The sequence below is a fragment of the Vibrio sp. 10N.222.52.C12 genome, from assembly GCF_041474215.1.
Classification (GTDB): domain Bacteria; phylum Pseudomonadota; class Gammaproteobacteria; order Enterobacterales; family Vibrionaceae; genus Vibrio; species Vibrio crassostreae_C.
The window spans coordinates 1-57,671 of record NZ_JBFRTR010000075.1; the positions used below are offsets into that span (position 1 = coordinate 1).

47 protein-coding genes and 2 pseudogenes are annotated in these 57,671 nt (G+C 44.4%); 32 read left to right on the forward strand and 17 right to left on the reverse strand.

Translation table 11 applies throughout. The features are described 5' to 3' along the window. Positions 1-259: 259 nt before the first annotated feature. The 15 genes from nrfB (at position 260) to AB4623_RS14175 (ending at position 15,129) form a co-directional block, all read left to right on the forward strand. Positions 260-844, forward strand: coding sequence for a cytochrome c nitrite reductase pentaheme subunit (nrfB, locus tag AB4623_RS14105; protein WP_102483143.1), 585 nt, complete (start codon positions 260-262; stop codon positions 842-844). A 3-nt stretch (positions 845-847) separates the two neighbouring features. Next, entirely contained in the window at positions 848-1,534 is a 687-nt protein-coding gene (gene nrfC, locus AB4623_RS14110) for a cytochrome c nitrite reductase Fe-S protein (RefSeq protein ID WP_004733373.1), read from the forward strand. 2 nt (positions 1,535-1,536) lie between these two features. After that, positions 1,537-2,511, forward strand: a complete 975-nt coding sequence (nrfD, locus tag AB4623_RS14115) for a cytochrome c nitrite reductase subunit NrfD (RefSeq protein ID WP_017063561.1) — start codon at positions 1,537-1,539, stop codon at positions 2,509-2,511. A gap of 167 nt (positions 2,512-2,678) precedes the next feature. Further along, a complete protein-coding gene (locus AB4623_RS14120; protein WP_372146689.1) occupies positions 2,679-4,595 on the forward strand; it encodes a heme lyase CcmF/NrfE family subunit in 1,917 nt (638 codons plus the stop codon). After that, positions 4,576-5,130, forward strand: coding sequence for a DsbE family thiol:disulfide interchange protein (locus AB4623_RS14125; RefSeq protein ID WP_372146691.1), 555 nt, complete (start codon positions 4,576-4,578; stop codon positions 5,128-5,130). Before AB4623_RS14120 ends, AB4623_RS14125 begins: the two co-directional genes overlap by 20 nt. Then, positions 5,127-5,567, forward strand: coding sequence for a heme lyase NrfEFG subunit NrfF (gene nrfF, locus AB4623_RS14130; protein ID WP_017066836.1), 441 nt, complete (start codon positions 5,127-5,129; stop codon positions 5,565-5,567). Before AB4623_RS14125 ends, nrfF begins: the two co-directional genes overlap by 4 nt. An 89-nt stretch (positions 5,568-5,656) precedes the next feature. Beyond that, positions 5,657-5,833 (forward strand): hypothetical protein, encoded by a 177-nt coding sequence (locus tag AB4623_RS14135; RefSeq protein WP_017063565.1) that lies wholly within the window; start codon positions 5,657-5,659, stop codon positions 5,831-5,833. A 249-nt stretch (positions 5,834-6,082) separates the two neighbouring features. Then, positions 6,083-6,679: a GTP cyclohydrolase II gene (gene ribA / locus AB4623_RS14140; RefSeq protein ID WP_372073726.1), complete on the forward strand. Its 597-nt coding sequence runs from the start codon at positions 6,083-6,085 to the stop codon at positions 6,677-6,679. A gap of 176 nt (positions 6,680-6,855) precedes the next feature. Further along, positions 6,856-8,115 carry an imelysin family protein gene (locus AB4623_RS14145; RefSeq protein WP_017063566.1) on the forward strand — a complete coding sequence of 420 codons (1,260 nt, stop codon included), beginning with the start codon at positions 6,856-6,858 and terminating at the stop codon, positions 8,113-8,115. Positions 8,116-8,226: 111 nt separating this feature from the next. Beyond that, on the forward strand, positions 8,227-9,615 hold the full coding sequence (locus AB4623_RS14150; protein ID WP_372146692.1) for a di-heme oxidoredictase family protein: 1,389 nt from the start codon (positions 8,227-8,229) through the stop codon (positions 9,613-9,615). A 158-nt stretch (positions 9,616-9,773) separates the two neighbouring features. Next, positions 9,774-10,835 (forward strand): imelysin family protein, encoded by a 1,062-nt coding sequence (locus AB4623_RS14155; RefSeq protein ID WP_372146693.1) that lies wholly within the window; start codon positions 9,774-9,776, stop codon positions 10,833-10,835. Continuing rightward, on the forward strand, positions 10,825-11,913 hold the full coding sequence (locus AB4623_RS14160; RefSeq protein ID WP_372146694.1) for a DUF1513 domain-containing protein: 1,089 nt from the start codon (positions 10,825-10,827) through the stop codon (positions 11,911-11,913). The genes AB4623_RS14155 and AB4623_RS14160 overlap by 11 nt, the downstream gene beginning before the upstream one ends. Positions 11,914-11,993: 80 nt before the next feature. Continuing rightward, entirely contained in the window at positions 11,994-13,523 is a 1,530-nt protein-coding gene (locus AB4623_RS14165) for a murein L,D-transpeptidase (RefSeq protein ID WP_372146696.1), read from the forward strand. Between the two features lie 198 nt (positions 13,524-13,721). Further along, positions 13,722-14,270 (forward strand): YcbK family protein, encoded by a 549-nt coding sequence (locus AB4623_RS14170; protein ID WP_017066830.1) that lies wholly within the window; start codon positions 13,722-13,724, stop codon positions 14,268-14,270. 205 nt (positions 14,271-14,475) lie between these two features. After that, positions 14,476-15,129 (forward strand): MBL fold metallo-hydrolase, encoded by a 654-nt coding sequence (locus tag AB4623_RS14175; RefSeq protein ID WP_017060954.1) that lies wholly within the window; start codon positions 14,476-14,478, stop codon positions 15,127-15,129. Positions 15,130-15,240: 111 nt separating this feature from the next. Here the strand turns inward: AB4623_RS14175 and AB4623_RS14180 are convergent, their stop codons facing one another. Continuing rightward, positions 15,241-16,041: a DUF2982 domain-containing protein gene (locus tag AB4623_RS14180; RefSeq protein WP_017060955.1), complete on the reverse strand. Its 801-nt coding sequence runs from the start codon at positions 16,039-16,041 to the stop codon at positions 15,241-15,243. A gap of 220 nt (positions 16,042-16,261) precedes the next feature. Between AB4623_RS14180 and AB4623_RS14185 the strand changes: the two genes are divergently transcribed. From AB4623_RS14185 to AB4623_RS14225, 9 genes are all read left to right on the forward strand, one after another. Beyond that, the gene (locus AB4623_RS14185; protein WP_017060956.1) at positions 16,262-16,654 is read left to right on the forward strand and encodes a hypothetical protein; all 393 of its coding nucleotides are present in this window, start codon (positions 16,262-16,264) and stop codon (positions 16,652-16,654) included. A 553-nt stretch (positions 16,655-17,207) separates the two neighbouring features. Beyond that, positions 17,208-18,302: a TRAP transporter substrate-binding protein gene (locus AB4623_RS14190; protein WP_017060957.1), complete on the forward strand. Its 1,095-nt coding sequence runs from the start codon at positions 17,208-17,210 to the stop codon at positions 18,300-18,302. Between the two features lie 228 nt (positions 18,303-18,530). Next, positions 18,531-19,073: a TRAP transporter small permease subunit gene (locus tag AB4623_RS14195; protein WP_017063572.1), complete on the forward strand. Its 543-nt coding sequence runs from the start codon at positions 18,531-18,533 to the stop codon at positions 19,071-19,073. 11 nt (positions 19,074-19,084) lie between these two features. Then, positions 19,085-20,368, forward strand: a complete 1,284-nt coding sequence (locus tag AB4623_RS14200; RefSeq protein ID WP_372146698.1) for a TRAP transporter large permease subunit — start codon at positions 19,085-19,087, stop codon at positions 20,366-20,368. Positions 20,369-20,472: 104 nt separating this feature from the next. Then, entirely contained in the window at positions 20,473-21,828 is a 1,356-nt protein-coding gene (locus AB4623_RS14205) for a cache domain-containing protein (RefSeq protein ID WP_017063573.1), read from the forward strand. Next, complete coding sequence (locus tag AB4623_RS14210) at positions 21,821-22,459, forward strand: response regulator transcription factor (RefSeq protein WP_017060961.1); 639 nt, start codon at positions 21,821-21,823, stop codon at positions 22,457-22,459. Before AB4623_RS14205 ends, AB4623_RS14210 begins: the two co-directional genes overlap by 8 nt. 169 nt (positions 22,460-22,628) lie before the next feature. Continuing rightward, complete coding sequence (locus AB4623_RS14215) at positions 22,629-24,227, forward strand: BCCT family transporter (protein ID WP_017066829.1); 1,599 nt, start codon at positions 22,629-22,631, stop codon at positions 24,225-24,227. 271 nt (positions 24,228-24,498) lie between these two features. Continuing rightward, a complete protein-coding gene (locus AB4623_RS14220; RefSeq protein WP_372146699.1) occupies positions 24,499-26,070 on the forward strand; it encodes a BCCT family transporter in 1,572 nt (523 codons plus the stop codon). 323 nt (positions 26,071-26,393) lie between these two features. Then, positions 26,394-28,277 (forward strand): methyl-accepting chemotaxis protein, encoded by a 1,884-nt coding sequence (locus AB4623_RS14225; RefSeq protein WP_017070254.1) that lies wholly within the window; start codon positions 26,394-26,396, stop codon positions 28,275-28,277. Between the two features lie 71 nt (positions 28,278-28,348). Here the strand turns inward: AB4623_RS14225 and azu are convergent, their stop codons facing one another. The 4 genes from azu to trxB form a co-directional block, all read right to left on the reverse strand. Next, on the reverse strand, positions 28,349-28,801 hold the full coding sequence (gene azu / locus AB4623_RS14230) for an azurin (RefSeq protein ID WP_017063577.1): 453 nt from the start codon (positions 28,799-28,801) through the stop codon (positions 28,349-28,351). A 274-nt stretch (positions 28,802-29,075) separates the two neighbouring features. Beyond that, positions 29,076-30,797, reverse strand: coding sequence for a heme ABC transporter ATP-binding protein/permease CydC (gene cydC / locus AB4623_RS14235; protein WP_372146700.1), 1,722 nt, complete (start codon positions 30,795-30,797; stop codon positions 29,076-29,078). After that, positions 30,790-32,574: a heme ABC transporter permease/ATP-binding protein CydD gene (cydD, locus tag AB4623_RS14240; protein WP_372110668.1), complete on the reverse strand. Its 1,785-nt coding sequence runs from the start codon at positions 32,572-32,574 to the stop codon at positions 30,790-30,792. The genes cydC and cydD overlap by 8 nt, the downstream gene beginning before the upstream one ends. A 161-nt stretch (positions 32,575-32,735) precedes the next feature. Next, the gene (trxB, locus tag AB4623_RS14245; protein ID WP_050052961.1) at positions 32,736-33,695 is read right to left on the reverse strand and encodes a thioredoxin-disulfide reductase; all 960 of its coding nucleotides are present in this window, start codon (positions 33,693-33,695) and stop codon (positions 32,736-32,738) included. 529 nt (positions 33,696-34,224) lie between these two features. Here trxB and AB4623_RS14250 point away from each other — a divergent pair. The 3 genes from AB4623_RS14250 (at position 34,225) to AB4623_RS14260 (ending at position 38,551) form a co-directional block, all read left to right on the forward strand. Next, entirely contained in the window at positions 34,225-35,892 is a 1,668-nt protein-coding gene (locus AB4623_RS14250) for a diguanylate cyclase (RefSeq protein ID WP_102332090.1), read from the forward strand. Between the two features lie 783 nt (positions 35,893-36,675). Beyond that, on the forward strand, positions 36,676-37,332 hold the full coding sequence (locus AB4623_RS14255) for a 2OG-Fe dioxygenase family protein (protein WP_048607150.1): 657 nt from the start codon (positions 36,676-36,678) through the stop codon (positions 37,330-37,332). Next, a complete protein-coding gene (locus AB4623_RS14260; RefSeq protein ID WP_372110672.1) occupies positions 37,316-38,551 on the forward strand; it encodes a cysteine desulfurase-like protein in 1,236 nt (411 codons plus the stop codon). The genes AB4623_RS14255 and AB4623_RS14260 overlap by 17 nt, the downstream gene beginning before the upstream one ends. A 121-nt stretch (positions 38,552-38,672) precedes the next feature. On the opposite strand, the gene AB4623_RS14265 is transcribed toward AB4623_RS14260, so the two are convergent. Beyond that, positions 38,673-39,344 carry a type 1 glutamine amidotransferase domain-containing protein gene (locus tag AB4623_RS14265; protein ID WP_017063583.1) on the reverse strand — a complete coding sequence of 224 codons (672 nt, stop codon included), beginning with the start codon at positions 39,342-39,344 and terminating at the stop codon, positions 38,673-38,675. Positions 39,345-39,559: 215 nt separating this feature from the next. Here AB4623_RS14265 and AB4623_RS14270 point away from each other — a divergent pair, with 215 nt between their 5' ends. Both AB4623_RS14270 and AB4623_RS14275 read left to right on the forward strand, forming a co-directional pair. Then, positions 39,560-40,444 carry a LysR family transcriptional regulator gene (locus AB4623_RS14270; protein WP_372102888.1) on the forward strand — a complete coding sequence of 295 codons (885 nt, stop codon included), beginning with the start codon at positions 39,560-39,562 and terminating at the stop codon, positions 40,442-40,444. A 304-nt stretch (positions 40,445-40,748) separates the two neighbouring features. Next, complete coding sequence (locus AB4623_RS14275; RefSeq protein ID WP_372110675.1) at positions 40,749-42,041, forward strand: diguanylate cyclase; 1,293 nt, start codon at positions 40,749-40,751, stop codon at positions 42,039-42,041. A 151-nt stretch (positions 42,042-42,192) separates the two neighbouring features. Here AB4623_RS14275 and AB4623_RS14280 read toward each other — a convergent pair whose 3' ends face one another. Further along, positions 42,193-43,017: a DUF2797 domain-containing protein gene (locus AB4623_RS14280; RefSeq protein ID WP_017063586.1), complete on the reverse strand. Its 825-nt coding sequence runs from the start codon at positions 43,015-43,017 to the stop codon at positions 42,193-42,195. 303 nt (positions 43,018-43,320) lie between these two features. Between AB4623_RS14280 and AB4623_RS14285 the strand changes: the two genes are divergently transcribed. Then, on the forward strand, positions 43,321-44,616 hold the full coding sequence (locus AB4623_RS14285) for a GGDEF domain-containing protein (protein WP_065585186.1): 1,296 nt from the start codon (positions 43,321-43,323) through the stop codon (positions 44,614-44,616). Positions 44,617-44,870: 254 nt separating this feature from the next. Here AB4623_RS14285 and AB4623_RS14290 read toward each other — a convergent pair whose 3' ends face one another. From AB4623_RS14290 to AB4623_RS14300, 3 genes are all read right to left on the reverse strand, one after another. Next, the gene (locus tag AB4623_RS14290) at positions 44,871-46,241 is read right to left on the reverse strand and encodes a DASS family sodium-coupled anion symporter (RefSeq protein WP_017059762.1); all 1,371 of its coding nucleotides are present in this window, start codon (positions 46,239-46,241) and stop codon (positions 44,871-44,873) included. A 197-nt stretch (positions 46,242-46,438) separates the two neighbouring features. Beyond that, a complete protein-coding gene (locus AB4623_RS14295; protein WP_372110682.1) occupies positions 46,439-47,239 on the reverse strand; it encodes a vancomycin high temperature exclusion protein in 801 nt (266 codons plus the stop codon). A 172-nt stretch (positions 47,240-47,411) separates the two neighbouring features. Next, positions 47,412-49,100, reverse strand: a complete 1,689-nt coding sequence (locus tag AB4623_RS14300; RefSeq protein WP_136973971.1) for an NAD-dependent malic enzyme — start codon at positions 49,098-49,100, stop codon at positions 47,412-47,414. Positions 49,101-49,283: 183 nt separating this feature from the next. Between AB4623_RS14300 and AB4623_RS14305 the strand changes: the two genes are divergently transcribed. Both AB4623_RS14305 and AB4623_RS14310 read left to right on the forward strand, forming a co-directional pair. Then, positions 49,284-51,662, forward strand: a complete 2,379-nt coding sequence (locus AB4623_RS14305) for a helicase-related protein (protein ID WP_372110687.1) — start codon at positions 49,284-49,286, stop codon at positions 51,660-51,662. A 203-nt stretch (positions 51,663-51,865) separates the two neighbouring features. Further along, a complete protein-coding gene (locus tag AB4623_RS14310; protein WP_017059766.1) occupies positions 51,866-52,243 on the forward strand; it encodes a hypothetical protein in 378 nt (125 codons plus the stop codon). Between the two features lie 174 nt (positions 52,244-52,417). Here the strand turns inward: AB4623_RS14310 and AB4623_RS14315 are convergent, their stop codons facing one another. From AB4623_RS14315 to AB4623_RS14345, 7 genes and pseudogenes are all read right to left on the reverse strand, one after another. Further along, complete coding sequence (locus AB4623_RS14315) at positions 52,418-53,521, reverse strand: phosphoribosylaminoimidazolesuccinocarboxamide synthase (protein WP_372106127.1); 1,104 nt, start codon at positions 53,519-53,521, stop codon at positions 52,418-52,420. A 311-nt stretch (positions 53,522-53,832) separates the two neighbouring features. Next, positions 53,833-54,240 carry a SulA-like leucine-rich domain-containing protein gene (locus tag AB4623_RS14320; RefSeq protein WP_017055178.1) on the reverse strand — a complete coding sequence of 136 codons (408 nt, stop codon included), beginning with the start codon at positions 54,238-54,240 and terminating at the stop codon, positions 53,833-53,835. A 357-nt stretch (positions 54,241-54,597) separates the two neighbouring features. Beyond that, complete coding sequence (locus AB4623_RS14325) at positions 54,598-54,786, reverse strand: hypothetical protein (protein WP_017059767.1); 189 nt, start codon at positions 54,784-54,786, stop codon at positions 54,598-54,600. Positions 54,787-54,951: 165 nt separating this feature from the next. Beyond that, positions 54,952-55,389: pseudogene (locus AB4623_RS14330) on the reverse strand (hypothetical protein); the annotation flags it as partial. Positions 55,390-55,469: 80 nt separating this feature from the next. After that, a pseudogene (locus AB4623_RS14335) lies at positions 55,470-56,037 on the reverse strand (tetratricopeptide repeat protein); the annotation flags it as partial. A gap of 157 nt (positions 56,038-56,194) precedes the next feature. Continuing rightward, complete coding sequence (locus tag AB4623_RS14340) at positions 56,195-56,863, reverse strand: OmpA family protein (RefSeq protein WP_372050980.1); 669 nt, start codon at positions 56,861-56,863, stop codon at positions 56,195-56,197. A gap of 99 nt (positions 56,864-56,962) precedes the next feature. Beyond that, positions 56,963-57,652: a DUF2786 domain-containing protein gene (locus tag AB4623_RS14345; protein WP_017059769.1), complete on the reverse strand. Its 690-nt coding sequence runs from the start codon at positions 57,650-57,652 to the stop codon at positions 56,963-56,965. Between the last annotated feature and the right edge of the window lie 19 nt (positions 57,653-57,671).

Genomic DNA, 57,671 nt, shown 5'->3' on the forward strand with positions numbered 1-57,671 from the left:
GAGAATTATTATCATATATAACAATCAATTACCTAAATTGACCATGATATAAATAGGGTGATTGCGTTCACAGATTAACCCATCCAAATTTCGTATTACCCAATTAGAGGTATATTCTAACTATAGAAAGCGTTGTGGCTTATCCAAAATAAGAATTGATATCATTTAAGCGGTAATAATATCGTTTAAGGGTACTTTTGTTTAACCGGAATATTATTTAGTTGAGAGTTAAATAATGCCGGTATAAGGAAAGGATAAAATGGGCAATATTAAATTGGCCATAGTCATAATGCTTAAATCCCTTCTAGCATTCTGCCTCTATGGTTATTCCATTCATGCTGTTGCTGAGCCTGCTGTTACGCCAGTAGGAGAATCAACAAGACATGAAGTCGAATTAATCCGCGACAAAGACTACAAGTGTGTTCAATGCCATAAAGATTCAAAAGAAACGGTATTGGGTTCACATGGTGAAAGTGCACACGCTTTGCTTGGCCGCGAAGTAAATTGTACCGACTGTCATAGTTCAATTGGCCCCGATCACCGTGAAGGTGCGCCTGAAGTGGTGAAGTATCGCGAGGCTCAATCACAACCGGGAACTGAAAAGGTTTTCCTCGATCCTAGCTTAATCCTAGATGCCAACAGCCAATGTATCGATTGTCATAAGCCTGATGATCTGCGCGAAGCGAGTTGGACTCATGACGTACACGCACAAAACTTAACGTGTTCAAACTGTCACGATGTTCATGCGACTGAAGCAAAGGTGTTGGGCTTAGATAAGAAGCAAACCATCAAGCTGTGTGTGGATTGCCATTCAGACTTCAACCAGAAGAAAGAAGAGGAGTAATCTATGAGCTGCTCAAGAAGAAACTTTTTAGCAGGCGCTGGTGCCGTTATTTTTACCACAGGTGTAGCGGGAACTGCGGCGGTAACAAGTCGCAAGACGCTAGCCAATGTTCAAGAAGATGGCACTAAACGTTATGGAATGATTCATGACGAAACCGCTTGTATTGGTTGTACCGCCTGTACCGAAGCATGTCGTGAAGTAAATAAAGTACCTGAAGGTGTATCGCGCTTAGAAATTATTAAGAGTGAGCCCCAAGGCGAATATCCCAATGTTGATTACCGTTTTACTCGTAACTCTTGCCAGCATTGTGATAACGCACCTTGTGTGATGGTTTGCCCAACAGGCGCGGCCTACAAAGATGAAAAAACCGGCATTGTCGACGTTCATCAAGAGAAGTGTGTCGGTTGTGGTTATTGTCTATTGGCTTGCCCATATCAAGTGCGCTTTTTCCATCCTGAGAACAAGTCCGCAGATAAATGTAACTTCTGTCGTGATACCAATCTTGCACAAGGGAAGTTGCCTGCTTGTGTCGAATCTTGCCCGACCAATGCGCTGGTCTTTGGCGATCTAAATGACCCTGAGAGTGAGATAAACCAGGTGCTTCAATCTGAGGTGGTTTACAGAGATAAGGCTTATCTAGGTACTCAGCCAAAACTCTATAAAGTGCCACACCAAAAAGGGGAGATTTGATTATGAGTGCATGGGATACAGCGTTTCAATCAGGTACCGTGGTTTGGGACTGGATCATTGCTATCTATCTGTTTTTGGCGGGTATGTCAGCGGGTGCAGTGATGATCTCGATTTACCTTAAGAGAAAGGTGATTGAGGACGATCCAGCGAATAATGGTGTATTAAAGGCAACGGCTTTTCTAGCACCATTCGGGATCATCTCAGGTTTATTGATCTTGGTTTTCCACCTGACGAAACCACTATCATTTTGGAAGATCATGATCTTTTATAATCCGACGTCAGTGATGTCGATGGGTGTGATCTTATTCCAAGTGTATATGGTGATCCTATTTGTTTGGATCGGCATTATATTCCGAAATCAGATTGCCGTATTCTTGAGTGATCAAGCATGGTTAAAAGGGCGACTCGATTTTGTCAGTAACTGGATTGGCAAATTAGAATCTTTTGAGAATGTTTTTGAAATATTCTTAGCTGTGCTTGCGCTATTACTTGCGGCTTACACTGGCTTCTTACTCTCTGCGCTAAATACCTTCCCAATGCTGAATAACCCAGTGTTGCCGATATTGTTCTTATTCTCGAGTTTATCCTCGGGAGCGGCGGCATGTATTTTATTTGGTGTGTTGGTCTTTAAGGAGTCTCCGCATAGTGCGAGTATTTCTTGGATCCACGGCTTCGAACGTCCTGTTGTTATGTTTGAACTGTTTGTCCTTGTTACTTTCTTCACTGGGCTTATCTTCGCTGGTGGTCAAAGTGAGCAGGCAGTATGGAACGCGATTGGCGGTGGTTTCTGGGCAAGTTGGTTCTGGTATGGCGTAATTGGTGTGGGTATGGTTTTACCCTTGTTGCTTAACGCCGTGACACCAGCATCGGTTCGCCATAGTACTGTGTATATTTTCTCTGTTACTTCATTGAGTCTGATGGGCGTATTAATGCTAAGAACGTTTGTCCTTTATGCAGGACAATTAACGTTAGCTTAATTTCGCTCAAGGTTATAAGTGAGTGGATGTTGGATACTAAACATCTGCTCACTAAATTTCTTTTCGCTGAGTAGCAATAGCTAGTTGAGTTACATCAGCTAGTTGAGCAATCAATGCCAATAATGGTTTAACTTGGTTCTGCTTAGGTAGAGCCTGATTGAGGTGATATGGTCGGTTCTTTGGGGCTGTTTAGTTTAATTTTAGTCGCTGTTCTCAGCAGCATTATCGCTGTGTATTCGATGTATCAAATGCTAACTAAACAAGCACAAAATGTGGCTTTAATTCGCAGTTTCTCCCTCTCTAGCGCTTTGTTTTCCATTGGCGCTATCGTTTTACTTGGCTATGCCTTTGTAGGTGACGACTTTTCCATCCTCTATGTTGCAGAACACTCCAATACTCAATTACCCACCTTCTTCAAAATGGCCGCTGTGTGGGCTGGACATGAAGGCTCATTGCTATTTTGGGTCTTAACCATTAGCTGTTGGTCGGGTGTGATTGCCCTACAAAAGCAATATTCTTCTGAGTATCAGAGCCGCGTATTGTGGGTGATGAATGTGTTACTCGCGATATTTGCATGGTTTACCTTATTTGCTTCGAATCCATTTGAACTGAATTCGACCTTGCCACTTGAAGGGCGTGACCTTAACCCAATGCTGCAAGACGTTGGTTTGATATTCCATCCGCCTCTGTTGTATTTGGGTTATGTTGGTTTCTCTGTGGTCTTGGCATTTGCTGTGGCCGCTTTGCTGGTGGATCCGATTGAGTTCGATTGGGTCGCTCATTGTCGCAGTTGTTGTTTGGTCGCTTGGATCTTTTTAACCGCAGGGATCATTCTTGGTTCTTGGTGGGCATACTACGAGTTAGGGTGGGGTGGTTGGTGGTTCTGGGACCCGGTAGAAAATGCCAGCCTATTACCTTGGCTAACATCAACCGCTCTATTGCACAGTTTGGGTGTTGCTAAAGGCAAGCAACAGTTGCTGAAGTGGTCACTTAGCCTTGCTTTCATTACGTTTTGTTTAAGTATCCTCGGTACTTTTATTGTTCGATCTGGCGTCCTCACTTCCGTTCATGCTTTTGCTGTTGACCCAACCAAAGGTATCGCGCTGTTGCTGATACTGGTTTTGGTGTTAGTGAGTTCGTTTTCTCTTCTTATTGTTCGTGGTGAATCTTTCGAGTCGAATCCAATCACTAGCTTTGCGAGTAAAAGTTTTTTGAGTTTAGTGGCGGTACTTATATTTGTACTGGGTACGGCGGTGGTGGTGTTTGGTACCTTCTACCCAATGGTTTTTGAATTACTTGGCCTTGGAAATATCTCTGTGGGCGCACCTTACTTTAATCTTCTTATTGCGCCATTGGCTCTGCTTGCGATGGGAGTGATAGGGTTAGCGCCATTGCTCAGTATCAAACCTCAAGCGTCGAAAGGTGTGATTGGAATTATTGCCTTATTGTCTCTCTGTCTTGGCTTTGTAACTTATGTTTTGCAAGTCGAGCAGACCCAAGTGATGGTACTAATGACATGGTCACTCGCATTTTGGGTTTTACTCACTCATGTGTATGGCTTGGCGGTAACGCGCAACTCTAAGTTTCAACGCAAAGTATGGGTGATGACGTTGGCGCATGTGGGTGTCGCAGTATTAGCGATAGGTGCCGCGATGAACAGTTACCATTCATTTGAGCGAAGTTACAAATTGAGCCCAGGTGAAGAGGTTGAGTTTATGGGCTGGACGCTCTCTCATCGTGATACCGAGCTCTATGTCGCCTCCAACTTTACTGCAGAAAAAGCGATACTCGAATTAGATGCTAGCGAGCAAAGCTTTTCCATCGCGCCAGAAAGAAGACACTACCAAGTTCGTGTTATGAACATGAGTGAGCCTGCAATGAAGTGGTTCTGGCATGGCGATGTTTATATCACCATGGGCGAGAAAGTCGATTCCACCGCTTACGCATTTCGTGTTCAGTATAAGGCGTATGCGCGCTGGATCTGGTTTGGTGGGCTGTTCTCCATTATCGGCGCTTTGCTCTCATTGACTCATCGTAAAAAGAAAACCGTTAAGGCGTCACAGTATGCATACCAGCGTTCGTAACAAGCTAATTACTCTAATTGCCTTAGCATTGATTGTGGTGCTGGGATTTGTCTTTGCGCTTGATAATAAGCAGCCGTCGACCATTGTGTCTGAACAACAAAGGGCATTTCCAGAATTTACATCGAGTGCGTTAGTGAATAGTGAAGGCGTCAGTGGTCAGCAGGACATTACGCTCACTGATGTCACGCAGCACCCTTATCAACTGGTTAATGTATGGGCATCTTGGTGCGGGATATGTAAAACCGAACATTCATTTTTGCTTCAACTTCACGATAAAGGCATTCCCATCGTTGGGCTTAATTATCGAGATAACTCTGGGGCTGCGATTAACGTGTTATCGAACGATGGCAACCCGTACTCAACCGTGATCAGTGACCCTCAAGGCAAGTTAGCATTAGAGTTGGGCGTAATCGGCACACCTGAAACGTATTTGGTTGATGCCAATGGCCAGATCATTAAAAAGCTATTGGGCGTGATTAATGAAATGGTATGGAAAGATGAGCTTGCGATGTATTTTGATGGTGTGAATGGATGATGAAGTCTCTAGTACAAACCTTGTTTATGCTGTCAGCTCTTTTAGTGATTAGCCTTTCAACCATGGCTGAAGATCTGTTTACTGCCAGTAATAAAGAGACGAGTATTCAAGTTGAACTGTTTGAGTTTGAAAACCCAGAACAACAGCAACGTGCTATTAGCTTGGCGAAAACGTTACGCTGCCCACAATGTCAAAACCAAAATCTGATTGAATCCAACTCACCAATAGCAAAAGACTTACGCCTTGTTGTGTTCAATATGGTGAAAGCAGGGAAGAGTAATAATGAGATTACTCGATATATGACGGAAAGATTTGGTGAATTTGTACTTTATAAGCCGGCGATGAAGGTTTCAAATCTATTACTTTGGTTGCTACCGAGCCTATTATTTCTCTTATTTATATATTTATCAGTAAAAAGTGTTAGGAAGAGCTCATAAAAATTGTGTATTACTGTTTACCAATTGACCTGTATTTTGTAACATTGACCGATTATAAAGGCTAAGCACTGCTATATAAGGATGTATCTGTGGATAACGTAATCTCAAATTTAAAGAAAGAGTTCCATACTCATGTCCGATCTGATAAATGGGCAGAAAAATACAGTGCAAAGTCGAGCATTTCTACGCTTACTCAAGAAGAGTTAACCGAATTAGAGAACGCTTGGGTTCAGCTTGTCATCTGGAAGCAAACTCAAGTAAGTTGATCGTTCTGTAAAAAATCGTAGTCTTAGCCGCAACTGATTAATTTATAACCCCATGTTGGTCATCCCAATGTGGGGTTTTTTCTTATGTGAAAAATAATTGTTATATTATAACAATTTGTACGAGGTCGACCTTGAAAAAAATTGTTAACAGCCTCATAGTGTCTATCATTAGATAGTTAGCTACAAAATATTGCCTAGACATATAATGTAGTGTTGTTAAATACATCGAATTTTCAAGTGAGTATAGCTATGGCGGAAGTGCGTGCCAGAATAGATTTCAAAGTAGGGGTAACAAGCAATATAGATGCTGAACTTCTGTCTTTTCATGGATTGAAAACAGATAAAGAGCATGTTGCTGTGATATTTAAATCAGCAGACAAGACACAAGACATACCTCTTGTTCGTATGCACTCTGAGTGCCTGACTGGTGATGTTTTCCATTCTTCTCGCTGTGACTGTGGCGAGCAGTTAGACGAAACCATTAGAATTATGGGTGAGACGGGTGGGGTGATCCTTTATCTTCGCCAAGAAGGTCGTGGTATTGGCTTGTACAACAAAATCGATGCGTACCGTCTGCAAAGCGAAGGCATGAACACCTATGAAGCCAACAACCACCTAGGTTTTGGCGATGACCTACGCGATTTTACTGAAGCTGCTGAAATGCTACGCGCCTTAGGTACTACAAAAATCCGCTTAGTCACCAACAACCCTAAGAAGATCAATGAGCTAAAATCTTTTGGTATTGAGATTGAAGAAGTGGTGAATACCTCTGCTCATATCAAATCGGGTAATGAAAGCTACCTGAAGGCAAAAGTCTCACACGGTAAGCATAATCTGGATATCTGATTAGCCTCTTTGTTACGCTTAACATAAAAATGTTTAAAGACCTCACATATGTGAGGTTTTTTTGTATTTATCTTGCAATAAAATTGTAAGTTTGTATTATTTCAATCCGTAGTGCAAATGATAATGGTTTGCACTATTACTACGAATAATAATTTAAAGCTCAACAAGGATGCTTCATGACCATTAAATCTTTAGTGACAAAAGCCGTAACTTCGTCACTCATTTTTGCCTCTGCTTCTTCTTTCGCAGCAGTAACTCAAGATCAAGTTGTAGAACATTACGCAGATATTGCGCATGCAGTGTTTGCAGATTCAGTAATTACAGCAAAAGCGTTGAACTCTTCTATTGATACCTTCTTAGCTTCTCCTTCTGCTGGCAACTTCGAACAAGTAAAACAAGCTTGGCTTGAGTCTCGCGTACCATACCAACAGTCAGAAGTTTTCCGCTTCGGCAACGCTGTTGTTGATGATTGGGAAGGCCAACTGAACGCATGGCCACTAGATGAAGGCCTGATTGATTATGTTTCGACTGATTACCAATATGAACTTGGTAACGAAGGCGCTAGCGCAAACATCGTGGCTAACAAGACTTTCCAAATTGGTCAGACTACCGTTGATGCAACCAACATCACCCCTGAGCTAATCGCAGACTTGAACGAGATCGGTGGTTCTGAAGCGAACGTAGCGTCTGGCTACCACGCAATTGAATTCCTACTTTGGGGCCAAGATTTAAACGGTACAAACAGCGGTGCAGGTGAGCGTGCTTACACTGATTTCGTTGTTGGCGCTGAGTGTACTAACGGCAACTGTGACCGTCGTGGCGCATACCTAAAAGCATCTGCTGAGCTACTTATCCAAGACCTAGAATGGATGGAAAAGCAGTGGGCTGAAGGCGAGAAAGGCAACTACCGTCAAGAGCTTCTTTCAGAATCTAGCGAGAATGGTCTTCGTAAAATGCTGTTTGGCATGGGTTCACTGTCTCTAGGTGAGCTAGCGGGTGAGCGTATGAAGGTTGCACTAGAAGCAAACTCTACTGAAGACGAGCACGATTGTTTCTCTGATAACACGCACAACTCTCACTACTACAACGAGCAAGGCATCTACAACGTTTACACGGGTCTATACAAGCGTGAAGACGGTACTCTGCTTTCCGGCCCAAGCCTGTTCGACCTAGTAGAGCAAAAAGATGAGCAAGCTGCGAAAGAGATTCAAAAGCAGTTTGACCTAGCACGTGCACAAGTAGGCGAATTAGTAACGTCTGCAGAGAAAAACAACCAGCACTTCGATCAGCTAATCGCTGCTGACAACGCTGCGGGTAATGCACTAGTAAACAAAACAATTGTTGCGCTAGTGTCTCAAACAGCGGCTATTGAGCGTGCTGCGGGTGTGATTGGCATTGATAGCCTAAACCCAGACACAGCGGATCACGAGTTCTAAGAACCCGAGCCGACACAAATGTAAGGGCTCTGATTGAGCCCTTAATTGTTTGATCCTCAAGAAAGCCACACCCACATAAAAACTAAAATCAAAAACACAGCAAGGCAATGTATGAAGTCGTATCTCTCAGCCTCACTATTAACCGCACTGTTTTTAGTATCTCCATTACACGCTCATGAAACCTACTCTGGCGGAAAAACGACCGTGAAGAAAGAAGGAGCGAACGCTTTTTCCCTTCCCGCAGCCAATCTACCAATGAGTAAGCGCTTGGATTTCAGCGTAGGTAATAGCTTCTTTAGAAACCCTTGGGTTCCTGCACCGTCATCAACCGATGCTCGTGATGGGTTAGGACCACTATTTAATACTAACGGCTGTCAAAACTGCCACATCAAAGATGGTCGTGGTCACGCGCCAGAAGAAGGAGATGAGAACGCAGTATCCATGTTGGTTCGTTTAAGCATTCCGGCTGAAACGCCTGAGCAGCGACAAGCCTTCATTCGAGATGGTGGAATTCCAGAGCCGACGTACGGCGGTCAGCTACAAGATTTTGCGCTTCAAGGTGTAAAACCAGAGGGCAAAGTGAACATTAGCTACACGGATGTTCCTGTTGAATTCAAAGACGGCACCGTCGTTACTCTGCGTAAACCCACTTTAAATATTACTGAACTTGCTTTCGGCGAGATGCATCCTAAGACCGAGTTTTCAGCTCGAGTGGCGCCGCCAATGATTGGTCTTGGTTTGCTTGAAAGTATCCCACAAGAAACGATTCTTGGATTTGCAGAGCAGCAATTTGCTGACAAGCAAGGTGTGTCGGGTAAAGCTAACTATGTTCTTGATGTTCAAACCAATGAAATGGCGCTAGGTCGTTTTGGTTGGAAAGCCGGGCAGCCAAACTTAATGCAGCAAAACGCGGCGGCATTTAACGGTGACTTAGGCCTGACAAGCAGCTTATTTCCGAATGAAAACTGCACATCAGCGCAATCAACCTGTGATGATTTTCCAAATGGTGGCGAGCCAGAAGTCAGTGACAACATCTTAGATTTTGTTGAGTTCTATTCGCAGCATCTCGCGGTACCTGTTCGTCGTAATGTCGATAACCCAGCGGTTGTTCAAGGTAAAAATCTGTTCAAAGAGATTGGTTGTCAAAGCTGTCACCAAGCTGAAATTCGCACAGCAGAACGTGAAGGCTTACCTGCGTTGTCTAAACAGCTAATCAGCCCATATACCGATATGTTACTGCACGATATGGGAGAAGGCTTAGCCGACAATCGCCCAGAGTATCTAGCAAACGGTCAAGAGTGGCGCACCACGCCATTGTGGGGATTAGGCTATACCAAAGAAGTGAATGGTCACACCTTCTTACTTCATGACGGTCGTGCGAGAAATGTTATGGAAGCTGTGCTTTGGCATGGCGGTGAAGCAGAAATGGCGAAACAAAACGTTTTAGATCTTAGTAGCAGCGAGCGTGAAGCACTATTGGCGTTTTTAAACTCGTTATAAGCTGAGTTGAATTCAGTTTAGTTAACGGCTAATGACTTAAGAAAGCCGCTATTAAACCACTTAGCACCGCTGAACTTGTAGCAATACGAGGCCAGCGGTCGTTTCGCATTTAATGAACTCATATAATTAAAAGAAAAATTAGGAAGTAAGGTAACAGCATGACACATAAATTTTTGTTAATGCCTTTGTCGGCATTAATTATGGCAGGCTGCCAATCATCGGGTGAGCAAGCCGCTTCATCTGAGGTTAACGGTGTGTCTTATCAAGCAGACACGACTGACCACATCAGTCGCAGTGTCTATCAACAAGAGTTTGATTCAGCGGTGCTATTCGCGAAGCAATCGAGCGAATTAGAAGCTCTGATGCAAGGTTACTGTGAAACGGATAACGTTGAGTTAGACGCTTTGAAAGATCAATGGCAGATCACAATGAACAGCTGGATGGCACTACAAGGCCAAGAAAGAGGTCCAACAGCAGCGCTTGAAGAGAGCTGGAATGTTCAATTCTGGCCAGACAAAAAGAACACGACGGGTCTTAAGATGCGTCAGTTAACTCAGCAGAACAAAGCTTGGACTCAAGACGAAATCGCGCAGCAGAGTGTGACGGTTCAAGGGCTAGGTGCGTTGGAGTGGTCTCTGTACGACGAGCAATCTCCATTACTGCAAGACAAAGCGTCTGGTTGTCTATCTTCACAAGCGATCGCACAAAACTTGGCAATGAAATCGGCCTCTATTGCTGAGGCATGGCAGGTTAACCCTTGGTTAGCGCTAGACGAGACTCGTTGGGAGTCTGAATACATCGCTTTATTGACCAACCAACTTGATTACAGCATGAAAAAGCTGAGTCGCCCGATGGCGAAAATTGGTCATCCGCGTCCTTACTTCTCAGAATCATGGCGTGCACAAACCTCGATGACTCAACTAAAAGCCAATGTAGCAGCACTTCAGAATTTGTACCTTGCCGGTGGCAATGGCCTAGACGGCTTGTTGAGAGAGAAGGGCTTAAACGACCTAGCTGATCGCGTTGCTGACCAGTTCACATTGACGCTAGATACTTGGCCTACAGACTCAAGCTTGTTTGAGTTATTGCAGAGCAAAGAGGGCTATCGAGATGTGCTGACTCAATACAACAAACTAGAACGTTTGAAGTACCTGATTCATGAAGAAGTGGCGATAGAGCTTGGCGTGGTAATAGGATTTAATGCTACCGATGGTGACTGATACTACGCGAAGAACGCTACTCAAGGCTGCACTGGGTTGTGCAGCTGTTCCATTGCTTCCGTTTGGCTGCGCTAGCCGCTCTGGTGCTGTGAGCTCATCTAGTGAGCCTCAATTAATCGGTTGTGCGCTGAATGGGCGAGGTCAATATTCTGCAGTTGTGGCTGACGAATTTGGCATGCCACTGAGCCAACTTCCCATCCCCAATCGTGGCCATGGCGTCGCGATTTGCCCAACCTCATCGCATGCGGTGGTTTTTGCCCGTCGTCCTGGTGACTATTTTATGGTGTTTGACTACAAAAACGGTCAGCAGATCAAAATGGTGGTGAAAGGTAACAACCGCCACTTCTATGGTCATGGCGTTTACTCATTAGACGGCACACTATTGTATGCCACTGAAGGGAAAACCGACACCAGTCAAGGCGTGATTGGCGTTTACGATGTCGCGCAAGGCTATCGTAAGGTCGAAGAGTTCAGCGGTTTTGGTATTGGGCCTCATGAAGTGATCATCATGCCGGATGGTAATCTCGCGATCGGCGTTGGTGGCGTTCATACTGATGGTAGAACACCGAAAAACCTCGATTCGATGCAGCCGAGCTTGAGTTATGTTTCTCCTGAAGGTGTGTTACTTGATCAGGTTGAATTGTTGGATAAGAAGCTGAGCATTCGACACTTAGCCCATGATGGTGCTGAATCCGTGCTTTGTGGCCAGCAATATCGTGGTGAACCAGATGAGTATCCTTCGCTATTGGCGATGCATACTAAAGGCGGAAAGTTTGAATCACTGAACGCAGAGCCAGAGCAATGGGCAAGGTTCAATCACTATATCGCCAGTATTGCGGCGTCAGACGATTGGATTATTGCGACTTCGCCAAGAGGCAACTGCTACGGTATTTGGTCTAAAGAAACCAAAGAATTAGTAGAACTGTCTGCATTATCTGACGCTTCTGGTGCTGTGCTGCTTGATGGTGAGTTTCGATTAAGCTCTGGGGCGGGAAGTGTGGTAAGCCAGAGCAAGCCTTATGAGAAATCAACTCAGCAATCATCGGTCCAGTGGGATAACCATTGGAGTTCAATCTGATTTATAAAGCCTCTTAAAAATAACATGCTTACTCCGATTTCTTTGCCATACTTATGAGATGGTTGGTGATGGAGTTAAGCATGTTCGCAAAATACTTCTGTGGATTATTAGTTCTAGTTTCTGTGCACGCATGGAGCTATACGAGTTCTGACGAGAGCCGATTTCTTCCGGCTGATTCGGAGCTCTCTTTTATGCTGATTTATCCAGAGCTTACCCAGAGTATTTATCAAGACTCATCTCTGCCTATTCTTTGGGATTCACCTGAACTTGTTAAGGCGTTTGAATTTCAATTGTCGCTTCTCGAACAAGCTCAAATGGCACCACTCTTCGATCGACAACTCAAGCAAATTCGTCACTATCAATCCCATGCTCAATGGCAAGGGTTGGACATATTACTCACCGATACTTTTATCTACTACCTGAGCTACGTTGAAAATGCGCCGCTTGCCGGTAAAGAGTGGTACTTCTCGGGCAAGCTGCATTCCAAATTACCAGCGCCTTCTCCGCATATCCTGATGAGATTAAAAAGCAGCGTTGCCAATGATTACTTATTGGAGATGGTGTTGTCTTACGCGCCGCCTGTTGGGGATTTTGACCAATTCAAAGCAACCTATTCGGTGTTAGAAACCGCCTCTGAACTCAATATTGAACGATATGGTTTGAAGCGCTTGGGTGACGAGCTTTCAGACAAGACGGTTCTTGTTGAGCGCATTGCTTTGGTTGGTGTTGATACCTCGATGATCGCGGTCGATTTTCCCAAGTTCGATCGAGATCTGCAAAAGGCGATTAAATCTTTCCAACGCATGCACGGTCTTACGGATGATGGGATCATCGGGCCAGACACGATCAAATGGATCAATATGGGCTTTGATGATCGACTTACTTCCCTAGCATTGAACGCCGAGCGTGCCCGCTTATGGCCAAGAAATAGAGACTCACTGATTGTGGTGAATGTACCTAGTTTTGATATGAAGTATTGGGAAGATGGGGAAGAGGTTTTTGAATCTAAAGTTGTGGTTGGGAGAAAATCGAGAAAAACACCACTCTTAGAGATAAAGCTTGATTCGGTTATCTTAAATCCGACTTGGAACGTGCCATGGAAAATCATGGTTAAAGATATCTTGCCTAAAGTAAAAGCCGACGAGAGTTATCTTGAAACACACAATTTTCAAGTGATCGATGGTTGGCGTTCGATGGAAACTGTCGATACTACCGAGATAGATTGGCAAACGATTAACTTTAACTCTTTTCCTTATCGAATGCGCCAGCAAGCAGGCTCTAGTAACGCATTGGGTTTGTATAAGTTCAATACGCCCAACAAGCGAGCCATCTATCTCCATGACACCCCAAGTAAAAGCTTATTTAACGATGACTTCCGCGCCTATAGCTCTGGTTGTATTCGTGTTGAGCATGCCGAGGAACTCGCGGAGTTGTTATTTGCGACTAAGGTAAAGAAAGTGCCGAATCAGGATGATGAACTTGCGCCCAATACTAAGGTTCGTCTCAAGAAGCGAATTCCAGTGCATATCATTTATCAAACCGTGTTGTTTGAAGAAGGAGGCATACAATACCGCGGTGATATCTACCAATATGATAAAGAGGGCGGTTGATTGAAATATGGTCAAGAAAGGTGATCTTGACTGAAAAATGACAACCAAGCTTCTATTGATAAAATTATAATGAGTATCAATAACTAACCGTGCAAAGGTTACAAATACTAACGTTTTGCACGGTTTTTGTACGTTGACGCAGCAAATTCCATTATGTATCGTGCATTTTTCGTTCGATCTAATTGGTTTTTTTGCTGTATGTCTCAAAGTTTATTTTCACGCCGTCAGTTTCTGACTTACGCTGGTGGTACTGCTGTAGTCGCCTCTCTTACTCCTTCTATCGCTTTCGCTTCATACCCGGATCAACCAAGAACGATTAGAATGAACAATCTTCACACTGGTGAACGATTAGAGACTTGTTATTTCGATGGCACTAACTATGTTGGTGACGAGATGGCACGCCTTAGCAAACTGTGCCGTGACTTCCGCCGCAATGAGATTCATCCAATGGATAAGAACCTGTTTGATCAGATCACTCAGATTCAAAATGTACTGGGTATTCAAAAAGAAGTTCAAATCATCTCTGGCTACCGCTCTCCAGCAACCAACGAAGCGTTGCGCTCTAAGTCGAGTGGTGTCGCTAAAAAGAGCTATCACATGCTTGGTAAAGCGATCGATTTTCGTATCGATGGTGTTGATTTAAAGGAACTGAGAGACGTAGCTAAAAGTCTGCAAGCAGGTGGTGTTGGTTATTACGCTCGTAGTAACTTCATCCACATTGATACTGGTCCAGTTCGCAGCTGGTAGAGCTAAGCTGAGTTATTGAGTGATACGGTAGGCACTTGTCAAAGTAGACATCCAATGTCATAGTTTGCCCAAATTTCAGTTTGTTCTAATAATTCGGTTTATTGCTGCTCAGTTTGTTGCTGTTTAGTTTGTTATTGTTGGGTTTGTTGCCAATAACATAGCGATATTCGAGTTGTTCACCAGATTCGCTCTTTAAGGTTTGTATATGTCTCTTAAGTATCAAGTTGTACCTGTTACCTCTTTTTCTCAGAACTGCTCGATTGTGTGGTGTGATGAAACCATGGAAGGCATCGTTGTCGATCCGGGCGGTGATGTTCAACAACTCGCGGCTATCATTGAAGAACTCGGTGTTAAGGTTGTGAACTTGGTACTGACGCACGGTCACTTAGATCATGTTGGCGGTACGGTACCACTTGCTGAGATCTTGAAGGTTGAAATTGTGGGCCCGCATAAGGCAGACAACTTCTGGCTACAAGGTCTAGAGAATCAAAGTCAGATGTTTGGTTTCCCACTGTGTAAAGCTTTTGAACCAAACACTTGGTTAGAAGAGGGCGACAAAGTCACTTTTGGTAATCAAGTGATTGATGTGATTCACACGCCGGGCCACACGCCAGGTCACGTTGTACTGTTCAGTGAGCAAGCTCGTTTAGCGTTTGTGGGTGATGTGTTGTTTAACGGCGCAATTGGCCGTACTGACTTCCCACAAGGTGACTTCAATACGCTTATCGCTTCAATCAAGACTAAGCTTTGGCCACTAGGCAGTGACGTAACATTCGTTCCGGGCCATGGTCCTGAATCGACATTCGGTCGCGAGCGTGCATCAAACCCGTTCGTCGCAGATGAAATGCCTCTGTACTAATTAAATCTTTGATTTTCCAACCGATTATTTGTGTCGATTGATTGAAAATGAAGCTTAGCTTTTGTCCTGAAAGCTAAGCTTTTTTATTGTGTGTGAACTTACTGGTAAACCTTAATCAGAAAGACGTTCAGCGGCAGCCAAGTAGCGTCGAGCCAGCCCCACAAACTCTTCTCCACTCATATTCAAATCATGGGTTGATATGAAAATGTCATAACCGTGGAAGCCCCTTTGATATTTCATTCTGTTGGCAAGCATCGCCTGCAATCCAGAATAGTTTTTAATCACCGCGTTTGGACTGTTTGTCTCATTCGGTGAATCAAGGTTGTCCTGTGATTGGTTATCGTTGAAATTTACGTTGTCGGTATTCTGCGACTCTTTGTATTGGCTTAGTTCGACACAGCCACTTTCAGTACAACGCGCATGGTAATGCGATGAGTCGAGAACCATATCCTCAAAGTTGGACTCTTTGCCTGCTTGTTTGGCTCCTAAGTACAAAAGTGCTCGTTGGCTGAGCAATAATTCACAAGTTATTTTAGGGCAAATCGAATCGAGGTAGGGCGAGTAATCTTTTACTTTAATTCCGACCCAGGGCAGAGGTTGATGCCAACCATCTTGTTCATAAGTGCAAAGACCAATTTTTTGGATGTTACTCCATTTTAAAACCCAACCCCCTTTGTAAAAGTGCTGCTGAAAATGAGTCGGGGTAAGTGTGAACATCACTCGGCTGCGCAGCATCAAATAGTAGCCAGTTCCCAGAAGCGCAATACTGCAAAAAGCACCCACGATCAGTAACTTTGGATTGTCACTGTAGAGCGAAACGATCAAGCAAATGAAGCCTAAAATAATGGCGAGGATACGGTACGAGCGAGTGAATGAAGGCAAAGAGAAATTACTAAGGTGACGAGTGTCCATAGGTAACACCAAGTTTTCATATTTTTGTCTGGATGGATAACCAGTGTATATGACCCTGAATTGATAAGTCGATGTTTAAATAATAGACGCTAGTAGACAATATCGGTATTTTTCGTCGACTTTCGACGCTTCACTCTACAAATAGCTCCTGTTTTTTGGTATAAATCGCGCTTCAAATTTTCACCACTGCGAAAAGAGCAGTGAACTGGAGAAATATTCAATGAGACTTGCTCATAAGCGTAAGGTGCAGGCTAAACTGCAGAAACGCACTAAAGCGGCTGTAGTTAAAGCAGTGGCAACGCCGAAAAAAGCGAAGCCTGTCGCAGAGAAAGTTGTAGCAGAAAAAACTGTAGCAGCAAAACCAGCGGTAGAGAAAGCAGTAGCAGCAACTAAAGAAGTTGCAGTAGCACTGACTCCTAAGCAACAACAAGTTCTAGACATCGTTGTTAGCAATGCTGAAGGCATTAACCCTAAAGGTATCGGCCTAGAAGCTGGTCAAGAAGACGCGAAAGCAGCTTCATGGGCAACAGGCGCATTGAAAAAACTTCTTGAAGAAAACCTAGTAGCGAAAGAGCAGCTAGCAGGTAACAAGGTTATCTACAAAGCTATCTAATCCTGTGGGATTACATTCGCTTCGTTAAGTTTTTAAGCCTCGATTTTCGAGGCTTTTTTGTATCTGGCACATTATGCCAAGTCCGAGCCCAAATCCAAGCCTAAACCTAGGCTCTATAATCTCAATTCCAATTCGATATACGGCTTAACTGATTAGTGTTGTCTCGTGTCAGAGCTTCGAATCAGCAAGCACTAAATTAGGGCGTTAGCTAGGTAGATCAAGAGAGCAAAGCCTTGATTTTTCCCCCTAAAATACAGCAATGAATAGAGCTTCATCACGAAATGGCAATCAATTGTTAAGAGTATTTAATTATTAATACTTAGGTATTTATCAATACGCATTGCCTTGGTGAATATCCCAACTCCTTTGAAATCGACACTATTCAATCATCTCCTACGTAGTTCTACTTAATCCTTTGGTCTAATACGTAACTTTGTTAACGCCATGCGTGCGTGCTCTCCCTGATATCTTGTTGCCTCATCACGGTGCACTCTTATGTTGAATCATAAAAAATGCTCATAGAAAGAGTGTTAACCCAACAAAGGACGTGAACATGAGTCTCATTTCTAACTCCCTCACACGAGTTTTTAAAAACGTTGCAGTAACTGCTGCGGCTTGTTTAGCTTTGGTCGCTACTGGTGCTACAGCCGCTGATAAGGTTTACCGTTTAAAACTTGCGGAAACTTGGGGACCAAACTTCCCAGTTTTCGGTGATGCAACCAAAAACATGGCGGCGATGGCTGAGAAGATGTCGAATGGTCGACTGCAAATCAGAATCGATTCAGCAAACAAACACAAAGCACCTCTTGGCGTTTTTGACATGGTTAAGTCTGGTCAATACGACATGGGTCACTCAGGCTCTTACTACTGGAAAGGTAAAGTTCCAAACACTCTTTACTTCACTTCTATGCCTTTCGGTATGACGCCAGCAGAACAATACGCGTGGTTCTATCACGGTGGTGGTATGGAGTTAATGGAGCAGGTTTACTCTCCACATAACTTGATGTCTTTCCCTGGTGGTAACACGGATATCCAGATGGGGGGTTGGTTTCAAAAAGAGATCAACAGCGTTGAAGATCTACAAGGTCTGAAAATGCGAATCCCGGGCTTTGCAGGCGAGATTCTTGCTGAGCTAGGTGCTAAACCGACGAACATTGCCCCAGGTGAACTTTACACGTCTCTAGAGCGTCGCACGATTGATGCACTAGAGTGGGTAGGTCCATCGCTGGATTTACGAATGGGCTTCCACAAAATCGCGCCTTACTACTACACAGGTTGGCACGAGCCGGGTTCAGAGCTTCAATTCCTAGTGAACAAGCGTACATGGAACAAGCTGCCTGAAGACCTACAAGAAATCTTACGTGTTGCAATGCGTACTGCGGCTTACGACATGTACACACAAGCAACGCACGAAAGTGGTAAGAACTGGGTTTCAATGAAGACAGAATACCCAGATGTACAAGTGAAAGATTTCCCACCAGAGGTTATGTCTGCTCTGAAAGAAGCGAACGATCGCCTACTGGCTGCACATGCTGAGAAAGATGAGCTAGCAAAAGAGATTCAAGCTTCACAAGCAAGCTACCTAGAGCAAGTACGTTCATGGACGGATATTTCACATAGAGCTTATCTAAATAGCCAAGCGAAATAATCGACTGTTGTTGAACTGAAGTTAAATGAACCCAAAGCTTTTCTTATTGAGTATTTAAGAGTGAATAAGCTGAGGGTTCATTTTCAACATAATAACTAAGCAGGATAAATCCTGTATTACGCTCAAGAACCCTTTCTACGTCGTGCCTATTGCTAGCTATAAACTGAATCGTTTTTAGTTGGGTTAGCTGTACTGCAAGATGTCTTTTCAAATTCCATGGAGTCGGGAATGCGAAGTCTAATTTATATTGAACGCCTGTTTAATCGTATCGGTGACGCACTGGGATGGCTTTCCAGTATGTTGTTTATTTTACTTATCGCCAACGTCGTGTATGACGTTGTCATGAGATATGCCTTCAACGATGTCTCTATCGCCTTCCAAGAGATGGAATGGCACCTTTTCTCCGCCGTTTTCCTACTCGGTGTTCCTTATGCCATCAAGGCTGGTGGCCATGTTCGAGTTGACGTGTTCTATGAGCAACTGAGCTTTAAAGCACAAGCGATTATTGACCTGCTTGGCACGCTTATCTTTCTACTTCCGTTTTGCCTGCTGGTGGCTTGGTTTGGTATCGATGTTGCCAAAGAGAGTTATGAACTGGGTGAAACCTCAGGCGATCCCGGTGGCCTGCCGTATCGCTGGATCATCAAAGCTATGATCCCGCTGTCATTCTTTTTGATGGCACTTAGTGGCGTAGGTTTGATCCTGCATTCACTGAATAAGATTTTTAATCCGCACCTTATCCACGCAAATAATATTCACACAAAGAATTAGTAGAGGCTGACATGATTGGAATAGTAATGTTTTTTGTCGCCTTGTTTGCACTTTTACTTGGCTTCCCAGTAGCGTTTACCTTTGGCGGTATCGCATTAATCTTTGGTGTTTGGGCTGAGGGCATTGAGATGTTTGCCTTCATGCCATATCGAATTCAATCGATCATGGAAAATACGGTGCTGATGGCCGTTCCATTGTTTGTTTTCATGGGGCTTGTTCTACAGAAGACCAAGCTTGCTGAGCAGTTGCTTGAGTCTATGGGCAGATTGTTTGGTGGGGTTCGTGGTGGTATCGCAATTTCGACGGTATTAGTAGGATCATTGCTTGCCGCTTCTACTGGCGTGGTTGGTGCTTCTGTTGTTGCTATGGGACTTATCTCCCTACCTGTAATGCTCAAGTACAATTACGACAAAGGCTTAGCCTGCGGCACTATTTGTGCGTCTGGTACGCTAGGGCAGATCATTCCACCCTCCATCGTATTGATTCTATTGGGTGATGTTCTAGGTGTTCCAGTAGGCGACTTGTTCCAAGCGGCGATTTGGCCGGGCGTGATGCTGGTCGGCGCGTACATCGTTTATATCTTGATATACGCAAAGCTACACCCTGAAGCGGCTCAACCTATTGAACGTGATGACTCCATCAGCCGTAAGCAGGAAGTGTTTAATGCACTGAAAGCGATTCTTCCGCCTCTAGCGTTAATCATTGTTGTACTGGGCTCTATCTTCGCAGGTGTTGCTACGCCAACAGAGTCAGCCGCATTAGGTGGCGCGGGTGCGATGATACTTGCACTGCTTTACGGTCAATTTAGTTGGTCGATGGTGTACGAGGCGTCGAAAGAGACGGTGAAAGTAACGGCGATGGTATTTGCTATCTTGTTGGGTGCAACGGCATTCTCAATGGCGTTTACCTACACTGGTGGCGACTATCTGGTTGAAGAGTGGATGCTACAACTGCCAGGTGAAAAATGGGGCTTCCTGCTCATTACCATGCTTGTGATTCTGATTCTGGGTTTCTTCATCGACTTCGTAGAGATCTGTTTCATCATCGTGCCGATCATTGCGCCAGTTGCTGAACTGATGGGCATCAACATGACATGGTTCGCTATCCTTATTGCGATGAACCTACAAACTTCCTTCTTAACGCCGCCATTTGGTTTTAGTTTGTTCTATTTAAAAGGCGTAGCACCGAAAGGCGTGACGACTAAGGACATCTACCGAGGTGTGATGCCGTTCATTCTGATTCAAATCCTCGTACTTGGATCACTTCTCGCTTTCCCATCTTTCTATGGAATGTGAGTGAAGCCAAGATTGTGAATGATATGTTTCGACGGCTATCTATAAATTGCTAAAGTAAAACGGCTTATTGATGTTCAGTAAGCCGTTTTTTGTGAGGGAAAGGAATGCCTCTAAAAGCCAAGCTGATTTTGCTGACGTTGCTCCCGTTGCTGCTGGTAACGGCGAGTATTAGTTGGATCTCGCTGCACCAGACTAAGACGTTAGGCGCTAAAGAAGTCGAGATCTTTAGAGACAGCCTAATCAAGTCGCGTGAAAACGCCCTCAAAGACACGGTTGATCTCGCGTTCGACGCCATAGAACACGTCTATAACGATCCAAATATCCAAGAAGCCCAAGCCAAAAAAAAAGTTCGAACCATATTGTCTAAACTTAGATATGGCTCTGATGGGTACTTCTTCGCATACGATCGCCTCGGGACCAACTTGGTTCATCCAATTCAGCCAGAATTGATAGGCCAAAACCTACTCCAACTGCAAGATGAAGATGGCGATTTTCTGATAGAGGCTCTGTTAAGAGAAGCGCAAACCGGAGGCGGGTTTCACCAGTATTTGTGGCAAAAACCGTCGACGGGTGAGGTGGTGTCTAAGCTGAGCTACGCCGCTTGGTTAGAGCGTTGGGACTGGATGATTGGCACCGGCTTGTATATTGAAGACGTACACCAAGAAGTGGCTTCGATGCAGGCTGCGATAAATAAGAATATTGAAACCACGTTCTTTTCGATTGTGGTGATTTTGAGCGTAACGGTCGCGGTCATCATCGTGCTGACCTTGGCTATTAACATGCATGAACATCGGATTGCTGATAACAACTTAAAGGAGCTGGCGCATAAGACGGTGATGTTCCAAGAAGACGAGAAGAAGCATCTAGCGCGTGAGTTGCATGATGGTATTAACCAATTATTAGTGTCGAGTCGTTGCCATTTGGAACTGCTCGGTAATAAGCTACAAAATGAAGACCTTAAAGCACATTTGAATAAGTCGCAGCATTCACTGATGCGAGCGATCGAAGAAGTGAGGCACATCTCGCATCAACTTCGTCCAAGTTCATTGGATGACATAGGCTTAGAAGCGGCATTGTCTTCATTACTGTTAGATTTTCAGGCGCACTCGGGCATAGAAGTCGAGACCATGTTTGCTACTCAACCTGGTAAGTTAAAATCAGAGGCGGCGACGACCCTATATCGAGTCGTGCAAGAGTCGCTGAATAATATAGAAAAACATGCACAAGCGACCAAAGTAACGGTTATCGCTCAGCAAATTGGTAATGTGTTGCAACTACTGATTCAAGATAACGGTGTCGGTTTCAACACCTATAAAGCGATGGAAAAACGAGGGATCGGGCTGCGTAACATGAGAGAGCGAGTGGAGTTCATCGGTGGTGACTTTGAATTGATGAGTGAGATTGGCCTCGGAACGGAAATTACAGTGTTACTGACACTAGAGGGATTAATGAATGAGTGAAGTTATTCGAGTTGTGATTGCTGATGATCACCAAGTGGTACTGGATGGCTTTATGGCGAGATTGGAACTCGAGCCAGATATTAGCGTGATAGGTACGGCCAGCAATGGACTAGAAGCGGTAGAGGTCGTTAAGTCTCTGCGCCCTGATGTGGTGTTGATGGATATCAGCATGCCTATCATGAATGGCATTGATGCCACCCATCTGATTAAAGAAGAAGACCCAGAAGCCAAGGTCCTGATGCTGACCATGCATAACAACCGTGAATACATCATGAAGGTGATGCAGTCGGGTGCTGTCGGTTACATGTTGAAAGAGATTTCGGCTGAAAAAATGGTACAGGCAATCAAAACGGTCAATCAAGGATCGACCTATTTCTGTGAAAAAGTCACGCAGAATTTGTTTACTCAGCCGATTACTCCCACGCCATCTGTCAAGAATCCATTGAGCAGACGTGAAGAGGCTGTGCTGAAATTAGTCGCAAAAGGGGAGAGCAGTAAAGAGGTCGCAAAGGCGCTGAATATCAGCTATCGAACGGTAGAAACCCATAGGCAAAATATTAAGCATAAGCTCGATATTCACTCTACGGCAGAGCTTGCTAAATATGCGGTCAGCTCCGGGCTTGTGGACTGATCTTACGCTAAATAACGTTAAATGTGTAATTTAATTACTAAATGTGTAATTTACGCCTCCTTTATGGAGGTTTTTTTAGTATTTTTGCGACAGGTTGATATTCTTCTTTTCGAAATTTAAGCGCCGAATGCAATGTTGCAAACTGTGCGCTGCAAATTAGAGGGGAAGCATGGAGCCTGTAAAAGATAGGTATAGTATTGAAAATACCGATTATACAGTAGGACAAGATAACGTTCAGAAATGGGGTTTTGATGTTCATAACCCAGTATTTGGAATCAGTGCAGGGGCGATCATTATCTTCCTGTTGGCACTTCTAGTCGCAGACCCTGAAACCGCAAAAGCGGCGCTTGATGGAATCAAATGGAAAGTCATTGGTAACTTCGATGGTTTCTTCATGTGGGCAGCAAACATCTTCGTAATTTTCTGTTTTGCCCTCATTGTCTCCCCGTATGGCAAGATACGTATTGGTGGCAATGATGCCAAAGCAGAGCACTCAAACCTATCTTGGATGTCGATGTTATTCGCCGCAGGAATGGGTATTGGCTTAATGTTCTGGGGTGTTGCTGAGCCAGTAGCTTATTTCACTGGCTGGTATGAAACACCACTAGGTGTTGAAGCTTACTCTCCTGAAGCGGCGAAGTTGGCTCTTGGTGCAACCATCTACAACTGGGGTCTGCACGGTTGGGCGATTTACGCGGTTGTTGCTCTAGCGCTTGCCTTCTTCACCTTCAATAAAGGTTTACCTCTATCAATCCGCTCTATTTTCTACCCTATCTTGGGTGATAGAACTTGGGGTTGGTTTGGTCATATTGTTGATATCGTCGCTGTGCTTGCAACGCTATTTGGCCTTGCAACTTCATTGGGCTTAGGTGCTCAACAAGCGACCAGTGGTATTAACCATGTATTTGGTACCGATGGCGGTATTGGCATGCAGCTGATTGTTATCGCAGTGGTTACTTTCTTAGCGACAATGTCCGTGGTTCGTGGCATCAACGGTGGTGTAAAGCTTCTGAGTAATGTGAACATGCTGGTTGCTTTGGGCTTACTTATCTTCGTTACCATCGCTGGTGGCATGGCGGGTATTAAAGCAATCCCAACCGCGCTAATGGGCTACATTGAAAACTTCATTCCCTTAAGCAATCCTCACGGTCGTGATGACGAAACGTGGATGCAAGGTTGGACGGTATTCTACTGGGCGTGGTGGATGTCTTGGTCACCATTCGTAGGCATGTTCATCGCTCGTATCTCTAAAGGTCGAACGATTCGTGAATTCATCGTTGCTGTATTGTTCATCCCAACGACAGTAATCATCATCTGGATGGCTATTTTCGGTGGCATCGCGATTGATCAAGTGGCGAACAAGGTGGGCGAGATTGGTGTGAATGGTCTGCAAGATATTACACTTTCTCTTTTCCATACTTACGATGCTCTGCCAATGAGCTCTGTGCTTTCAGTGGTATCGATTGGTTTGATTATGGTGTTCTTTATCACCTCTTCTGATTCAGGCTCATTGGTTATCGATAGCATTACCTCTGGCGGTAAAGTGGATGCACCGGTTCCACAACGTGTATTTTGGGCGTTGATGGGCGGCGCGATTGCAGCGGTTCTACTATGGGTTGGTGGTACGGAATCTATTCAAGCACTGCAAGCTGGAACGGTATCGATGGCGCTACCATTTGCCTTCATATTATTGCTTATGTGCCTAAGCTTATTGCTAGGTTTACGAACTGAAAATCAATTGGTTAAGCACCAAAATGCTTTGAGTTAAAAGTATTTTTGATAAAAAGGTCGACAGGGTCGACCTTTTTTTCGTCATAAACTTGAGTAATTACGTGAATATTGTTTGAAATTCCATCGAACCGATTCTAGTTTACTGAAAACAACAAGTTAACCTGCTAAACTTCAGACATCCAAGTATTTGAATTATTGTGACAACAGCTTGTACTACTTGGATCGTAGGTTCGAGTTTGTAATTAAGTCGCAGGTAAGTAAGGAATACGAGGTCAATAGACCCTAATAGAATTCCGTAGAGAGGGATGATGACTAAAGGTATAGATAAATACAGTATCGACAGTACGGATTACATTGTCGGTCAAGATAACGTCCAAAAATGGGGTTTTGATGTTCATAACCCAGTATTTGGTATTAGTGCGGGACTTATCGCTTTGTTCCTGATCGGTGTTCTTATTACAGATACCGCTTCAGCAAAGGCTGCGCTAGATGGCGTTAAAGGCCAGATTATCAATTCGTTTGATTGGCTTTTCATCTGGTCGGGTAATATTTTCGTAATTTTCTGCTTAGGTTTGATTGTTTCTCCGTACGGCAAAATCCGCCTTGGTGGTGTTGATGCGACGGCAGATTACTCATTCTTCTCTTGGCTATCGATGCTGTTTGCCGCAGGTATGGGTATCGGCTTGATGTTCTGGAGTGTGGCAGAGCCAGCGGCTTACTTCACGGGTTGGTTTGAAACTCCGTTAGGTGTTGAACCAAACACACCAGAAGCTGCAAAACTGGCATTGGGCGCAACCATGTATCACTGGGGTCTACACCCTTGGGCGATTTATGGCGTAGTAGCACTGTCACTTGCGTTTTTCTCTTACAACAAGGGATTGCCTCTTTCTATCCGTTCTATCTTTTACCCAATTTTAGGTGATAGAGCTTGGGGCTGGGCAGGTCACATTGTTGATATTCTTGCTGTACTTGCAACGCTATTTGGTCTGGCGACATCGTTAGGTCTTGGTGCACAACAAGCGGCAAGTGGTATTCAGCATGTATTCGGCATTGAAGCGGGCTTAGGTCTGCAAGTTATTGTGATTACAGCGGTGACTTTATTGGCGGTAGTATCAGTACTTCGTGGTATTGATGGTGGCGTTAAAGTTATCAGTAACATCAACATGTTGGTGGCTTTCCTACTGCTTATCTTAGTGGCTCTAATCGGCTACGCGGTGACTTTAGGTTCTATCCCAACGACATTGATGGCATACATTGAAAACATCATTCCGTTGAGTAACCCTCACGGTCGTGAAGATGAAACGTGGATGCACGGTTGGACTGTATTCTACTGGGCTTGGTGGATCTCATGGTCTCCATTCGTAGGTATGTTTATCGCACGTGTTTCTAAAGGTCGTACCGTTCGTGAGTTCATCACAGCAGTACTGATTGTACCGACTACAGTGACTATCATTTGGATGTCAGTATTCGGTGGCATGGCGATTGACCAAATCGTGAATAACGTTGGTATTCTTGGTCAAGACGGCCTAACAGATGTATCACTAGCAATGTTCCAAATGTTTGATGCACTGCCGTTCGGGACTCTGCTTTCAATCATTGCGGTTGTATTGGTTCTAGTATTCTTCATTACATCGTCTGACTCAGGCTCTCTAGTAATCGACAGCATCACCGCGGGTGGTAAAGTTGATACGCCTGTGCCTCAACGTGTGTTCTGGGCGTTCCTTGAAGGTGCGATTGCTGTGGCTCTATTGTGGGTTGGTGGTACTGAAGCAGTACAAGCTCTACAAGCGGGTGCAATCTCGACGGCATTACCATTTACCATCATTCTATTACTGATGTGTGTGAGCTTGCTAATGGGTATGCGTACAGAAAAACGCTAGGCTTTTTAAGCTGAAATCTACTGCAATTTATACGCAGTAGAACGGTAAACAATATGAAGGCAGAAGAGGAAACTCTTCTGCCTTTTTTGTTTCCTCTTTACCGTGTTTTCTTGTCTCTTTTAAGCATGTGAAGTGCGATAAAAATGTTAATAACCGTAGAGACAACACCGCCTTAAATTTGGCGATAAGCCAAGGATTTGACATTACTTAAGCTTATGGTTTGCTTAAAATTATATTCCAATATTAAATTGTGAAATCGCTCGAATTTAATACTAATATTGGGTAGTATGCGCGAGATTTCCCACCACTCGTGAAACTTTGACATGAAACTAACACTAAAGCAGAAGTTGATAGGCGCTAGCCTATCTGCTGTTGTCGTTATGGCTACAGCGTTGACTTGGTTGTCAGCAAACCAATTATTTGAACAGACTCGTAATGGCGTATACCTACGAGCTGAAAGCGTATCTGAAGCAGCATCTGAAGGTATTAAAAACTGGATTGATATCCGTACTGATATCGCATCAGCATTTAATGACTTTTCACGAGAGGATGATGTTGTTCCTTTCCTTAGACAAGCTCGTGTAGCGGGTGGCTTTGACGATATCTTTTTAGGTACTCCAGAAGGTGGAATGTACCGTTCACATCCTGAACGTAATCGTGCAGATTACGATCCTCGTCAACGTCCTTGGTACCAAGAAGCAAACGCTGCAGGTAAGCAAATCATTACTACGGCTTACCAAGATGCAATCACCAAAGCACTTCTAGTAACGATCGCAGAACCTGTTCGCCACAACGGCCAACTTGTTGGTGTTGTTGGTGCAGACGTACTGATCGACCAGTTGGTTAACGATGTAATCAGCCTTGATGTTGGTGACAACGCTTACGCAATGCTAATTGATGCTTCTGACGGCACATTCCTAGCACACCCAGATTCAGCACTAAGCTTGAAGCCGGTAAGCCAGCTTTCAAACGATATCTCTATGCCTATCATCGAAAACGCAGTGCGTACGGGTAGCATCGAGATCATCAAAGAGCGCGGCGCAGACAAGCTGCTTTACTTCACGAAGGTGCCTAACACTAACTGGATCTTCGCGGTTCAGATGGACAAAGCAACAGAAGAAGCGAACCACTCAACGCTACTTACTCAGCTGATCATCACTGCTGTCGTTATTACGCTCATCGTAATCGTACTCGTGTCTTGGTTAGTAAGCTTCCTATTCCGCGACCTAAACCGCGTTTCAGCAGCACTTGAAGAAATTGCTTCAGGTGAGGGCGATCTTACTCAACGCCTTGAGCCTAAGAGCGACGACGAAATTGGTCAGCTTGCAGCAAACTTCAACCGCTTTGTGGGTAACATGCACACCATGGTGATCAAGCTAAGCGAAGTATCTGCTGCGCTAGGCAACCAAGCACGTCAAACGGCTTCTCAAGCTGAAGAACGTAGTGCTCGTATCCAAATGCAACAAGACGAGATCAACATGGTAGCAACAGCCGTTAACGAAATGGCTGCAGCAACACAAGAGATCGCAGGTAACGCAGACCACACTGCACAGAACTCATCTGAAGCGGTTGGCGCGTGTGAGCACGGTACTGGTCAAGTGACACAGACTCAAAGCTCTATCCAAAACCTGGCTCAAGAAGTTCAAATCGCAACTAACGTGATTCTCGAGCTTGAAGAGCACGGCAACAGCATCAACGCTATCTTGTCTAACATTCAAGGTATTGCAGAACAAACGAACCTACTTGCACTTAACGCCGCTATTGAAGCAGCACGTGCCGGTGAGCAAGGTCGTGGTTTCGCAGTAGTAGCGGATGAAGTTCGAGTTCTGAGCCAACGTACACACGGTTCAACGCAAGAAATTCAACAAACGATTGAGTTGCTGCAAGGTACAACAGGCAAAGCGGTTAACATCATGAACGATAGCCGTACACTGGCTGAAACCAGTGTTGATGACGCGAACTCAGCGGCTGCAAGCCTAACGCAAATCCATGCTGCTGTTGAACGCATCAGTGACATGGCAACACAGATTGCTTCTGCTGCAGAAGAGCAAGCGTCAGTAACGTCTGAGATTACTCGTAACACTGAAGGAATCCGTGACGTATCTAACGAGCTAGCAGACGAAGCACACCAAGCTGCAGAGCAAGCCGCTCAACTTTCTGAGCTGTCTCACGAGCTAGAAAGCGAAATCAGCCGCTTCAAGCTGTAAGCGAAGCCAATATAACAAAGCCCCGACCTAGGTTGGGGCTTTGATGTATCTGTACAATCTAGACTAACGAGTCATTTAAACTCAAACTTGCCCTTCATGATTGCCCAGTGGCCCGGGAATGAACATAGGAAAGAGTAATCGCCACCGGCTGTCATTTTCTCTGTGCTGAAAGTGATTGAGGTTGACTCGCCACCACCGATAACACGAGTGAAGGCGTAAACGCGGCTGTCGTCAGGTTTTACGTAGTTATTGTCGATACCTGCCGACATACCATCGATACCTACTGCTTGTAGCGACGCAGTGTCTGTTATAACGACGTTGTGACCCATTGATTGGGCTGGCATAGAACCAGTATGGTTTAGCGTCAGCTTCACTTCTTTACAGCTCGCTGGAACGCTTAATGTGTCAGTTGAAAATTTCATTTGATCACTAGCATCAATCGATACTTCACATTCCGAGCTCGCTTGAGCGGTAAAGCTAGCACCTACAAGCGCTATCGTTGTTGCGATTAATCGTAAAGACATACACTGTTCTCCATTATTTTAGGGGGAGGTTATTCCATGAGGTTGATTGATACGTATTATCCTAGAAAGATGATCATAGTAATGTGCTACGACTTGAATTGTGTGCAACTCGTTGCTTTGTAAATGGTAAGTTTTTGTAGGAAAGGGCAAAACTAATCAGCGCATGAACAACCGTTTAGGGGGGAATGGTTGCTCGAGACTAGAATCGCAGACAACAAAAAGCCCGAGCATAAACTCGGGCCTTGAATAGTTTTCTTTATAGCTTAAGGGGAAGCTAGATTGCCTGACGAAGTTGGAAATAACGTCCTTCTTCGTTTAACAGCTTCTCGTGAGAGCCGTTTTCAACAATCTCGCCTTGTTCAATCAGAACGATAGAATCCATCGATTCCAGACCAATCAAACGGTGTGTAATGAAAATAACCGTCTTGCCTTCGAAGTGCTTCTCGAACAGCGTCATGATGCTTTGCTCTGTTTGCTTATCTAAGCCTTCTGTTGGCTCATCAAGAAGCAGGATAGGGGCATCATGAAGAATCGTACGTGCGATACCAATACGGCGCTTCTCACCACCAGACAGTTGACGACCACCGTCACCCAACCAGCTATCAAGCGCGTTATTCTCCAGCAGCTTTTCTAGACCAACATCTTTTAGGATATTCGCTAAGTGATCATCGGTCGCTTCTGGTCTTGCAATCAACAAGTTGTCACGCAAAGTACCATTTAGAATGTCGACACGTTGGCTTACCACACTGATTGATTCACGAAGCTGTGATTCGTTCCACTGAGTCAGTTCAATGCCCGCGATTGAGATGTAACCCTTTTTAGGATCCCAGTAGCGAGTCAGAAGCTGAATCAGTGTCGATTTACCAGAACCCGTTTGACCAACAATCGCAACCTTGTGCGTGGCAGGGATCGTTAGGTCAACAGCGTTCAGAACACTGCGCTCAGAGTCAGGGTAGTTGAACGTCACGTTTGAGAACGTAATATCAAGCGGCTTGTTGATGTCGAGTTTCTCTTCAGCAAACTGAACTTCAGGCTCTGACAGAATAACTTCATTCAAGCGACGAGCAGAAGACAGAGTTTGACCTAAATGCTGGAACGCGCCTGCGATAGGCATCAGCAGTTCAAAACTTGCCATGGTTGCGAATGCCATTAGCGCGATGAACGGGTCTGGTGCATTACCACCCACACCGTCAGCCGCAAGCCAAAGCATAAGAACCAACGTTAAACCGTTGAACAGCATTAGCGCAGCTGAAGCCATACCGGTTAGGTTAGCATTCACAAACTGATTCGCCATCAGCTTGCGTTGCGTTTCTAGAATCGCATTACGGTAACGCTCCTCAGCACCGAACAGAGTTAGCTCGCTGTAGCCTTCAATCCAATCAAGCGTCGTTACACGAAGATCCGCTTTGTTCTGTGTTAGCTCACCACCATTACGTTTACCAAGCTTGTAGAACAAGATTGGCCAAACCAACAGCATGATAAGAAGGATAGAACCTAGGATTAAACCTAGTGAGCTATCAAACCACATCAAGAACAGAGTCAGGAAGAAGATCCCAAATACACCCACCGTCACTGGGCTTACTAAGCGCAAGTAAACGTGGTCCATGGCATCGACATCAGCAACCAAACGGTTCAGTAGGTCAGCATCACGAAGGTTTGAAATACGACCTGGGATCAGCGGAGCCAGCTTCTTAAAGAAGAAGATACGCAGATCAGTCAGTAGTTTGAATGTCGCATTGTGGCTCACAACACGCTCACCCCAACGACCCGCTGTTCGGCTCATTGCTAAACCACGTACACCACCACCTGGTAGCATGTAGTTGAAGGTTTCACGTGCAATCGTAAGGCCAGCAACCGCAGAAGCTGAAATAAACCAGCCTGATAGCGTTAACAAGCCGATAGAAGCCGATAGAGTAGCAAAAGCCAATAGCATGCCTAGCGATAGGCCAAACCAATGCTTTTTATAGAGTTTCAGGTAAGGCAGTAAATCACGCATCTAAATTACCCTTATTATCTTGTTGAGCTAAGTTCGCGTTAAGCATCTCTTCGAATAAACCACCCGCAGTCGAAAGCTGAGAGTAATGACCTTGTTCAACAAGACCACCATCGCGCATAACCAGAATGTTATCGACCGATTGAAGCGGGGCAAGTTGGTGCGTCACAAGTAAGGCAGTGCGGCTTTCGATGTTGCTATTGATGCCTTTCATTACCAACTGTTCGCTACGAGTATCTAGGCTGGCAGTGGGTTCATCGAGCAACCAGAACTGACCGTCTTGAATCATTGCGCGAGCTAGAGCCAAACGCTGAGATTGACCCACAGACAGACCGCCAGAGCGATCAGAAATCATGTAATCCAAGCCGTGCTCATTTACGAATTCGTTAGCAAAAGACTGCTCAAGTGCATTCTCGACAACTTGGTCAGTGATATCGTGCTTACCTAGAGTAACGTTGTCACGAATTGTGCCGTGCAGTAGCAACGGGTTTTGACCAACCCAACTAATCGTTTTACGCCAAGAGGCTAAGTCTAGGTCACGCAGTTCAATGCCATTGATTTTCAAGCTTCCTTCATAAGGCATGAAACCAAGAATGGCGTTGATCAAACTTGTTTTACCCGCACCACTTGGACCAACTAACGCAGTCGATTGGCGAGTATTCAGTGCAAACGAGATAGGGCCAACCAGTTGAACACCTTCAGGGCTTAACACTTTGAGATCTTGAGCTTCAATATTGATGCCTTGAGCCGGATCAAGCTGAGTGTCGCCTGATTTAACCTTAGTGATGTCGGTTTCTAGGAACTCGACAATACTTTCAGCTGCGCCAACCGCTTGTTGCTTCGCGTGGTAGAAAGTACCTAAATCACGCAGAGGTTGGTAAAACTCTGGCGCCAAGATAAGGATAAACAAACCTGCGAATAGCGTAATGCCAACGCCGTAGTGGCCGAAGTTAAGCTCGCCGATGTAAGTGAAACCAAAGTAAACCGCCGTCATCGCAATCGAGATAGACGTGAAGAACTCAAGCACAGCAGAAGACAAGAAAGCGATCTTCAATACATCCATAGTGCGCGTTCTGAACACCTCTGAAGCACCTTTCAATACTTCGGTTTCAGCGCTAGTACGGTCGAAAAGACGAATCGTTGTCATTGATTGCAAACGGTCGTAAAAGTGACCTGAAAGACGCTGAAGCGCTTTGAAGTTTTTACGGTTTGCATCAGCCGCTTTCATACCTACAAGTGCCATGAACATCGGCACCAGTGGCGCAGTCAGTAGGAAGATAAGGCCAGCTGCCCAGTTTACTGGGAATACCACGACCAAAATAATGAACGGAATCATTACCGACAAAGACATCTGAGGTAAGTAACGAGAGAAGAAGTCTTGCATGTCTTCAACTTGTTCTAGCAACAACGTTGCCCACGTACCGGCAGGTTTGCCTTTGATATAAGCAGGGCCCAACTCACGTAACTTATCAAGGATCAGTTGCCTGATGTAGACACGGATCTGTTCACCACAGCGATAACCTGCGATCTCACGTCCCCATGTACAGCCAGCACGGCCAACGACCGATAATGCCAAGCCTGCGAAATGACCAACCAGTTCAGACTTATCGACATTTTCGATGATCAGCTGGTGAAGAATAGAGGCGAGAAGAGCTGCTTGAGCAATTAAAAACACGCTTGAAAGTACGCCAAGGCTAATCGCAATCATAAGCCAGCGTTTCGCTAACTTACTCTGTTGCTTAAGCCACTTGTTCAAGCTGCGTTGTTTTTTCTTATCCATTATGAAGGCTTAATGATAATTATTATTTGTTGAGGGCGGCTAGTATACAAAAGAAAGCCCAGTGGATATACCACTGGGCTCTAGGGATTTACAACAAAATGTGATGACGCCCTGCATCTACTGAGGCGAGAGCACCGATAATCAAATCTGCAATCTCAGATTTACTTATCGTTAAGGCCATCTAGGAAGCGTTCAGCATCCAGTGCAGCCATACAACCTGTACCAGCAGAAGTGATTGCTTGGCGGTAGTTGTGGTCCATTACATCACCTGCAGCGAACACGCCTGGGATGCTGGTTTGTGTCGCGTTACCTTCAAGACCAGACTGAACAATGATGTAATCATCTTTCATGTCGACTTGGCCTTTGAAGATTTCAGTGTTTGGTTGGTGACCGATAGCAATGAATGCGCCCATTACTTCGATATCTTCTGTCTTGTCAGACTGAGTATCTTTAATACGAACGCCAGTCACGCCCATGTCGTCGCCTAGAACTTCGTCTAGCGTGCGGTCAGTGTGAAGAACAATGTTGCCGTTCTCTACTTTGTCCATTAAACGCTTCACTAGAATCTTTTCAGCGCGGAACGTGTCACGACGGTGAACTAGATGAACTTCAGACGCGATGTTAGATAGGTAAAGTGCTTCTTCAACAGCCGTGTTACCACCACCAACAACTGCAACTTTCTGGTTGCGGTAGAAGAAACCATCACATGTAGCACAAGCAGAAACGCCACGGCCTTTAAATGCTTCTTCAGACTCCAAACCTAGGTACTTAGCCGATGCGCCCGTTGAGATGATCAACGCATCACACGTGTACTCGCCAGAATCGCCTTTAAGACGGAAAGGGCGGTTTGAAAGGTCTACTTCGTTAATGTGGTCGAACAGGATCTCTGTTTCAAAGCGCTCTGCGTGCTCTTTCATGCGATCCATCAGTGCTGGACCCGTTAAACCTTCAGCATCACCCGGCCAGTTTTCCACTTCTGTTGTGGTTGTAAGCTGACCACCTTGCTGCATACCCGTAACAAGTACTGGGTTTAGGTTTGCACGAGCAGCGTAAACTGCAGCTGTATAGCCAGCAGGGCCAGAACCAAGAATCAATAAATTACAGTGCTTTACGTCGCTCATGAGGACTCCGAAATTGAAATTGTTTTTATTTATAATCGCTTAGGATTGTATGGAAAATATGGAGGCAATAAAAGGTTAAACAAGGGCAGAAGTGTAATTAATCGTTATACGTTAGAACATAACCGAACTAAATGATGGTCTTGTAATCCTGTGTCTTAGATCAATAGCGATAAGTCAAGGAAAGTGCTCTTGCAAACAGCTATGCATATTGCTCACTTTTAGGGCCTTCTTGATCATGGTGTTTCTATAGCAGTATTTACTTTTTTTCGTATACATTGATGAGTAGAAAAACAAGAGAACCTGAATCCTATGTTTTATTTTAAAAAGTTTGCGTTAAAAGACGCTGCAAGAATTCATCAAAATTAGCGTGCAGATAAGCGACCACAAGACGCACTTTTAGTATGAACGGCATGATTACAAACAGGTGTAATGTTGGTTAATACTTGAACTGTTGAGTGTTTCTCGGTTGTTATTTTTTTGTATGTGTTATTATTGATATTTATATATTGCGCGGAATCATTTGAACTCTATGCAGATTCTAATCCTTTTTATCAATGTGTTTATTGTGTGCCTGAATTCGGTTTTTGCTTCTCCGCTGCAGGTCAGCGGGGAACAATCTGTGTTAGCTAATGAAGCTGTAAGATGGTATGAAATGCCTTTGTTATCTGATCCAGTCGATTTTCCCATATTAAAAAAACACATTGAATCCTCTCCAAGGATTGAAACGATATTTGGTGGTGAAGGGGCGTTTGGGTTGAGAGTTGATTTGGCCAACTCCGATATCAAGTCGTCACAACAAATAGTTACACTCCGTGCAAACTATTTGGATCAAGGTTGGGGGTACTGGCAATCAACAAATGGTCAAGTAAGGCGAATACTTGATTTTGGCCAATTAAGTAACAAGAGTATCTTGCATCTGCATAGGCAAAGCTTCCCGTTAATATTGAATGCGGAGGAATCTGGAACACTTTGGCTCTACTTGGAAGCAAAGAAATTTCCAAAGGCAGTTAACTTCACTCTTCAACCTGAATATCCATTTTATATTCACGTTTTCCGCAACAATACGCTCACATTAGCTTCTATTACTGTCATGCTAACGTTGGGAGTTTTCGCTCTTTTTTGTTACTTTCAAACTAAACATCCAGTCACACTGGCTTGTGCTGGTTATGTTGGGCTACATGGCCTGGGATGGTTCGCCGCTTCAGGCGCTTGGGGGTACTTATTATCAAGCCAAAGCTGGAACCCAGTTTATTTTGGAATGGTATTGTTTCCGTTTGCGGTTGCTTTTTCTTGCTATTACACAAGATTATTGTTTGGATTTCCGCAGCATTTTATTCGTATTAATCTTACCTTTCAGGCCTTTAGTTGGCTGTGTGTCATTATCGGGTTTATTAATGTCTTTGCCCCGTTTTCGTTGACTTTTGTTATGTCCCATTTAATTGCGGCAATCTGGGTGCCGACAATGATAGTGACTGGCGTATTGATGGTTTATCAACGAAACTTTGTCGCTAAATATTATTTGATCGGTGGTCTTTGTTATGGCACGGCTTTGGTATATTACATTTTTGCGCATTTTGCACCATTGCCGACTCAGAGATCGACAGAAGTCATCGTTGTTGTTGCATTAGCAATAGATTGTACCTGCATTTTATTGTCACTGATTGAATGGTTGCGGATTCAACAACATCAACATCAGAAAACCTATATCCAGTCGAGGGTGGATAGTTTAACGGGGCTTGGAAACCGGCTGGATTTTAATGATGCGAGTAAACAATTAGTACATCATTCCTATTGTATCGTCTTCATCGATTGTGATGGCCTTAAATCGATTAATGATACTTATGGTCATGATGAAGGGGATCGCTTTTTAGAATACACCAGCCGCATGATGCGAGAAAAATTTACAGACCTTGGAATGGTTTATCGAGCTGGTGGCGACGAATTTATCTGGTTGTTGAAAGTGGATAAAGAGAAACAAGTTGAGGCTCTCTATTCTCAGATTGAGCTTAGAGTGACTCAGGTGGAAGAGCAAATTCGCAGTGCTGATTGGCCTCAGTCTGGCCTCAGTTTTGGAAGCGCATCTAGTTTTGAATGTGTCAATTTTTCTGAGTGTTTGAGCTTAGCTGACCAGCGAATGTACCAGCAGAAGCGCTCGAAGAACGGTTTTAAAAATCAGTCCAGTGAAATTGAGTGTTAGCTAAATTCCCTATTTTCTAAGTGAATCGTTTTAAGTCTAGTTAACTTATTTTCGTTTTGACTTTTGGTGTAAATGTCACCAAAGGTGGCTCTTTTAGCAACCAACCTTTCAAGCTTGCTTACCCTCTCATCTGTTTTGTGTAGAACATTCCCAATCTTTATAGTCGCCTATTTTTAACGAATTCTAAGTTAGGACATAAAGGCAGACCATCATATTCCAAATAAACGCATCATTTATAATTGTAGGTTTTATTAGAAAGCACTCTATTTGAGGGCGGTCGAGTTCCCCCCGAACTCGACCTGTTCCAGACGCGCAAGCAAAGGCGTTTGGTTTCTGGCTTAGTCATAAATTAACCAATTTCAGTTTGTTGTGTAAATAATCAATAGCTTGGCAACTGATAGGTAGGTCGTATTTTGCTGTGCAAAAGCATAGAAATGAATGATGGCGAGAGTGATGCCTGAGCTCATGCAAGGAGGCTGGCGTATTGAAGCAAAAGGGCTGACACAATATGAAACCTGGCTTGCTAGTTAATAATATCGTTAAATTTAAATTTGTAGGGATTTATAACTAGCTAGTGGAGTGTGCTAGTTTTAAGAGTTGGTCATCTTTTATTCTGGTGTTATACACTGCTTTTGAATCTCAGGTTAGATTTAGTGTCTGAATTATTAAATCTGACGGGATAAATGATTGTTTAATGTTGATTTGGCAAGATCTTCAAGTATCCTTTATGTAAATAAAACGTTAAATATCGAAAGTTAATTAACAATCATTAAGGAGTCGATGATGTTACATGCTCACGAAAATACCCTACATATTACCCACCTCAGTAACCACGCGGTTAAGGAGTTGTCACCTTCATTCTCTAAGCTACCAAGCACAGAGCATGCGGATGGACAGTTCCGATTGAGAAGGTACTCAGTGGTTGAATTCAGTAATGGACAAGTCGTTGAGCTAGACAAACATAACTTTGTTCAGTCTGAAGACATTAATCACTTTCAAGGTGACGTTGTTCGTCAATTCGAGCCGATTGAAGCACAAATTCTAAGCAGCGAAGGCATGCAAGAGATGTGTGAATTGTTTATTGAAACCAACGGGCTTGAAGACGGACAAGAAATCGAAATCCATCAAATCCGCATTGCCGCTATTTTTGAAGAAACTCAAGTTGCACCAGAAGGTGTTCACCAGGACGGTTTTGACCACATCGCGATCATTGGTGTTACTCGCCACAACATTGTGGGTGGTGAAGTGATGCTTTATCAAGATAGCCACGAAGCACCGTTCTTCAGAAAAGTGTTAGGCGATGGTGAAGTGGCAATGCTTGCTGATAGTAAGCTTTGGCACAATGCACAACCGATTCGTACCATAGACCACGGCGAGATGGGCTACATGGATGTGTTTGTTCTAACGGCTAAGGATGCGCGCAATGTCCTTCACTCTTAATGATGTGCGCCAGCAGTTTAGCGCGCTAGGCCAATACCATAACGGTAAGCCGGTGACCTTTTTTGATGGGCCGGGTGGCTCTCAGGTACCTGAGAATGTTTTAGCTTCAATGACCGAATACCTAGGGCATTTTAATTCAAACCTAGGCGGCCACTATTTTTCTAGCCAAAAGACCACAAGCTTAATGCAGCAAGCAAGAGAAGCGGCGCAAGCACTGCTTAATGCGGAGTCTTCTGGCAATGTTGTGTTTGGTGCCAACATGACTTCGCTGACATTTCAGCTTAGCCGAGCGATCAGCCGTGATTGGCAAGCTGGCGATGAGGTGATTGTTACCGCGCTAGACCACTACTCGAACGTATCTAGCTGGCAGCAAGCGGCAGACGACAAAGGCGCGATAGTTCGCCAGGTTCGTGTCGACGAGTCAGATTGCAGTTTGGATATGGCGCATTTTGAGTCACTGTTGAACGAGAAAACCAAGCTTGTCGCGGTGACGTTTGCTTCGAACACGACTGGCTCTATTGTCGACATGGCAAAAGTTATTGAGCTTGCACATCAGCATGGTGCGCAGGTTTATGTCGATGCCGTTCATTACGCGCCACATCACTTGATCGATGTTCAGCAGCTGAATTGTGATTTCTTAGCGTGTTCAGCGTATAAATTCTTCGGCCCGCATGTGGGCATTGCTTATGTTGCACCTCAATGGCTACACACGTTAAAGCCTTACAAGGTTGAGCCTGCAACCAATATTGGCCCAGGCCGTTTTGAAACAGGTACGCAAAGCTTTGAAGGCCTTGCAGGTGTGATTGCGGCGGTAGATTACTTGGCGCAATTCGGTGAGCCAACCGACTCATTGCGTTCTCGTTTAGAGCAAAGCTACGCGCTTTATAATAAGCATGAAAGCCAGCTCAGTGAGTACTTCCTTAAACGCTTGTCTGATCTTGAAGGGGCAAAGCTTTACGGGAAAACAGAGTTTGATTCGAACCTAAGAACGCCAACCTTTGCGGTTACCTTTGAAAACCATTCTCCAGAGTTCATCGCCAAGAAGCTGGGTGAACATAATATTTGTGTGTGGAACGGACATTTCTACGCATTAGGTTTGGTGAAACAGTTGGGTATTGAAGAGCAGGGCGTGGTGCGTATTGGTTGTATGCATTACAACTCGATTGAAGAGATCGACTTGCTGTTCAATGTGCTTGAAGGGATCTTGCGAAGTAATTAGCGAGAAGCCATTAGCAAGAAGTAATTAATAAGAAGTCACTTGCCTTTGCTGTTTGTGCCTTTAGATCGAAAAAAGAGCTTATTTGAACAACGCCAGTTATTCGAATAAGCCCTTGATTTAACTAAGACAGGTGCTTAACCAGAGTTGCACCTACAGCGTGCGCGCTGGTTGGGTTTTGGCCAGTAATCACTCGCTCATCAACAATCACAAGCTCTTGCCAAGGTTGAACCTTGTTGAAACGCGCTGCGCTGCGAGCAAGAGACTCTTCCAGTAGGAACGGAATGTCGTTGATGGTGCCAAAGTCGATCTCTTCTTCACGTGTAAAGCCAGTCACCGATTTAGAGCTTAGTAGCTTCTCGCCGTTGCTTAAAACAATCGGAAGCAGCGCCGCAGGGCCGTGACATACTGACGCAATCACACCACCATCTTCGTAATGCTTAGCCGCAATAGCAGCGAATTGCTCGTTGGTTGCTAGGTCTGAAAGCAAACCGAAACCACCTGGGTAGAAGATAGCATCGTAGCTTTCTGCATTAATTTGGTTTACAGGAATCGTATTGTTGATGCGGTTTTGGAAGTCATCATCAGCCAAGATCTCAGCGTTTACTGAATCCCCTTCAATATCGGTTCCGTACAATGGGCCTTTACCACCCTTGATAGAAGCGATGTCGTACTCAAAACCCGCAGCAATGATCTCTTTGAGAGCATGAGTCAGTTCAGGCGCATAAGTACCATTCGCTTGATCTGTATCGCCTAGTGTTGCGTGGTTAGTTACAGGTATTAGTATTTTTTTCATGATTCGTCCCTTTGAGCTGCTGTTTTTTTTATTTAGGTGCTGACGCTTTTCGTTAAGCACTGAAGCTTTTCGTTAGGCGCTAGGTATCGCGTTGTTACTTAGCTATCGCCGCCTTGTTGTATCTAATACTAGTTCCAAACTGATTAGGTGATAATATACGAAACAGGCAAAACATTGTTGCTATATAGCAAAGATAGAATGCGAGTAGATTAAGTATGGATAGCTTTGAAGGGATTAATGAATTTGTTGCGGTCGCCGAATGCCACGGCTTTTCAGCAGCCGCTAAACAGCTAGGTTGCAGTACCAGCCATGTGAGTCGGCAGGTTTCAAGGTTGGAAGAGAGAGTGGGAGTGGCCCTGCTTGCGCGTTCAACACGGATGGTTAGCCTGACTGAATCGGGCCACACTTATTACCAACAGTGCAAAGACTTGGTGATTGGGCTGCAACAGGCCAATGAACAAGTCACGTCTCAACAAACTCAGTTGAGTGGTACTTTACGTGTTAGTGCGGCGGGCGCATTTGCAGAGAACCATGTTGCCGCGGCGCTGATGGAATTTGCTAAAGATCATCCTGAGCTCACCATAGAAATGAATTTCAATACCAAGATGGTTAACTTCATCGAAGATGGCATCGATTTCGCGATTCGTTATGGTCGATTGGACGATTCAGGATTGGTGGCAAGAAAGCTGGTTGATCGCCCGATGGCAGCGGCAGCAAGCAAAGATTACATTGCTGAGTTTGGTGCTCCAGCGAATCCAGAACAACTCAAGCTGCACAGCTGTATTATCGCCAACAGTGACCAGTGGTTGTTCGAGAACGATGGAAATCCGCTAACCGCAGTCAGAGTTCATGGCCGTTGGAAAAGCAACAATTCAAGCGCTGTACTGAAAGCTTGCGAAGAGGGGCTTGGCATCGTTTATCTTCCTAAAAGCAGTTTCAATGGCAGTCTTAGCAATGGAAAACTCGTCCCTGTGTTAGAAGAGTATTGGGGAGCGGGCACAAGCAGTTGGATTGTTTATCAGAACCGTCGTTTTCTTCCACAGAGAGCACGGTTAGCTATCGACTTCTTAGTCTCATATTTCTCTGATTGGAATGAATAGTTCGTAGGTTTAAAGAATAGTGCGCAGGTTTAAAAGAATAGCGAACAGGATTTGAAGTGGTTGGGAGCGGATTCTTTCATCAGTTCAAGGCCAAAAGTAGAAAAAGATAATGGTTACATTGGTATAGGTTATCTATTTCTGTTTTTTGACGCGAATAATGGGATTGAGATGCTTGTCTACTTTTACTAACTCGTGTTAGCAATTGAGTTGTAGAGAAGGCCGCAACAGTACGATATACTAGATGGCATATTAATGTCCCTAGCGCGTGATAGATTGTGTGGAAGCGTTGGCAGGATGTGTTGTTATGCTCCAGTTTGTGGAGTATAGCGAGAGTGCGGAGTTGGCAATGTCTTCAATAAATTTCGAATCCACGTACGGTGTAATAACTATTCAAGATATGAATGTAGTTAGTGTAGACGCTAATTATGCTCGCATCTATGGATACCAATCACCCGAAGAACTACTTACTAATATAGATAGCTTCCTAGATCTAATCTCAGAAGAATACCATGTTTTAGCCTATCAAAATTACCTTGAAACGATCAGTGGTCAACGCGATCCGCAGGTCCACACCTATGTTAATGTTGATCGCAATGGTCGAGAGTTCACAGTGTTCTCTATTGACCATGTGACAGAGTGGCAAGGTCGGCCAGCACTGCAAGTCACGGTGATCGATCTTTCCCCTGCGATTCAGCTACAAAATGCGGTGCGTGAACAAGATAAGATGTATCACGATATGATCATGCAATCCGGGCAGGGCATCTTGGTTCACCGAGAGTTCAAACCGCTGATGGTCAATCAATCGTGGGTCAACATGCAAGGCGCGGCTTCCATCGAGCAAGTTCTAGAGCTGGACTCGATTCTTGAATTGGTGCCAAAACAGAATGCCGATGGCATCAGCAAGCACTATCAGGCGATCGTGTCGGGTGAGTTGTCTGGCACGAGTACCGTGGTTGAAAATATCGGCTTTGACGGCGTTCATCGGTTCTTCAATATTTACGACAATGCGATTACTTGGAAAGGTCAGCCAGCCGTTCAGGTTGTACTCGAAGATGTGACTCAAAAGGTGATGTTGGAAAAGCAATTGGTTCATCAAGCGAATTACGATGAAATGACTGACTTACTCAATCGCAGAGCGATTTATGAGTGGTTAAGGGAACATATTGCCTCTGATACTCATGTCGTCAGTATGCTGCTTGATATCGATGACTTCAAATCGATCAATGATACTTACGGCCATATGGTCGGTGATGAGGTCATTTGTGCTTTGGCTAATATTACCAAGCGCAGTGCCGAGAAAGCCGGCGGAGTCGCAGGCCGTTGGGGTGGCGAAGAGTTCATTATATTTATCCCAAACACGTCTCTTGAAACAGCACACGAAGTGTCAGAAGAGATTCGCCAACAGTTCAATCAAGTTGAATTCAGAATCGATGAACAGTTACGATTTAATTCGAGTGTCAGTATCGGAATCAGTGATAGCCAAGCCTGTGAAGACGGTGTCACGATTGATGCACTCGTGAATTTAACCGATCAATCTCTCTATCGCGCGAAAGCCAACGGCAAGAATTGTGTAGACGGAGATGTGGTTGCGCTCTAACGCCTAAAATCGTCATCGAAAGCGAATAGGATCGACAACGAAAAATGCCCTCAAGTCATCACTTGAGGGCATTTTAGTTTTTGGCTATTCACTAAGCGCTTCTAACTATAAGAAACGCCTCTAACTATAAGAAACGTTTAAGTTCTACAAGTTATGCCGACACTTCCACTTCGTAAGAACCAAATTTACGGATGTTAATCACACCAGTATCTAGGATTAGGTATTGGCCTTTAATGCCTTGAAGTACGCCTGTCACTTCAGGGTTCTTATCAAAGTTATGCGACACAATCTTCACTGGGTGCTGTTCAACTGGGTAGCTCAATGAAGTGATGTTTTCGCTCAGAATCTCGATAGCATCATCACCAAACTTCGCTCTGATCTCTTGGATTTTATCCTCAACCAACGGCAACAGTTCTTTGGCTTTTTCTACCAATTCCATATCGTCGCCGTCGCCTTTAAGCAGCGTGCGCCAGTTGGTTTTGTCAGCAATGTGCTTTGCTAACTCAACTTCGATCAGGCCAGAAATCTGACGTGTTTTTACCTTCAAGATAGGCAAACCTTGAGTCGCGCCTTGGTCAATCCAACGGGTAGGGATTTGAGTGTGACGAGTGATACCTACTTTTAGGCTTGATGTGTTCGATAGGTAAACGAAGTGATCAACCATGCAGTTCTCTTCACCCCATTGAGGCTCGCGACACGTGCCTTCATCGTAGTGACAAGTCTCTGGCTTCATGATGCACATGTCGCAGCTTGCTAGCTTTTTCATGCACACAAAACAGTGGCCTTGAGAGTAGCTCTTCTTAGTTTTCTTACCACATGAGCAGCAAAAAATATTGCCGGTGTGAGTGAGGTTGATGGTTTTACCAATCAGAGGGTTTAGCTCTACAAACTCTTCGCCTACAGGCAAACGGTAGGTAACCGCGCCATCAAGGGAAGCACTCATCTTTTTGAGTGTTCCTTTTGCTAATAAAGACATGACATTACTCGTTGTATTTTGATTATTATTTCGTCGACTCGATTGCGCTGTGAGCAGGCAGTACGGTTAACGATGATTATGCGATGAGTATAACAAATAGAGCCTGTTTTTATACGCAATATTACTTGATTCTCGCCGTGAATAATCAACAGCAAATACATCCATTAAAATATAGTATGACATTTTGTTCGGGCGTGATATAACGTTTTTTAGTGATTTATTGGTATTAAGATCACTAATTTATCTAACTTGTTTTTTATCGTGAAATCCCAACTATAGGGATATTAAGCAGGAAGCTTAGACGTGAAGTGGATCCATAAGATTGTTATCTTTCTAGTTATCGCAACGCTTGCCATTGTGCAGTATTACCGTGTGAGCGGAAATCGTGTGATAACGGCAATTACCCCTGATAAATATGAATTTATCGCGACCAGTGATCAAGTTGATAGGGGAGTCAGTACGTCCCAGTTATCCTATGAAAATGGACAGTACACTCTCGATTGTGAACTTAAAGAATCTGAGTATCCGTGGCCTTACTGTGGGCTGTCGATTCGTATCAACCCTGACATCACCTCGGGCCTTGACCTTTCTCAGTACCACACCTTTAGAGTGAACATTGATTACCATGCGGAGGCTGACTCTAGTGGCCGTTTGAGAACCTATCTACGTAACTACAACCCTGCTTATTCAGTTCCTGATGACGAGTACACGCACAAGTACAATGGGATGGAGTTTTCTCCAGGAATCGATGGTGGTGTGATTGAAATCCCGATCAAAAATCTGCAAGTGATGACATGGTGGCTGGCTGACAACGACATTGCGTTAGAGCATTCGGCCCCTGAATTTTCGAATGTGAATATGGTTGAGTTTGCTACTGCGTCTGGAGCGAAACTCGGTCACCACAGAATCGTCATCCGCAGTATTGAGTTCGAAGGTTCGTATATCACCGCAGAAAGCTTGTTCATGATCCTACTGTTTGTGTGGGTGGGGACGGGCACCGTATTCTTGCTGTCAGAGTTAAACCGTTCAAGAAAACGCATGGTGATCGCAGAGAAAAGACATCACCACTTAAAGAACGTCAATCGCGCACTGAGAGAACAGAATTTTGAATTTTCAGAGATGGCCCATCGTGATGAGTTAACCGGAATACTAAACCGCCACGCGATTCGTGATTGGTTGAAAATGCAGTCACAACATGTGAAGCAAGGACATGGCAAGCTGGGTATGTTGTATCTCGATATCGACTACTTCAAGAGTGTAAATGACAAGTACGGACATCAAATGGGTGACCATATTTTACGCGAGTTCAGCATGGTGGTGGGCAGTTCGATCAGCGCTACCGACAAGTTGGTGAGATGGGGTGGTGAAGAGTTCATTGTTTTTTGCCCTGAGACCGAAGCCGGAGAGGCGCAGATAAAAGCTGAACGCATTCGATTATTGGTTAGCCAGCACCTTTGGGTTCATGGCGATCCGCTGACATGCAGTATCGGTGTTGCCGAGATGAAGCAAGAGCGAGTGACAGAGACCATTGCTCGCGCTGATGAAGCTTTATATCAAGCAAAGCATTCAGGTCGAAACCAGGTGATCTTGAGTCACTAATCTGAAAATTGTTTTGATGAGTTTATAAGCCACACGTGCATATGTGACGTGTGGCGTTTTTATGGTTCTTCTCCCAAAAGCCAAAACAAAAAAGGTGGCGCGGGGCCACCAAAAGGGAAAGCGTTTCTTGTTTTTATATGCCCGTTCAGTGCTTGCTTACGCTGAACGGGCATTTTTGTCTTGGTTGAACCGGGGGAAGTTCAACCAGTTTAGGGGAGCATTCCTGTAAGCATGCGCTTATAGAACGTTAGTGTTTACCAGAAGATCCAAGCGAACAGAGTCAGAACTAGGATACAAACTAGGTTCAACACCATACCGATTCGCATCATCTCTTTCTGCTTGATGTGACCCGAGCCAAACACGATTGCGTTTGGTGGTGTTGCAACAGGAAGCATGAAGGCACAAGACGCAGCAACAGCGATCAGTGCAGACAAAATAACTGGCGACATACCAAGTGCTTCAGCGATGGTTGCGAATACTGGCACCAGAAGTGCTGCACTCGCTGTGTTACTCGCAAATTCCGTTAGGAATACCACGAACGCTACCACGGCTAGAATCGTAAGCAGTACGCCAGCTGTTTCTAAAAATCCGCTTAGTGAGTGTGCTAAGAATACGCTGGTTCCTGTCGCTTTTAGAATGTTACTTAAGCAGATACCACCACCGAATAGGATAAGAACACCCCAGTCCGTTGTCTTCTCAACGTCTTTCCATTCCACCGCTCTAGAAGCGCCAAGCAGTACAATTGCGCCAATCGCTACCAAGCTATCAAATTTAGAGAATCCGCCAATCATTGCGTTGATTGGTTTACCGAATATCCAAAGCGTTACGGTTAGAAGGAAGATAGACAGTGTGATTTTCTTGCTGTTTGTCCATTCAACTGGGGCATGGTCTAGCTCGAATTTGTGGTCAAGCTTCGGCTTAGTCATCACGTAAAGAATAATCATCGCGATTGGCAGTAAGATCATTGAGATTGGTAGGCCAAGTGCCATCCACTCTGTGAAGCTCAAGCCAACTTCTGCCGCCGCAATTGCGTTTGGTGGGCTACCAACCAAGGTTGCGATACCACCAATCGATGCACAGTAAGCGATACCCAGTAGTACGAACACGTAGGTGTTGCGGTCTTCACTTTGGTCAACCTTGTTCATGATGCCAAGAACAAGAGGAAGCATCATTGCTGTGGTGGCTGTGTTTGAGATCCACATTGATAGACCTGCACTCACACCGAACAACATGAACACAGCGACCGACATTCTGCCTTTTGCTATCAGCAGCACTTTGTCAGCTATCGCTTTATCTAGCTCTTGCTTGTTCAGTGCAGCTGCTAATGCGAAGCCACCCATGAATAAGAAGATGATCGGGTTTGAAAAGTTAGCCAGCGCTGCGGGCGTATTGAACACACCAAACAAGACAGCCAAGAGTGGAACGAGCAGAGCGGTGATGCTGACATGAATAGCTTCGGTTAACCATAGAACCGCAACGAACACGAGAATACTCAAACCAGTATTGACTTGTGATTCGAAAGGAAGGGTGTTGAGCAAGAGTGCGAATAGCGTGAAATTACCAATTAATATCATGCTGTTGCGGGTGAACAACCAGTGTTTCAGTGTAGTAACAAGTGCCGTCATAAGACGCTCCTTTTGTTTATCCTCGTTGTATTGGTGCACGACTTCATTGAGTCATGCTTATTATTGTCGAGGTATATAGCTTGATGTAGGGTCAGACTTTGTTGGAAGAATGTTACTCAAGTTAATAAAGGAGTGTTGGTGTGTTTTTGCTTAACAATGGGGAAGTGTGAGGCAACAAATTCAAAATGTGTAGTTTTCTACACATCGGTCTCTGCTGGGTCTGCAATCGGGCTTGTTATAGGGTCTACAATAGGGTTTACAGTGGGGTCGGTGATAGGGTTTGGGATCGGAAATGATTCCGGTTTTGGACTCGGTTGAATGGGCTCTTTAGGTCCAAGGAACTTTGGCGTTGTCCCCATAATATACAGATCAAGAAATGCCTTGGTACGCGCAAACACTTCACGCAAACGTATTGAGCTTCCCGAGTGATGGGTTGGTCCTGAAACCGCTAAACACTGCGCGTGAATATCGTAAGAATTGGCGATGAATAACGCTCTTTCACAGTGGAATTTTTGAGTGATGATCAGAAAGTTATCGGTATCGAATATCTTTTTGGCGCGAACAATCGAGTCTAAGGTTCTGAAACCCGCGTAATCTAGATTGATGCGTTCCTCGGGGACGCCCGCTTTTAACAAGTCGCGTTTCATCGTCCACGGCTCATTGTAAGAGCGATGAGCGTTATCGCCGCTCAGTAGAAATTGGTCCACTTTTTCACGATCGAACAGCTCAATCGCGGCTTCGATTCGGTGCTTATAATAGTCGTTGAGTGTTCGACCCAAATATTTGCTCGTGCCAAGCACAACGGCGACCTCAAGCTCGGGCACTTCATCTATATCGTAGATGATGCGATCTTCCGCTTGCCATGAAACCCAATAATCGATCGCAATAACCGCAGCGCTGCCTACTAAGAACACGAGGAAAGCGCCAAACAGAAAACCTTGCAGTTTTTTGTAAGCTTTTTTTATGTAGCTACGGATAATGTGAGAATCAAATTTCACTCTCGGTATGGTCCTTTCACTGAGCATTAATTTTTGAGTGCTCGATAATACCAAATAAAAATGAGAAAAATCAGTTAAAAAGACAAGACAGTTTAAAGAAAAAAGCCCCTGCAATTGCAGAGGCTCATATAAGAGTCGTTAACGCTCTTTATTCCAAGCGCAGTACGCTTTATTAGAATGCCGTGCGCTTGTAGCGACGGTAAACTGGCTGCCAGAAGTGCTGGTCAATCGCTTGTTGCAGTGCTTCTTCAGTGATCTCTAGAGCAACGCCCTGTTCAATCGCCTTTTTACCTACCGCAAGAGCAATTTTCTTAGATACCGTGTGGATCTCTTCCAATGGTGGAAGTAGAGCACCTGTGCCATTGATTGCTAGTGGAGAACACGTAGCAAGTGCACGGCTTGATTCCATTAGCATTTCGTCAGTGATGCGTGAAGCATTCACAGCCAATACACCAAGGCCAATACCTGGGAAGATGTAGCTGTTGTTACACTGAGCGATTGGGTAAGTTGTGCCGTTGTGAACGACTGGCTCAAATGGGCTACCTGTCGCAACAAGTGCTTGGCCATCAGTCCAACGAATAATGTCGTTTGGCGTCGCTTCAACACGGCTTGTTGGGTTCGACAGTGGGAACACGATAGGGCGTTCACTGTGTAGGTTCATCTCTTTGATGACTTCTTTGCTGAATAGACCCGGCGCCCCAGATACACCAACCAATACTGTTGGTTTAGCGTGACGAACAACGTCTAGTAGTGAGAAGCCAGTGCCATCGCTTTCCCAGTCTTTAGTATTTGCGTTGGTTTGAACTAGGCGCTGTTGGAAATCAAGCAAGTTCTGCATGCCTTCCTGTAGCAGACCCCAACGGTCAACCATGTAAACTTGAGAGCGTGCCTGTGCATCGCTGATACCTTCAGACACCATTTGAGCAATGATAGCTTCAGCAATACCACAACCCGCAGAACCCGCACCCAAGAAGGTGATACGTTGGTCTGAAAGTTTGCTGTTTGCTGCTTTACATGCTGCAAGTAGAGAACCAACCGTTACGGCTGCTGTGCCTTGGATATCATCGTTGAAACAACAGATGCGATCTTTGTAGCGCTCAAGCAGTGGCATTGCGTTCTTTTGTGCGAAATCTTCGAACTGAACTAATGCATCAGGCCAACGGCGTTGAACCGCTTGGATGAACTCTTCAACGAATGCATCGTAGTCAGCACCCGTAATACGAGGATGACGCCAGCCCATGTACATTGGGTCAGCAAGACGTTGAGGGTTGTTAGTACCCACATCGAGCACGATTGGTAGCATGTAAGCTGGGCTGATACCGCCACAAGCTGTATAAAGTGCTAGCTTACCAATTGGAATACCCATACCACCGATGCCTTGGTCTCCCAAACCAAGAATACGCTCACCATCCGTAACCACGATAACTTTAACGTTGTGGTTTGTCGCATTATTCAGTAGGTCATCGATACGATCGCGGTTCGGGTATGAGATAAACAGACCACGGCCACGACGGTAAATATTTGAGAAGTTCTCACATGCTGCGCCAACGGTTGGCGTATAAATGATAGGCATCATTTCAGAGATGTGGTTTTGAACTAAACGATAAAAAAGCGTTTCATTAGTGTCTTGGATGTTACGAAGGTAGATATGCTTATCCATATCACTTTCGAAGTTACAATATTGTTTGTATGCACGTCCTACTTGCTCTTGGATTGTTTCGGTTGTTTCCGGTAACAAACCTTCAAGGTTGAAAGAACTGCGCTCTTCAGCAGAGAATGCGCTGCCTTTGTTTAGAAGAGGTGTACTTAGTAGAGCAGGACCAGCATAAGGGATATATAGAGGGCGTTTATCGTTGTTCATTGGATGCCTAATATGGGAGAAAGGGTAACTAAAAAATGATAACGGTTTAGTTATTCAATTGTAAATAGTTTCTCCGCGATCTGAGCAAACAAAATGATATTCTTACCTCTGTCCCACACTTATCGAATTTCAACACGATAATTCGTTATACTTTGCTCACACTTTTTCGCTACTCGCCATTTTATGTCATTACTTCCCATCGATGCTTATCAAAACGTATTCCACGAACAAATCGCTAATTCTCACCTTGTCGTAGAGGCGGAAACCGGATCAGGTAAATCAACGCGCCTGCCACTTTGGGCTTCTCAGCATGGACGAGTGCTGGTGGTGGAACCAAGACGTATCGCGTGTACGTCATTGGCTAAATACCTCGCACAGCAATCGGGTGAGAAGCTTGGTAGCAAGGTTGGCTATGCGATTAAGCTTGAGTCAGAGTATAACGAGCAAACTAACGTTGTTTTTGTGACGCCCGGTATCGCGCTGCGTTGGTTATCAGAAGACGGATTAGCCAGTTTTGATGTGATTGTGGTGGATGAGTTTCACGAGAGGCGCTGGGACATTGATCTGCTGGTGGCGATTCTGAAACAAAAAGAGAGCCATCGCTTGGTGATCACTTCAGCAACCATTGAAGGGGAGCGTCTTGCTGATTACTTGGATGCGAATCGAATTAGCTGCGAGGGGCGAACTTATCAAGTTGAGATTGAACACAGAGCGAATGAATCCAGAACACTGCCTGATAGTCGACATCTAGGGCAGCGCATCGTGGAAGAAGTTAATCATCAGTTGATCGCTTCTTCTGGCGATATGTTGGTTTTTCTACCGGGTAAAAAAGAGATCGTGCAATGCGAACAAGCCTTAGCGAAAAATCCAGATATCCAAGTTGTTAAATTGCATGCGTCGGTCAGTGATAAAGAGCGAGATTCAGCGTTATCGGGTCGGAATATCCATACTGAAGGTAATGGTTTGAGAAAGGTCATCCTTGCGACCAACGTTGCAGAAACCTCATTAACCATTCCTGACATTGGCGTGGTGATAGATTCAGGATTAGAGAGACGCACCGTTCAGCGTAATGGCAGAGCCACACTGATGCTTAAATCCATATCACGAGCGAGTGCCAAACAGCGAGCTGGCCGCGCGGGTAGGGTAATGGATGGCGTTTGCGTGCGTCTATATGGTGAACATGCGGCGTTAGAGTTAGTCACACCGCCTGAATTGCAGCGTGAAGAGCTGACTGAACCTATGTTGGCCGCAGCATGTTGTGGATCTCCGCTTGAGAGCTTGTCCTTCCTTGACCCTATTCCAGAGAAATCACTCAACAGTGCAACTCAAACCTTGCTGACGATGGAAGCGATTAACGCCGACCATCAAGTTACCGAGCATGGTAAAAAGCTGTATCCGTTGCCGATTGATGCTTTGTATGCCGATATCGTTACTCGAATCAAAACCAAAGCATTAAAAGAGGCGATGGTTGATCTCACTGCGGCGCTGTCCGTTCCTGCTCGCTTGTATCAGTTACCAAACAATGCAGAACATCTTGAAGCGCTCGCGCAACAAGAGAAGGAAGGGTGTGATTTAAGCCTGTTGATTCAGATTGTGCGCGGTCGAGAATATCCGCATTTAGACATCGACCAACAGGCTCTGAATGAAGCTCAAGGATTGGCGAAGCAAATGCGGGAGGTATTTGAACTTCCTCAGCTAGAAGTCGCGTCACGTTTCCAACGCATTGAATTGCTCAAGACCATTGTGAATCTGCATCCTGAACTGGTGTTTGTGCGCCGACTGAAAAGGAAAGAAGCCTTTGCCAATGGTGTTTTAGAAGTGGTGCTCGGTCGTCAGAACCGTTTCCCTGATAATGCACAAGCGATGTTGGTGTTGGATACTCACAGCTTGCCGGGAAGAGGCGTTAAGCAAACACTGACCTTAGCGACGGTCACGACACCCATTCCTCTTGAGCTTCTCATTGATGCTGAACTAGGAGAGTGGGAGCAAGGCGAAACCGTTGTGAATGATGATGGTGTTTTTACCGAGATGGCATTGGTGTACGCAGGCTGCACGATTACAACCAAACTCGTCGCCGCTGAAGGGCAACTATCGTTAAAACCTATCGTCGACCTTGTGTTAAATGGAGAGCAGCTTCCCGGTTTTGCAAAGGCTCGCACTCAAGAAATCAAACACTGGCAGTTGTATGTGAAACTTGGTCTCGATGAACAAACTAAATACACACCAGAAATTGAGAACATTAACTTTGAGCTATGGTTTATAGAGCAGCTTGAAGTACTAGGTGTTACTGATGTCAGCGAATTGGAAATGTTCGATCATGCAGACATACCGTTCGATGGCATTCCAACTTGGCTCTACTCAGAATTTTCGGAAAAATACCCGTTTGCATTGAGCCTTGCCGACTTGCAACTCGATGTTGAATACTTGCCCGCAAGAAAGCTGATTTACGTCCATTATCAGTCGGGTAGCCGAAAGTTATCGCCAAAACGTTGGGAGCTACCGACATGGTCTGGTTGGCGTATTCAGTTCAAAAAAGCGAGTCGAATAATTGATATCAAATAGATGGATAAGTTTTATCTCTAAAATATTAATCAAATAGATGCATATATGATTTTTCAGTGCTTATTTTGTTACAAGTTTGATTTTTATATTCCTTTTTAACCAATCAAAAGGTCATAAAAGACTATTCTTCTATATCCTATTGCTATAAAGAAAGAGTTGATAGATATTGAGTATATTGTGTTGCCAAAGTGTCGGGGGACATCATGGATAAACAGGAAGAGACGCGTGTAGAGTTCGATTACACAACATTTCTTGGCGCCTCATGCAGTAAAAAATGGACTTTTCTGGAAGCACTCACCACAATTGCGCCAGTGTTCAGTACCGTCTGGCGAGATAGCATTAAAGAGTTGGGCACCCCAGAGGATCGTTTATGGCAGATGGCATTGAAATCAATGTCGACGCGTAAAAGTGATGAGTCGAACATTGTTACCTTACTCAAGCTCGCTAAGCTGGAAGGGATCAATGAGCTCAAAGTGGTGATGCCATATTCACTTGAAGAAGAGCAGATCGAGTATATTGAATCGCGCAGTCATTTAGTGATTGCGGGTAATTCTGGAGAAGAGTTCACGATTAAGCTGTAACTTCAGCTCGCCTATAATCTCTCTCGAGGAATAGTAAAAACGTACACGTAAAAAGGGCCTCAAATATTGAGGCCCTTTTAGTATCTAAAACTTGAGTCTACGAGCTTATTAGCTTTCGAGCTTTTTATTTTGAGATTAAGCGATTAAGCGATTAAGCAATTAGCAATTAAGCGACTAGTCGATTAGACCATAGTCAGCGCGCAGTACATCGATGATCTCTTGCTTAGGATTTTCGCTCAGTACGATCTCCGCACCTGTGATTTTCGCTGCGATATCAAGGTAAGTGCGAGACAGAGACATTAGAGAATCCAGTGGAAGTTCATTGTCACGAGCCAATGCTTCACGTTCTGGCATACGCTCTTTATTCAAAAGAATGTCGGCATCAGGGAAGTAGTTAAGCAAGAACTGACGGAAGCCTTCTTTTGAATTCTCAACGATGTTGCCGTTGTTATATTCCTGAGTATCCCAAATGCGAGATGAATCTGGAGTACCGACTTCGTCCATGTAGATAAGCTTTTCTTTGCCTTGAGCATCGTTGACGTAGCCAAACTCAAATTTGGTATCAACAAAGGTTTGGTCTACTTTTGCTAGCGCTTGGCTGATTACGTTGAAGCCTTCTTTAAGAAGTTTTTCGTAATGCGCGATGTCGCTTGCTTGAGTAAAGTTGAATGCTGCGAAGTTATCTTCGATGTTGTTGCGTGTGATGTTCACATCGTCAGCTTCTGGAACGCCAGGAATACCTTTCAGAATCCCTTTTGTTGAAGGCGTGATCAGTAGCTCAGGCAACTTCTTGTCTTTCTCAAGGCCTTCAGGCATCTCGATACCACAGAATTCACGTTCGCCGTTTGCGTATGCACGCCACATTGAACCAGTGATGTATTGACGACAAATCGCTTCGATCATGACTGGGCGAGCTTTTTGTACAATCCATACGAACGGGTGAGGGATATCAAGAATATGACTGTCAGCAAGTCCGTTGTCTTTAAACAATTTGAACCAGTGGTTAGAGATAGCATTCAGAGCCGCTCCCTTACCTGGAACACCTTTAAGATTCCCTTCACCACGCCAGATACAATCAAATGCAGAGATACGGTCACTGATCACCATGATAGCTAGAGGCGCATCGGGTGCTACGTCGTAGCCATTCTCTTTAATTAGTCGTTGGCTATCTTCTTCAGTTAACCAGTAGACTGAGCGAACCTTGCCACTGTGGACAGGTTTGTCAGTACGGATTGGTAGGTCATCATTTACGGCAAGAACTTGATCAGCAAGGCTCATTTAGACATTCCTATCTTTTATCAAACGTCATACAGAGAAGTGCGGTGTGCACATGATTAGACGGGCATTATACCCAATCTACTATTTGCTTCCAGAGAAAAAGCAAACGATTGCTAAATCTGTTGTTTAAATAAAAACCCCCGCCTAACAATCCGCTAAAAAATGGGCGAATTGTAGGGCAGGGGAAGGCAGTATGTTTGGACTGTGTTTTGGCGAATTGTTTCTTAAGTTAAATTAAGTTTGTTAGCTAAAAGATTAAGCTATGTTTGTGGACCATGTTTTTGAGCCAACATGTTATTAAGCAAGGTGGCTTAGTGAATACGCTCTGAATTTGCATCCATAAAGAAGACTTCACATTGAAAGCGTAACCCTAATGTTCTTAGGTACTGTTGGCTGAACTGATCAATCGATGCACTTGCAACAATCGCGCTCGCATTCTTAGAGCGGATTGCTTTCTCGACAGTCTCTACCTCAGTCATTTGATGAGAGGCTTTCATATGAATAACGCGGTCGCAGCAAACATTATGTTGCTTAAGCTGCTTAGCCGATGGTCTTGGTGTTTGAGCCGTAAACAGTAACCACTGATGTTGATTGGACAGCAACGCCATTCTTGCAAACAACGCTTCCTCGTTTGAATTTTTGCTTTTACGAGAAACTGATGTAAATGCGCAGTGAACTAGCGGGCTAGAGTGTTGTGCTTTAACGTGTGCTTGAATCATTTTTCTGTCCTTATATACATGCTGTATGTGTATACAGTAGTTTTAGTTGCTTATAAGATCAAGCGTTTTTTGCGGGATTATTGGACGATTTCGTCTGAGGTTATGGATGGTAAATGATTAAATCATTGAAAGTATTCGATAAATTAAATTTGAATGAATCTACTGTTTTGTATCATAAGTTGAATAAATGTGAGCTTTATACAGGTGTATACACTGGTTTTTGCAGAAAAGTACTGTATATACCTGTATAGAAGAGAGAACAAAGAACAAAGAAGAAAGAAGAAAGAAGAAAGAAGATCTAAAACCACAGGCACAAAAAAAGCGCCTTAGGCGCTTTCTTATATTTCACGGTGTTGCTTATCTCAATGTCGCTTGGGAGAGTTTTGCTCTCATTTCCATTTCACCAATATTGAACTGGCGAACATCAATGGTTGCAATATCATTGCACTCGTTACATGCATGATGACACTTACCATCTAGGTAGTCGTGCTTTTTAACTAGGCTTGGCTTTTTGCACCAATCACAAACGCCTTCTATTGTGAACATATTCTCTCCTCACCTGTTTAAGTCAGGTGTATTTTCGGCGCAAATTATGACACAAGTAAGACCCATTAGTTAATAGTTTGTTACCCGTTTTTGAGAGGGGGATCGATTGCAACACCAATAAAATCGATATCTTTGAGATCTAGGAAAATGAAGATGTGTGTTTGTTTACGGTTTTGTAACATTTTGTAAAATGGTTTTTAGCGCATTGTTCAAACGTTTCATTTCTTCGTCACATCCGTGACCATCTGGATGGTAGATCTTTGATAGCTGTTTGTATCGGATCTTGATGCTTTTCTGGTCGGGGATTGAGCTAGGTGTGTAGCCAAATAGCGCGCAGGCCACCTGCAAATTACTCAGACCTTTGCTGTTTTTCTGCTTCTTCAATTCGTGGAACATAGTGTTCAGCTGGCGTTTTTGCTGCTTAATCGTAAGGTCCTTCGAGCTAAGCTGCGCTTCAAGTGATTGTTGTTGCTGTCGCGAATCACCCGACTTTAGAGCTTGTCTTTTTCTTGAGATAACGAGCGTCGCAATAATGCTGATGATTGAAATCAACACGGCCAACGCAGCACCAATCATATAGTCAGAGCTAGTTAGGTTAGAACTGGAGAGGTTAGAGCGTGATGCTTGGTTAGATTGAACGTGCTTAGATACCCCCTGACTGGTGTCTATTTCAGAGTCGATGCTGTCATCGAGCTGTTCTATTGAAGAGATCTGTTTTGCACGTTGCTGGTTGAATTGTGCTTCCAAAATGCGGTTGTAGCCCTCTTCTGCTTGTGGATTATCTTTTAAGGCTGCTTCATACCATAGCTGCGCTTTATCTAATGGTTGAAGGAGGTCTTGTTCTAGCGAGGATTCGTAGAGTTTTGCTACCTCGATAGGTGCGCGCTGGTTACCTTGCAACGCCGCTTTAATAAACCATTCCAAAGCAAGCTTGTTACTTTGTTCAACACCTGTACCTGCCAAGTACCATTCACCCAGTCTAAATTGCGCGTTTGGGTTGCCGTTTTCTGCTGACTGCGTGTACCAATACAATGCATCACTGGTGCTAACAGGAACGTCGACACCCGATTCATAAGCTTGAGCCAATTGGTATTGAGAAACTGGATCTTGAGGTTGTGATTCTAGTGAAAATTCATCACTGCTTGCTGCGTGCACGAAATGTGTGGTGGACAGTTGAATCGTGGAAAAGATGAGGGCTAGAAATAGTGTTCTAAGAAATGATGATGACAGAATGTTGGATAGGATCAGCAAAAGATAAGTCTCGTAAAAAAGCCCAGAATCGATATGTCAGTATGAATACGCTTTATGGTCGTTGATTATTATTATCACGTTAAATGAGTAACATAACTGATAAACAACTATATAGAGGTTAATTCAATAGATAAAGATGGACTGGGCTTTAATCGTGCTACTTAAGCGGCAAGATTTGAATTTCTACGCGACGGTTACAAGCACGACCTTGAGAGGTGTTATTGTCACATAGAGGGTAGCGCTCACCGTTACCACGAGCAATAGCACGACCTGCAGCAACGTCTTGAGAGATCAAGAATGCACGAACAGATTCAGCTCGACGCTCAGAAAGGATTTGGTTCGTCGATTCGCTGTCAGTGTGACCTTCAATCACTAGGCTAGTGTCTGGGTATTCAACTAGGATGCGAGCAACGCCGCGAAGGGTATTGTGAATGCTTGATTCCAAAGCGTAAGAGCCAGAATCAAAACCGATGCCGTTTTCTAGGCGAAGTAGAAGTTGGTTCTCACCGACACGTTCAACTTGAACGCCTGAATTCATTAGCTCTTCACGAAGGGCAGCTTCTTGTCGGTCAAAGTAGTAACCAATACCACCACCAACAGCGGCGCCACCGGCAGCACCAATAAGTGCACGTTTACCACGGTCTTTAGAGTCACCAGTTGCAGCACCAGCAACGGCACCAGCGAGTGCACCAATTAGAGCGCCTTGAGTTGCAGAGTTAGCCTCAGATTCGCCAGTTGTCGCGTTTTGGCGTTGAGTTGCCTGACAACCCGTTAAAGCGATAGTAAGCGCTAGGGCTAGTGTGATTTTTTTAACGTATTTCTCCATCATGTACTTCTGTCAAACGAATGAATCCGAGTGACAAACATAGTCCTGTAAATCTTATTGATGGTTTTTATCAATACGTCGAAGCAATGTAAAGTGGCTCTATGATTTAGTTATCTTTTTAGCTGCCTGGGTACCGCCAACTGGTCGATTAACAGACAATTTACGACCTTTCTTCAAACCAACTTCATAATCGGCGGTGAGGTTTTTCATCGCTTCTCTCAGTTGCTGTTTGAACGTTTCACGGTCGATATTTTTGAATTCTTTATCAATGTAATTATTGATCTTGTTGTTTGATTCGTCGTCTGGGGTAATAGTTGGTAGCTTTTCAAGCGCACCTTCAACCCAGCCTGAAACAAACGAGTTCACGCGGCGTGTCACTTCTAAGGACCCTGTGCCAGAGCCAGCAAAGCTATTTCTGAATTGGCCGGTGTGTTCATTCAGTTCACGATAAATGATATCGAAAGCGAACGCTGCGAAGATCGCGCGGTCGGCTTCACCAATGAACTCAACACGCTTGAGGCCTTTATGATTCAGCAATACGGCTTCTACGCCAAATTTGGTGTTGATACCGCGAATAACACGCAGCAGTGTAGAACTGATATTTGCAGGTAACAGGTGACTGGACTGAGTTTTCCCCATCTTGATAAATTCAATATCGTCTTTTTCGAGACCATATTTCAGCATCAAGTTATGCGCCATTTTTATCGCATTGGCAGCTTCATTGACGTTCGCAGAATTTCCAAGCTCAAGACACTTGGCAATTTTCTTTAGGGCTTTTTTCTTATCCATCGACAATTTAATCAGTACC

Coding starts and splice junctions, on each gene's coding strand:
- nrfB (WP_102483143.1), top strand. CDS start 260: ATGGGCAATATTAAATTGGCCATAGTCATAATGCTTAAATCCCTTCTA.
- nrfC (WP_004733373.1), top strand. CDS start 848: ATGAGCTGCTCAAGAAGAAACTTTTTAGCAGGCGCTGGTGCCGTTATT.
- nrfD (WP_017063561.1), top strand. CDS start 1,537: ATGAGTGCATGGGATACAGCGTTTCAATCAGGTACCGTGGTTTGGGAC.
- AB4623_RS14120 (WP_372146689.1), top strand. CDS start 2,679: ATGGTCGGTTCTTTGGGGCTGTTTAGTTTAATTTTAGTCGCTGTTCTC.
- AB4623_RS14125 (WP_372146691.1), top strand. CDS start 4,576: ATGCATACCAGCGTTCGTAACAAGCTAATTACTCTAATTGCCTTAGCA.
- nrfF (WP_017066836.1), top strand. CDS start 5,127: ATGATGAAGTCTCTAGTACAAACCTTGTTTATGCTGTCAGCTCTTTTA.
- ribA (WP_372073726.1), top strand. CDS start 6,083: ATGGCGGAAGTGCGTGCCAGAATAGATTTCAAAGTAGGGGTAACAAGC.
- AB4623_RS14145 (WP_017063566.1), top strand. CDS start 6,856: ATGACCATTAAATCTTTAGTGACAAAAGCCGTAACTTCGTCACTCATT.
- AB4623_RS14150 (WP_372146692.1), top strand. CDS start 8,227: ATGAAGTCGTATCTCTCAGCCTCACTATTAACCGCACTGTTTTTAGTA.
- AB4623_RS14155 (WP_372146693.1), top strand. CDS start 9,774: ATGACACATAAATTTTTGTTAATGCCTTTGTCGGCATTAATTATGGCA.
- AB4623_RS14160 (WP_372146694.1), top strand. CDS start 10,825: ATGGTGACTGATACTACGCGAAGAACGCTACTCAAGGCTGCACTGGGT.
- AB4623_RS14165 (WP_372146696.1), top strand. CDS start 11,994: ATGTTCGCAAAATACTTCTGTGGATTATTAGTTCTAGTTTCTGTGCAC.
- AB4623_RS14170 (WP_017066830.1), top strand. CDS start 13,722: ATGTCTCAAAGTTTATTTTCACGCCGTCAGTTTCTGACTTACGCTGGT.
- AB4623_RS14175 (WP_017060954.1), top strand. CDS start 14,476: ATGTCTCTTAAGTATCAAGTTGTACCTGTTACCTCTTTTTCTCAGAAC.
- AB4623_RS14180 (WP_017060955.1), bottom strand. CDS start 16,041: ATGGACACTCGTCACCTTAGTAATTTCTCTTTGCCTTCATTCACTCGC.
- AB4623_RS14185 (WP_017060956.1), top strand. CDS start 16,262: ATGAGACTTGCTCATAAGCGTAAGGTGCAGGCTAAACTGCAGAAACGC.
- AB4623_RS14190 (WP_017060957.1), top strand. CDS start 17,208: ATGAGTCTCATTTCTAACTCCCTCACACGAGTTTTTAAAAACGTTGCA.
- AB4623_RS14195 (WP_017063572.1), top strand. CDS start 18,531: ATGCGAAGTCTAATTTATATTGAACGCCTGTTTAATCGTATCGGTGAC.
- AB4623_RS14200 (WP_372146698.1), top strand. CDS start 19,085: ATGATTGGAATAGTAATGTTTTTTGTCGCCTTGTTTGCACTTTTACTT.
- AB4623_RS14205 (WP_017063573.1), top strand. CDS start 20,473: ATGCCTCTAAAAGCCAAGCTGATTTTGCTGACGTTGCTCCCGTTGCTG.
- AB4623_RS14210 (WP_017060961.1), top strand. CDS start 21,821: ATGAGTGAAGTTATTCGAGTTGTGATTGCTGATGATCACCAAGTGGTA.
- AB4623_RS14215 (WP_017066829.1), top strand. CDS start 22,629: ATGGAGCCTGTAAAAGATAGGTATAGTATTGAAAATACCGATTATACA.
- AB4623_RS14220 (WP_372146699.1), top strand. CDS start 24,499: ATGACTAAAGGTATAGATAAATACAGTATCGACAGTACGGATTACATT.
- AB4623_RS14225 (WP_017070254.1), top strand. CDS start 26,394: ATGAAACTAACACTAAAGCAGAAGTTGATAGGCGCTAGCCTATCTGCT.
- azu (WP_017063577.1), bottom strand. CDS start 28,801: ATGTCTTTACGATTAATCGCAACAACGATAGCGCTTGTAGGTGCTAGC.
- cydC (WP_372146700.1), bottom strand. CDS start 30,797: ATGCGTGATTTACTGCCTTACCTGAAACTCTATAAAAAGCATTGGTTT.
- cydD (WP_372110668.1), bottom strand. CDS start 32,574: ATGGATAAGAAAAAACAACGCAGCTTGAACAAGTGGCTTAAGCAACAG.
- trxB (WP_050052961.1), bottom strand. CDS start 33,695: ATGAGCGACGTAAAGCACTGTAATTTATTGATTCTTGGTTCTGGCCCT.
- AB4623_RS14250 (WP_102332090.1), top strand. CDS start 34,225: ATGCAGATTCTAATCCTTTTTATCAATGTGTTTATTGTGTGCCTGAAT.
- AB4623_RS14255 (WP_048607150.1), top strand. CDS start 36,676: ATGTTACATGCTCACGAAAATACCCTACATATTACCCACCTCAGTAAC.
- AB4623_RS14260 (WP_372110672.1), top strand. CDS start 37,316: ATGTCCTTCACTCTTAATGATGTGCGCCAGCAGTTTAGCGCGCTAGGC.
- AB4623_RS14265 (WP_017063583.1), bottom strand. CDS start 39,344: ATGAAAAAAATACTAATACCTGTAACTAACCACGCAACACTAGGCGAT.
- AB4623_RS14270 (WP_372102888.1), top strand. CDS start 39,560: ATGGATAGCTTTGAAGGGATTAATGAATTTGTTGCGGTCGCCGAATGC.
- AB4623_RS14275 (WP_372110675.1), top strand. CDS start 40,749: ATGCTCCAGTTTGTGGAGTATAGCGAGAGTGCGGAGTTGGCAATGTCT.
- AB4623_RS14280 (WP_017063586.1), bottom strand. CDS start 43,017: ATGTCTTTATTAGCAAAAGGAACACTCAAAAAGATGAGTGCTTCCCTT.
- AB4623_RS14290 (WP_017059762.1), bottom strand. CDS start 46,241: ATGACGGCACTTGTTACTACACTGAAACACTGGTTGTTCACCCGCAAC.
- AB4623_RS14300 (WP_136973971.1), bottom strand. CDS start 49,100: ATGAACAACGATAAACGCCCTCTATATATCCCTTATGCTGGTCCTGCT.
- AB4623_RS14305 (WP_372110687.1), top strand. CDS start 49,284: ATGTCATTACTTCCCATCGATGCTTATCAAAACGTATTCCACGAACAA.
- AB4623_RS14310 (WP_017059766.1), top strand. CDS start 51,866: ATGGATAAACAGGAAGAGACGCGTGTAGAGTTCGATTACACAACATTT.
- AB4623_RS14315 (WP_372106127.1), bottom strand. CDS start 53,521: ATGAGCCTTGCTGATCAAGTTCTTGCCGTAAATGATGACCTACCAATC.
- AB4623_RS14320 (WP_017055178.1), bottom strand. CDS start 54,240: ATGATTCAAGCACACGTTAAAGCACAACACTCTAGCCCGCTAGTTCAC.
- AB4623_RS14325 (WP_017059767.1), bottom strand. CDS start 54,786: ATGTTCACAATAGAAGGCGTTTGTGATTGGTGCAAAAAGCCAAGCCTA.
- AB4623_RS14340 (WP_372050980.1), bottom strand. CDS start 56,863: ATGGAGAAATACGTTAAAAAAATCACACTAGCCCTAGCGCTTACTATC.
- AB4623_RS14345 (WP_017059769.1), bottom strand. CDS start 57,652: ATGGATAAGAAAAAAGCCCTAAAGAAAATTGCCAAGTGTCTTGAGCTT.